This is a genomic window from Novosphingobium sp. BW1 (assembly GCF_008107685.1).
Lineage (GTDB): Bacteria > Pseudomonadota > Alphaproteobacteria > Sphingomonadales > Sphingomonadaceae > Novosphingobium.
In genome coordinates this window covers 227278-283911 of the sequence record NZ_VIRF01000058.1, presented here as the reverse complement: position 1 = coordinate 283911, position 56634 = coordinate 227278, and the positions used below count along the sequence as shown (strand labels likewise).

Below are 56634 nucleotides of genomic sequence, written 5' to 3'. Positions count from 1 at the left end.
CAAGGCCGGCGAGGAATGGGGAATTGCCATGAGGGCGTATATCGCCCGCGTCATGCGCGCCTTCCAGCAAGAAGGCGAGGCCATGGAGGAAACCGATCCGCCCGTCACCGACTGGGTGGTGAAGCTTTCCCGAAAGGACGCCGCATCGGCTTAGGGGCGGCTCCCCCTTAGACAAGGGGAAAGTCGTGATAGAAGAAGTATTGGTACTGCGCTGGGTGCACATCATTGCAATGGTCTACTGGCTGGGCGGCGAATGGGGTGTTTTCCAGACGAGCTACAACGTGTGCAACCGCAAGCTGTCGATGGACGAGCGCCGCCGCCACATGGAGACGGCCTACCGCATCGACATTCTGGCGCGCACCGGTATCATCTCGCTGCTCCCGCTGGGTCTGCACATGGGGTACATCTATGGGCTCCATCCGTTTGGCGGTGGGTATCTCACCGCGATGTGGATCTTCATCGCTCTCTGGCTCGGCCTGTGCTGGAGCGCCTTCATCAAGCGTGAAACCGATGTCGGCGTGAAGCTCACCAAGATCGACGAGAAGATCCGCTGGGTGCTGATCCCGCTCATCTTCGTGGTTGGTATCTCCTCGCTGTTGGGCCATGGTCCGCTTGAGGCCGGTGAGGGCATGCGCTGGTACGCGACGAAGCTGACGCTCTATGGCTTTACTTTGTGCATCGGTCTTGGTTTGCGTTGGATCATGCGCCTGTGGACGGTGCGCTTCCGTCGCCTCGCCGAAGGTCCCAACCCGGCCGAGGAAGCCGCTCTTGAGCGCGAATTCATGTATGGCCGGATGATGGCTTACGTTTACTGGATAACGATTTCCGGCATCTGCTTCCTGGGTACGGTCAAGCCGTTCTGAGGAAAGCCTATGTTTCGATAAAGGAAATCGCAGGAGGAAAGGGCGGTCCCAGAGGGATCGCCCTTTTTTTCATACCGCCGCCATGAGGCATCCAGAAGGCCAGAGAAAAAAGCCCCGGAAGCGCGAACTTCCGGGGCTATCTCTATCTGTGGTCTATCGGAACGGATCAGGCCGCGCCAACCGCGCCCTTGGCGGTGAGAGCGTCGATCTTGTCGGCCGAGTAGCCCAGGCTCTCGAGCACCGAGCGGCTGTCCTGGCCCGCGCCGGGAAGCGTAACCGGAGCGCCCGGACGCTTGCCGCCCATCTGCAGCGGGATGGTGGGCAGGCGCGTCTGCTCGCCGGTGTCGAGCGTCACGTCCTCAAGGCCACCTTCGGCAAGCTGGGGATCGTCGAACATATCCTCGGGCTTGCCGATCGGGGCGAAGGGCAGGCCTGTGCCCTCAAGCATGCCGACGACTTCGTCGCGGGTCATGCCCAGGAACATCTCGCGCACCTGCGGCAGGATACGGTCACGCGCCTTGACGCGCTCGTTGTTGGTGCGGATGCTCTCATCGGCCCACAACTCGTCGAGCTGGAATATCTTGCAGAACTTCTCCCACAGGACATCGCTGACCACGCCGATGAAGACGGGCTCGTCCCTGGTCTCGAAGACGTCGTAGATCGCCCAGGCCGAGATGCGCGCAGGCATCGGGTTAGCGGCCTTTCCGGTGACTGCGAACTGCGCCATGTGCTGGCCCACAAGGTAGATCGTGGTCTCGAAAAGGCTGGCGACGACCTTCTGGCCCTTGCCGGTGCGGTGGCGTTCTTCGAGCGCGGCGAGGATTCCGATCACGCCGAACATGCCGCCCGTCACGTCAACGACACTGGAACCGGCCCGCAGAGGGCGTCCCGGAGGGCCGGTCATGTAGGCAAGGCCGCCCATCATCTGCGCCACTTCGTCAAGCGCGGTGCGCTCTTCGTAGGGGCCGGGCAGGAAGCCTTTTTCCGAGCAGTAGATGATGCCCGGATTGGTCTCGGCCAGGGTTTCGTAGGAGAGGCCAAGGCGATCAAGTGCGCCTGGGCGGAAGTTCTCGACGAGGACATCGGCCTTGGCGCACAGGTCCTTGGCGACTGCGATGCCTTCCGCGCTCTTAAGGTCGAGGCAGATCGACTTCTTGCCGCGGTTGTACATCGGGAAGTAGCCCGAGCCCGAGCCCAGCAGCTTGCGGGTGCGGTCGCCGCCGATCGGCTCGATGCGCACGACGTCCGCGCCAAGCCCGGCGAGAATGTGGCCGACCGTGGGGCCCATGACCATGTGGGTGAATTCGATGACCGTGATTCCGGCCAGCGGCGTCGGTGCGCCGCCCTGTTCAGCGCTCATCGCGCAATCCTTTCCTTGTAGTCCAGCATCGGACCTGCATCGGGCGTGAAGCCATAAAGCGGCTCGTCCGGAAGGGCTTCTGTCAGGATCGACCGCACTTCGAGCAGTTTTTCCAGATCGATGCCGGTGTCATAGCCCATGGAATTGAGCATGAGAACGAGATCCTCGGTGACAAGGTTGCCCGAAGCGCCGGGCGCATAGGGGCAGCCGCCAAGTCCGCCGAGCGAGGAATCGATGGTGGTAATCCCTTCCTCGAGGCCCGCCAGCGCGTTGGCAAGACCCAGGCCGCGCGTGTTGTGAAGGTGCAGGGTGGTGAGCATGTCATCGCCCACGGCGGCCTTCACCTTGCGTACGAGCCGCTTGACCTGCGCGGGGTCGGCATAGCCAGTGGTGTCGGACAGGCTGAATTCCTGGCCGCCCGCTTCGGCCGCGGCGACGGCAAGGCGCACCACGGTGTCTTCGGGAACCGCACCCTCGATGGTGCAGCCGAACGCAGTCGAGAGCCCTACCGCGAAGTGGATGCCCGCATCCTTGGCGATCTCGGCCGCCTTCGCGATCTCGGCGAGCATCGCGGGGTGGTCCTTCTTGACGTTGCGGATCGAGTGCGTCTCGCTCAGCGAGAAGGGGATCGACATGCCGTGCACGCCCGCCCTCGCCGCGTTTTCCGCGCCGCGCGCGTTGGGTACGAGAGCCACCACGTTGAGGCCTTCGATGCCCTTGGCAAATTCCACCAGTTCGGGCGTGTCGGCCATCTGCGGGAGAAGCTTGGGCGGTACGAAACTGCCGACCTCGATCTCCTTGACGCCGGCGGCGGACTCGGCCGCGATCCAGGCCTTCTTGGCTTCGAGCGGCATCACCTGCTTGATCGACTGCAGCCCGTCGCGAGGGCCCACTTCGGAAATAAGGATTTCGGTCATGCGGTCTTCTCCAGGTAGACCCAGGGACGCGCCGTGCGGTCGGCGTCAGTCCATGCCTCGATGGCGGGCAGGGCCTTCAATGTGAGGTCGATCACGTCGAGGCCTTCGAGCAGCATCGTGCGTGGCTCGTCCTCGATCGTGAAATTGTGCGTGGTTTCCCCGGCCGTCACCGTCTGCGCGGGCAGGTCAACAGTGATCTCCTGCCAGGCCAGCGCGTCGACGTCGGCACGGGGCAGGGTGATCGGAAGGACCCCGTTGCGGATGCAGTTGGCGCGGAAGATCGGCGCGAAGCTCTCGGCGATGACGCAGCGGATGCCGTACTCGACGAGCGCCCAGACCGCGTGTTCGCGGCTCGAACCACAGCCGAAGTTGGCGCCGCCCAGGATTATCTGGCCGCCCTTGGCCTCGGGCATGTTGAGCTCGAAAGTCGGGTCCGGGGTGCGCGCGGCAACATCGCCGTAGCGCCAGGGCGCGAACAGGCCCTCGGCAAGACCGGTGCGCCCGGTGCTCTTCATCTCGCGGCTCGGGATGATCGCGTCGGTATCGACGTTGTCGCGCAGGATCGGCACGGCGACGGAGGTTAGGGTGGTGAAGGGGGTCACTGCGCGCTCTCCTTGGCCAGCTCACGCGGGTCGGCGATGACACCGGCGACGGCGCTCGCGATCACGGTTTCGGGGCTCGCGATATGGGTGCGGATGCCCGGCCCTTGGCGGCCTTCGAAGTTGCGGTTGGTCGAACTGACTGTGCGGCTTCCTTCGGGGAAGCGTTCACCACCTGCAAAGAAGCACAGCGAGCACCCGCTCGCGCGCCATTCAAAGCCGGCCTCGGTGAAGATCGTGTCCAGCCCCTCGGCTTCGGCGGCGCGCTTGACCGCGGAGCTTCCCGGCACGACCATCGCCTTCTTGATCGTATCGGCGACCTTGCGGCCCTTGACCAGGGCCGCAGCACGGCGAAGGTCGGAAAGGCGGGCGTTGGTGCACGAGCCGACAAAGGCGACGTCGATGGGCGTGCCTAGCATCGCGGCGCCGGGCGCCAGGTCTATGTACGTGTGCGCGCGCTCAGGGCCCTGCGGCACTGCGCCGTCGATGGGCATCGAATGCTGCGGGCTGGTGCCCCAGCTCACCATCGGTGCCAGCGAGGCCGCGTCGATCACGATCTCGGTGTCGAAGGTCGCACCGTCGTCAGTCTTGAGCGTCTGCCAGTAAGGATCATCAAAGTTCGCGGGCGCATAGCGGCGTCCGGCGAGGTACGCGAAGGTCTTGGCGTCAGGTGCGATGAACCCGGCCATGGCCGAGAATTCGGTGGCCATGTTGCACAAGGTCATGCGCGCTTCAATGTCGAGGGCTTCCACGGCCTCGCCAGCGAACTCGACCGCATGGCCCGCGCCGCCACCCGCGCCGTGGGTAGCGATCAGGGCAAGGACCATGTCCTTGGCGGTCACGCCCAGCGCAAGCTGGCCATTGAAGGTGACGCGCATCGTCTTGGGCTTTTCGATGCGCAGGGTACCGGTCGCCATGGCATGCTCGGCCTCGCTCGAACCGATGCCCCAGGCGAGCGCGCCCAACGCGCCCTGCGTGCACGTATGGCTGTCGGGTGCGACGAGGGTGACACCGGGAAGCACGATGCCCAGTTCGGGAGAAATGACATGGGTAATGCCCTGATCCGGATCGTTGACGTCAAAGAGCGTGATCCCGGCAGCTTTTGCGGCGGCGCGGGTCTCTGTGATGAAGGCCGAGCCACCTTCCATCAACGTGCCGTCACCGCGCCCGATGCGGGTGTCGACGATGTGGTCCATGACCGCAAAGACACGGGCCGGATCACGGACTGGACGGCCCGCCGCAGCCATTGACTTCAGCGCGGCAGCGCCGGTGCGCTCGTGCAGGAACACGCGGTCGATGGCGACAAGTCCGGCGCCCGATGTGCCGGTATCGATCCGGTGTGTTTCCCAGATCTTTTCGAAAAGTGTCTTTGGTCCCGTGGATGTCATCGTTGTTTTTTTCGTCAGCCCGTTCGCAAATGGTCGAAGGGCAAGCGTCATGGGCTTGCCTCAAAGACCTGCCTAGACCGGTTTAGGACGCTTCGTGCAAGTCGACGACCACCTTGCCCGATGAGCGAGCAGACAGGAGACGCTCTACGCCGTCGTAGATGCCTTCGATTCCGTGATAGGCGGCGCTGTCGAGGTGCACCTTGAGCTTGCCGTCCTGATAGAGACCGAAAAGCCGTTCGCGTGCCTCCTCCCAATACTGGGTGAGCAGGCCGTTCATGAAGCCGCGCACCGAGGCGCTCTTGTAGTAGATCGAATTGGCGATGCGTGGGGCGGTGACAATCTCGGGCTTGCCCTCGAGATCTGAGGCGGCGCCGCCAACTACGAGCCGTCCGTGGTTGGCGAGGTTTGCCAGGAAGGCGTCGTGGATCGGCCCGCTGACGGTGTCGACCGCAACATCCAGCGCGTTGTGGTATTCGCGGCTGAGCACTTCGCCCACATCCTCGGCCTTGTAGTCGACAACACGAGCGGCGCCGAGCGACTTTACGAAAGCACACTTCTCAGGGCCACCGGCCACGCCCACCACATGACACCCGCGCAGGGCGGCGAGCTGGACCAGGAAGTGTCCCAGTCCTCCCGCGGCGGCCGATATCGCGACTGTCTCGCCGTCCTTCAGTTCGCCTATGCGTTCGAGCGCGACCATGGCCGACACGCCCGTGGAGGCGAGCGCCAAGTATTCGCGCGTGACGGCGGGAGCCTTGACGAAGCCACTCGCGGGCGCGGTGTTCTCCTCGCGGTATCCGCCGGTGAAACGCACCGAGACAGCGGCTTCGCCCACCGCGAAATCGGTGACGCCTTCGCCTACGGCCTCGACCGTGCCAATAGCCTCGACCCCGGTGAAGGTGGGCAGGGCAATCTTGACGTAATCGACCGCATCACGCGCGATCTGGGTGTCGAAGATGCCGTTGATGCCGCAGAACCGGTTGCGTACGCGGATCTCTCCGGGGCCGGGTTCGCGGCTTGGCAGCTGGACGATCTCGCAGGCTTCGCGGAAGGATGGCGCGATCTGTGTCAGACGGATCGCGCGGTAAGTCTTCGCCGTTTCGCTCATTGTTCTGCAATCTTGCCCTGCGGGAAGCCCAGTCCGCCCGGATTGAACAATCCCTTGGGATCGACTGTGTTTTTCACCGCGTCGAGGACGTCGAGGAAGGCTTCATCCATCCGATCGCGATATGCATAGGAACGACCGATCTGGAAGTGGCCCGCGCCATACTTGCGCGCGATTTCCTTCACCTTCTCGCGCGCGGCGGTGACGATGGCCGTGGCTTCGGGGTTGGCGCCGAGCTGCTTCAGGCGCTTCATGTGGTCAGGCTCGACCATCGATTCGTGGATCGGGCGGTAGCCTTCGGGCCAGAATAAGACCGGCTCGATGATGATCGCGTTGGTCGACATTGACGAGGTCAGGAAGCCGTTGAAGATGCCGTGCTTATCGAAGATTTCTTGCATCTCGTCGAAGTAGGCGCGGATCTCGGCAAAGGCCTTGGGTGCCGTCGAGAGCGAGAACTGGCCGTGAACCGGAATCCAGCTTTCACCCTCGGGGCCCAGGATCGAGTTGGGCGCAGGAAAGGGCATGGCGCGAATGATCTTGGCAATCGAGTTCTCGATTTCCACGCCGTCGAACTGCGCAGCAATCTCGCGGGCCCGCGCAATGTCGTGGGCAACCGCCTCCTTGCAGCGCCCTTCCGCGGTGATGTGAAGGGGGAACTCTTCCTCAGGGACGAAGTTGCGGCCGCCGATGGCAATCTTGGCTGCAGCGAGCAGGCCCTTGCCCAGTGACTTCTCCTTCGAGATGACCTTGCCCAGCGTCTTCACGTCGCTGGCCATCGACATGCGCTTCATGCGCACCTTGGTGAGGCCGGGATCAAAGCCACAGCTTTCCGCAGCGACGCCCTCGCGGGCCATTTCGCCCAGCGCCTCGAGCATGGCCGGGCCGCTTTTGAAGGAGAACGAGGCCGACTGCTCGAAGGCGGGCTGGCGGATGAGGCGCAGCGTGATCTCGGTCTTGAGCCCCAGCGTGCCGGAATCGCCACAGAACAGGCCCGCAATGTCAGGGCCGAAGTGGCGGTAGAATGGGGTGTCACCATCCGGGCCGCGCGCGCCGGTACGCAGGACCCGGCCATCGGCCAGCACTATGGTGAGCGCGATCACACTCTCGCTGGTCGTCCCATAGTGCCCTGCACCGAACATGGCGTTGAGCATCGAGAGACCGCCCCCGATGGTGGAGTAGATCCCCGACATCGGCCCCCAGAAAGGCGTGCGCAGGCCCTTTGCCTTGAGTGCCTCGTTTAGCTCACGCCATGAGCATCCGGCCTGGACGGTCACGGTCATGTCCTCGGGGCTGATATCCAGCACCTTGTTCATGCGCGTGGTGTCGATGGTGATCGTGTCGTTGGTCGCCGGTATATAGGCTTCGGTGTAGCTCATGCCTGCACCGCGCGGGGCAAGGGCGACACCGGCCTCGTTGGCGGCGGCGACAACGGCAGCCAATTCCTCGGTCGTAGCGGGGGCCACGATCAGCATGGCGACGTGATTGGAGGCAATCCAGACGTCCTCGCTGAAGAGGCGAAGGCGTGCTTCTTCGGATGTCACGTGGGCGGTGCCGACGATGCCTTCGAACTTGGCACGAAGGTCACTCGGACACGGTGCGATGGAGGCAGGAGCGGCCGGAGCGGCAATATTGGACATGGTGTGTTTCCCGTGAGTGAGGCCGCGCGGAAGGCATGCGGCTGGGGATTACGAAAGAAGCAAGGTGAAGGCGAGGCGGGTCAGGCCGGTTCGCGGCTAAGCACGAGCTTGGCGGCGGCCTCTCCGGCCAGGCGCCCGAAGGTCACCGCTGTCGCCAGCCCCATGGCAGGGAGGTAGCCCCAGTGCGCCGGACCGGAAACGGACCGCGCCGCGCCGCCCCCGGCAAATAGGTTGGGCAGCTTGGTGCCATCGGGGCGCAGCACCTGCGCATCGCCATCGATTTGGAGCCCCCCCTGAGTGTGGAAGATCGCGCCCACTACCTTCAGCGCACGGAAGCGCGGGGCAGGGGGGAGGTCGCCGTTCCACACGCGGCCGAAGCTGTCGGCCTCGCCTGCGCCTTGGGCAGCGCGCGCGTCGGCCAGTGTAGCGGCAAGGGCCTGCACGGGAAGGCCGAGCACCTGTGCGAGTTCCTCTTCGCTGTCGGCAAAGCGCGGGGCGTTGAGCCTGTTGAGCTCGATGATCTCAGGGATGTAGTCGACGTCCTTCTCGATGCGGTCGTCGTAGATCACCCAGACATAGTCGCCCGGTTGGTGCAGCACGGGGTGCACCATGCCTGCAATATCGTCGGTCTCGTTGGTGAAGCGCTTGCCCTCGATGTTGACGAGGATACCGCCGGCAATAGGCACGCCTGGCGGGACCGGCATGCCCTGCGGTTCGGTCAGCATCGCATACCCCTGGTAGGAGGCCATGTCCCCAAGTGCGGCACCAACCTTGACCCCGACCGTAATGCCGGTGCCCTGGCTGCCCTCATGGCCGTTGTTCCGGGCCTCGGCCATCTCGGGCATGTTTGTCGCGACCATCGCATGGTTCGCCGCAAAGCCGCCGCAGGCAAGGATCAGGGTGTCGCAGCCGACCGATTCGTGCGAGCCGTCTCGACGCGCAATGGTGACGCCGGTAATGCGGCCATCTGCATCGGCATGAACGTCCACCAGCTTTGCTTCCGTCATGACATCGACGCCGTTGTCGTCGAGGCGGCGGTGAAGCAGGTCCACCATGTCCTGCCCGCCGTGCCCGCGCCAGCCGTGGACGCGGTAGGTGCTGTTTCCATAGGCGGGCCTGAAGCCGGTATCGAGCTTCCAGGGCATGTCGAGTTCCTCGACCATCCAGTCGACGGTAGGCCCTGCATGATCGGCGATAGCGCGAGCCAGGATCGGGTCGGTCTGGCCCTTGGTCTTGGCCATGATGTCATCGAAATAGGTGTGCGCACTGTCCTCGATTCCGTGCGCGGATTGGGCCTTTGTGCCCGCCGCGCAAATAAGGCCCTGCGACATGCCGGTGGAGCCCATCGGGCGCTCGTCCTGCTCGATCAGCAGGACCTCGGCCCCGGCTTTCGTAGCGGCAAGAGCTGCAATGCAGCCGCAGGCGCCGCCGCCCACCACAAGCACGGGAACGATGAATTCGAAGGTCTCGCTCATAATGCGATCATGCCTCTCGCGCGAGTTCTTCGCCGACGTCCCCCGAGGCGACATCGTCATCCAGAATCGCGGCTTCGTTCTCCTGCTGCACGATGCGCAGGATGCGGGCGATGTATTCCTGGTTCCACATCTGGCGCTCGTCCGATGCCTCGCGGGAGGGCTCAAAGGCGTCGATCTCCCCATCTTCAAGAATACCCTTTTCGCGCAGCAAACGCTCGAGCGTATCGTTGCGCTGGCGGGCAACCGCCAGTTCCTGCGCCACCGCCATGGTGATCGCGAGGACCTTTTCGACCTGAGGTTCCAGGAAGTAGGGGCGCTTGCCGGCGGGCTTGGCGCCGGCTCCGTTCAGGGCGTCGGAAAAGCTCATGCCACGGCTCCGATCACGTGCCAGGCCGCCTTGCGGCCATAGTCTTCGGTGTCATCTTCTTCAGCGTCGGGGAACAGCTCGCGGTCGACGACGCCATAGACGCCTCCATGGATCAGGCTGTCCTTTGCAAAGCCGGCATCGATCATGGCCTCATCGAGGTCCATCTCGTGCATGCGCGACCAGAAGGGTTCGTTGTTGTAGAAGGCGTCCCAATCGCGCATCGCCTGCTCGAAGAGCGGCATTTCGGGCGCATACTGCGGCTGCTCGACGTGCAGCACGATGCCGCCGGGCTTCAGCAGACGCCGCGTTTCGCGGAAGATGTTGCGCAGCGCGGTGGTCGAAAGTTCGTGAAGGAACATCGTCGTCTGGATCCAGTCGAAGCTGGCGTCCTCGAAGCGCGAAAGGTCTTCGCCGCTGGCTTGCACGAAGGAGACGTTGTCCACGCCCAGCGACTTGGCGCGGGCGAGGCCATAGCGCAGCACCGGCGCCCCCAGATCGACGATGGTCATCTCGGCCTCGGGATAGGCTTGCGCCAAGGGCAGGCTGGAGTGCCCGACGGTGCCGCCGATCTCGAGGATCTTCTTCGGCGCAAAGTGGGGCAAGTTCTTCTTTACCCAGTTGACCACCGCCATGCCGCCACCGTCGGAGTACTTGCCAAGAAGCCCACTGGTGGTGACGAATCCGGCGTGATCGTAGTTCGCGCCATTGGTGACGTCGCCCTCGAAATACTCTGTGTGGTAGCTGCCGGGCATGCAGTGGTGGTCGACCGCCGAGACATAGCGCGGGATCTCGACCGTGGGATCGAGCTGCAGACGCGGATCGCCATCGGTCATGTCCGCGGCGATGGCGGCCAGACGCTCCGCCTGACGCAGCGAAGTCCAGCGGCCGGCCTGCTGGCGCTGTTCCATCGTCATGCGGCGCAGCGCGGACCAGGTCTGGAAGGCCGGGTCCTTGAGAAGCGCCTTGCGCGCCTCGTGGCGGTTGGCAAGCGGCCGCCCGTTCTCGGTCTCGAAGCCCGGTGCCACGCGGCTGTCGTAGGCCGCCTTGACGCCCGGGACGACCCGGGCAGCCAGGTGCCTGTTCATATGCGCGAGGAAGTTCACGCGCTCGATCTCATCGTGGCTGGTCTCGGGAAATACCGCATGGCGACCAATCACCCGGTAGTCGGGTGGGCCTTCATAGGCGGCGCTAGGATCATTTGCAGGTGGAGTTGTACGCGACGTCTTCACGGCCTACCTCATTTGTTATAGCCTTATGCTATATTGTCGTTACAAGAGACGCAAGAGCCGAAGCCGATGTGCCGAGGCGACACGCAAATCCAAGGGGAAACCGGATGATCATTTTCGCCGTATTCAACCTCAAACCGGGTGTTTCGGTGGAGGAATACGAAGCCTGGGCGCGGGAAACCGACCTTCCCACCGCCAACTCCCTCAAGTCCATAGACAGCTTTCGCGTGTACCGTTCGACCTCGGTTCTGGGCTCGGATGAAAAGCCGCCCTTCGGATATATCGAAGTTCTCGACGTCAACGACATGGAGCAATTCGCCGCCGATGCGCAAAGCGAAATCATGCAGGAGGTCGCCGCCACCTTCCAGGGCATGGTCGATGTCACCTTCGTGATGACCGAGGAGCTGGTGGCATGAGGTTTGCCGGCAAGGTCGCTGTTGTTACCGGCTCGGGTCGCGAAGGTGGTCTGGGCGAAGCCATTGCCCGTCGTCTGTCGGAAGAGGGCGCCAAGGTCGTCATCTCGGACATCGGCACCTCGCGCGATGCCTTGACGCCCGATACCATGATCGGCAGCACGGACGAGATGACGCGCATTGCCGATGCAATGCCGAGCGAGGCGACGACCTTCGCCTGCGACGTGCGTGACCCTGTGCAGGTCGAGGCGCTAGCCGACCATGCGATCGACACCTTCGGCTCGCTCGATATCTGGGTGAACAACGCAGGCATCGGCTACATCATGAAGCCGCTTGTCGACGTGTCCGTGGACGACTGGCGCGCGGTGATCGACGTCAATCTCAATGGCGCATGGTTCGGTCTTCAGGCCGCGGCCAAGCGCATGATCGCGGCAGGCAAGGGCGGGCGCATTATCAACGTTGCCAGCCAGGCCGCAAAATCCGGCTTTCCCCATGCTCAGGCGTACAGCTCGTCCAAGCACGCACTGGTCGGCCTTGTCCGTTCGGCCTCGATCGAGCTTGGCCCGGAAGGCATCACGGTCAACAACGTGTGCCCGAACCACGTTACCACGGGTCTTGGCAAGTGGCAGAACGAGCACTTTGCCGAGGTGCAGGGCATCAGCGTCGAGGAATACCTCAAGCGCATGGCTGCGCGCATTCCGATGGGCCGCCCGGGGCTGCCACAGGATACCGCGTCGGCCATCGCCTTCCTGTGCTCAGACGAGGCAATTTACATCACCGGGGAGAGCATGAACGTCTCGGGCGGCGAGGAGCCGCACTGAGATGACAACCGGGGCCGACAACATCGAAAATCCCGCGCACGTTCTCATCGACCACGCGCTGGCCCTCGAATGGGAGAGTATCCCGACTGAGGCGCAAGAGCGCGCGCAGACCTTCCTGCACGACAGTCTGGCCGTGGGCGTCGCAGGCCGTAACGCCGCCCATGCCGATGGTGTTTTTGCCATGGCACAGGGCTGGGGTGAGGGCGGCGTGGCCTCGGTGCTGGGGCGCCCTGGACTTCGTCTGCCTGCCGCATCGGCGGCCTTCGTCAATGGCTTCCAGATCCATGGGCAGGAGTATGACTGCGTCCATGAACCGGCCGTGCTGCACCCGATGGCGACCGCTCTGGCCGCACTTCTGGCCGAGGCCGAGCGCGGTGATCCGGTGCGCGGCGAGGACTTTCTCGCGGCGATCGTCGCGGCGGTCGATGTTTCGGTTACCATCGGGATCGCGGCGCCCGATGCGCTCACCTTCTTCCGCCCGGCGACGGCCGGGATCTTCGGCTGCGTGGCGGGTATCGCACGGATGCGCCGCCTGCCGCGCGCAGAGGCGCTCGATGCCTTCGGCCATGCACTGGCTCTGACCTCAGGCACGATGCAGGCACACGTCGAGGGCAAGCCTGCACTGCCAGTGCAGGTCGCCAGTGCGGCGCGCAATGCGCTCGTCGCCGTGGATCTCGCGCGCGCCGGAATGTCCGGCATTGCCCATCCGCTTGATGGCCCCTTTGGCTATTTTGCACTCATGGAAAAGCGCGCGGCGCTTGCGCCCGCGCTCGCCAGGCTGGGGCAGGGGCACCGCATCACCGAGGTGAGCTGGAAGCCGTTCCCGACCGGACGTGCCGGGCATGGCGGGATCGTCGCCGTGCAGGATCTGATGGCGGGCCAGGGCCTCACCGCGGCTAATCTTGAAAGCCTCGAATACCATGCTCCCCCGCTCATCCACCGCCTTGTCGGGCGCGCGGCCAAGGCGGACATGGAACCGGGCTATGCGCGGCTTTGCATGCAGTACCTCGCGGCGGTGACCTTGCTGCGGGGCAAGGTGGCGCTGGGCGACTTTCAGCGCGCCTCACTCGACGATCCCAAAGTTCATGCCCTTGCGGGCCGGATCAGGGTGATTGCCAACGACAACCCCGACATGGCCGCCTTTGCCCCGGCGCGGGCCATGGCCCGTACCGTCGATGGTCGCACACTGGTGCAGGATGTCGAGGCGCAGTTCGGCTCGCCGCAATGGCCGCTTTCGCGCGAGCAGCACATGGAAAAGGCGCAAGGCTGCCTCGAATTTGCAGGGCTGGGGCACTGCCATGCGGGTCTTGCCGTGGCTATCGACACCTTCGCAGCCGCGCGCGACGCCATGGCCACCCTTCGCGCTACGGGCGTGATGGGCTGAGCCCTCTCTTTCTCTTTATCCCAAAGCAGGACACCCGATGACCTTACTCAAGTGCGCAACACTGGTCGTTGCCGACGTGGCCGCATCGAGCGAGCGCTATGCCCGATGGATGGATTACCGCGTCGTCGACGAAGGCGCCGTGCCCGAAGATCTCGCCGCCGCCTGGCAGGCCCCGGCCTCAGCCGGACGTCCTTTTGCGCTGCTGCAACCTGCTTCGGACGACCAGGTATTCCTGCGCTTCGTGGAAGGTGATCCGGTTCCCTCCTATGCGCCGATCCGTACGTATGGCTGGGCCGCGACCGAGATCTGCGTGAGCGACGTCATGGCGGTGAACGATCGCATGGAAGAGAGCCCTTTCGAAATTATCGGTCCGCCCAAAGACCTTGACGGCTTTGCCACAGTCAAGCCGATGCAGGTCAAGGGCGATGACCAAGAGATCGTCTACCTGACCCAGATACTGCAACCGGGCGAGGAGAACGGTCTTCCGCAGCCGACCTCGCTGGTCGACCGTCCCTTCATCATGGTGCTTGCCAGCCACGATCTGCCTGCCAGTGTGAAGTGGGTGGAGGATGTACTGGGCCTTCCCGTGATCGATCCTGTGCCGATCCGCTACTCGATGATCAATCAGGCCTTTGACCTCGATCCCGAAACGAAGACGGCTATCGTGACCGCACGCGGCGCCGGCCAGACTTTCCTCGAAATTGACCAGTATCCGGCCAAAGCGACCGTGCGCGAAAAGCACGAAGGCGACCTTCCGCCCGGCGTTGCGATCACCACCATGCTGCACCCCGACTTCGCGCGTCTCGAAGGCCATTGGGCCAGTGCGCCGGTCGTACGCGAGGGGCCGCTCTATGCGGGCAAGCGGACAGGCATCCTACTGACACCGGAAGGCGCGCTGCTCGAAGTGATCGAAGGGGGCACGATCTGAGATGGACCTTGCGCTTGCACTCCTAACCCTGCTGCACCTCCTGATCCCGATCTACTGGCTGGGCGGTGACCTTGGCGCGTTCTATTCCTCGCGCTTTCTTGTCGATCCCAAGCGAACCGTGCCCGAGCGCCTGCTCGCGTTGCATATCCTCAACAACATCGACATGGCGCCGCGCACCGCGCTGATCCTGACCTTTCCCACCGGCTTCACACTGGCCGTGATGAAAGGCTGGCTTGACGTGCCGGGCCTGACGGTGATCGGTGTGTGGGTAGCAGGGCTGGCCTGGCTCGCACTCGCCTGGACGGTCCACATTCTCCATGGACCTGCGGGCAAGACCTACAAGCAGATCGACCTTGCCGTTCGCTACATCGTCCTCGCCGTGCTCGTCGCAGGCGGTGTAGCCGGCCTTGTCGGGGCCGTCACGCTGCCGCTCTTCATCGCGCTCAAGCTGTTGGTTCTGGGCTTCTGCATCTTCGTAGGCCTGCTCGTCCGGCGCCAGCTCGTGCCGCTGATCCCGGCCATCGTAGACCTGGGCAAGAACGGGGCAAGCCCTGAGGGCGACAAAACCATCGCGGGTGTTCTGTCCGTGACACAGCCCACCGTGATGACGCTCTGGGCCGCCGTTCTCGTCGCCTCGTTCCTCGGCATTGCGACCCCGCTGTGAGGGCGCGCTGAGTTTCAACTGATCCATCTTCCAAAACACAGGAGCCGATTTTGCAAAAGCATCGCACCATTACCGGCAAGATCCAGTACACCTCGCGCAAGGAAGGCCGTGAAGGGGCCGACCGCGGCCGCGAGACCTTCATGTGGACCCACCATTCCGACGGAAAGAAGACGCTACGCGCGCACTGCGAGATCGACGAACCCGATCCCACGGTCATGCGCGACATCACCTATAGCCTCGACGAGAACGACCGTCCGATGGACTGCCTCGTGCGCCTAACGGTAGGCGACGAATTCATGGGGGCGGGTCTCTTCATCATCGGCGAAGATACCATCGAGTGCGAAAGCTATGGCCCCTCGATCGGGCGCGTCTCGCAGTCGAAGAAGATCCGCGGCGCATTCGATGGCTTCGGCACTCACCCCATCGTCGCGGATGCCTACATCACCCGCAAGATTGACCGCTCGAAGGGCTTTCACAGCCGTCCATTCCGCTGTTTCCTGCCGTCGCCCGACCACCGCGGTGCGACGCCGCCACTGATTGCCGAAACGACACTGCAGCTGGGCTATATCGGCGACGAGACGGTGACCGTGCCCGCGGGCACGTTCGAATGCCACAAGTTCCAGTTCACCGACGATGATGGCGACATGGTGGGCGTATCGGGTGAAGCGCACCCGCCGTACGAGATGTGGGTAACGGCTGATGAGGACGCCATCTTTGTCCAGGGCGGCGTCGGCGGCTACATGCAGACCTGGTACGAGCTGGTCGAACTGGAACGCTGAACGCACGTCCGATCTGTTCCGGCACGCGAGATCTCAGGGGACAGCGTGCCGCGACGGGTTGACTAAGTTCCTGACGAGCGCGAAATTTGCGGTTTACGCTACGTCGCTTCCGCTCAAGTTTGTACGGGGGGAAGGGGCCTTGCACAGGGGCAAGAGAGAACGTGCTTGATCGCGAAGGGGCGGTTCCCCTCTATCACCAGATCTATCTCTTCTTGCGCGACGAGATTCTCTCGGGCCAACGTCCTTTCGGGAGCGCTATGCCGACCGAGCAGGAACTGGCCGAAACCTACGATGTCTCACGCATCACTGCGCGCCGCGTGCTCAACGACCTTGCCGAACAGAACTACGTCGAGCGCAAGCGCCGCGTCGGCACGCGGGTCATCTTCAAGTCACCGTCCAAGCCCATTGAGGCGAATATCGACCAGGCCTATGATTCGCTGCTCGCCTTCGGTGGCGGGACGGACGTCACGGTGCTCAGTGTCGAAGAAGTTGCCGCTCCTCCCCGTGCGGCGGCGAGCCTGGGGCTTGAGGCCGGAAATCCGGTCATCCGCTCGGTGCGCTTGCGTGAGATGGAAGGTGTCGCGATTGGCTGGATTGTCAGCTATGTTCCTGTCGGACTTGCGCCGTATGTTACGCCGGACGCTCTGGCCACCGCACCTATTCTCCGGCTTCTCGAGGATGTCGGCGTCAAGCTGAAGTATGCCACGCAGACGATCAACGCGGTCCTGGCGTTTGGCGAGATGGTCGATGCCATGGGCGTTGAACTGAACTCGCCGATCCTGCGCATCACGCGTGTGTCCTACGACGCGGACGACCGGCCTTTCATGCTTACCTACGCGCACTATCGCGCAGACCGCTTTCACATCCGCATGGACCTGAACGGCCCCGGCACTCACTGAAATGGGCCCCGGAGCCGTTGAAGGTTTCCTTCCGTGACGCGTCAGGTCAGGAGACCTTGATCATCACCTTGCCCTGATGCCCGCCGGACTTAAGGTAATCCAGCGCCTGCGCCATGTCCTCGAAGCCGAAGGTCTTGTCGACGACGGGCGCAAAGCCATTCGCGTCCATCGCACGCAGCAGGTTCACCAGCATCCCGCGGCTGCCCGAGGCGATGCCCTTGATGACGAGGTTCTTGCCGATGATCGCGCCATAATTGGGCAGCGGGCCATCGGAACTGCCGACACCGATCAGGACGACGCGTGCATTGCAGGCCGCCGCGTTGATCGACTGGGGCAAGGTGTGCTGGCCGCCGGTCTCGGCGATGATGTCCGCGCCGCGTCCACCGGTCTGCTTGAGCAGTTCGGCCGCCCAGTCCGCATGGGTGCGGTAGTTCACCGCGTAGTCGGCGCCCATCTTGCGGGCCTCTTCGAGCTTTGCATCGCTCGATGAGGTTATCGCAACCAAGGCGCCGTTGGCCTTGGCAATCTGCAGCGCAGCCATCGAAACACCGCCGGTGCCCAGCGCTAGAACGAGATCACCCGCCTTGACTTCGCCGATCACCGAAACAGCGTGCCAGGCCGTCAGCGTGGCGGCGGCAAGCGGTGCGGCGGCTTCGTCGGCGAGGCTCTCCGGGACCTTGACGAGAGCGCCAGCCGGAACCTTGATGTACTGAGCCGCCCAGCCATCGGTGAAGGTGCCCAGGTCCTTGCCAAAGTAGCTCATGTCGAACGGGCCGTCGTGCCAGGCGACAAAATGCGGGCACACCGCGCGGTCGCCCACGGCGACCTGCGTCACACCGTCACCAACCGAAACAACTTCGCCAAGACCCTCGGCGAGAGGAATGCGGTCCTCTGCCTTCTTGGCGCCGTAACGCCCTTCGAGGATCTGAATGTCGCGGTTATTGAGGCAGGCAAGGCGGACCTTGAGCACCGCTTCGCCGGGGCCCGCGACCGGGTCTGGGCGCTCGGTGAGCGTCAGCGAGGAGATACCTTCCTGCGTTCCAAGGACGTAAGCTTTCACATCTGGCTCCTGAATTGGTCGAGAATGTCGCAGCCCCGTGCGAACCACGTACCCTCACGCGCCTTGAGATCGCCCAGCAGCGTCTCGAAGGCATCCATGCGGTAGGGGAGGCCGATGATGTAGGGCGTGAGGTGCATCGGCAGCATGCGCCCGCCATGCACCTTAGCCTCGGCGCTCAGCCAGTCGTGCGCGTCGAGCATCTGCTGCGCATAGCTGTCGGCCGACTGCTGCTGCACGTTAATGATCTGGCGGTCAGACAGTTCGTGGTTAAGCGGGATGTTCACGACGCCATTGTTGAAGGCGTAGGGAAGCTCGTCGTTGACCCAGTCGCAACAGTACTCGATACCCGCTTCCTTGAGCAGGTCCATCGTCGCAAAACTCTGCTGGCGGGCAATCGAATGCCACCCGCGCGGCTTCACCCCGGCAACATCGGAAAGGATCGCGATGCTTTCGGTAATAAGCTTGCGCTCCTCCTCAACGGGCAGGGTTGAGGCAATTGTGCCGTTCATGTCACTCGAGTGGGCTATGATCTCATGGCCCGCATCAACGATGTCGCGGATGACGCTGGGATAGCGCTGCGCGATCGCCGCGTTGGCCGCGACCGAGACCTTCACGTCCGCCTTCGCAAAGGCGTCGAGCAGGCGGTAGAAGCCCACCCGCGTGCCGTATTCGCGCGCGGTGTAGTGGCGGTAGTCCGGATAGGCCGTCTGCATGTGGCCCGGCGCCTTGAAGGGCGAGCTTTCCGGCGTGATCGGAAACCACTCCAGGCTCACCACCATCCAGGTCGCCACGCTCTTGCCCTCGGGCCAGGCGAGGGGCTTGCGCTCCTCCATGACCGAGTAGGGGAAGAGGCCGTGATCGTAGCCAAGGCCGCGCTTTGGATATTCGAGGTATTCAGGATCGAGGCTCATCTTACGCCTCCTTTGTGTGAATGGCGCGCCAGGCATCGGCAATGTCGCCCGAGCGCGTGATCCACGCGCGACCACCGTGTCCGGCATCGGCGGCGATGTGCTTCAGGACGTCCTCAAAAGGACCGATGCGGTGGGGCTGGCCGATGAGATACGAGTGGAGCGGAATGCACATGACCGTGCCCGAAGGCTCGGCCGCAAGGCGCTCATACTGGCGGATCAGCGTGTCGGCGTATTCGCGTGGGCTCATGTTGTAGACAAAGAAGCCGTAGTGGTCGTTAACCTCTAGGCTGTAAGGCATCGAGATCAGGTCGCCGGTCTTGGTCTTCACGCGCTGGGGCTGGTCGTCGTGGTAGAGATCACAGGTATAGTCGAGACCATACTCGGCGATCAGATCCAGCGTGCGCGGCGTGTGGGTAAGGGCCGGCGCCAGCCATCCGCGGATCGTCTGGCCGGTTGCATCGCGCACAGTCTTGATCGAATCCTCGATGATTGCGCGTTCCTGCGCCTCGTCCATCCCGTATGAATAGCGGGTGTTGTAGATGCCGTGGCTAAAGAATTCCCAGCCCCGCTGGTTGGCGTCCTCGACCACGTTGGGGTGGTGCTGGCACAGCGCGACCGACAGGCTGACCGAACCGGGAAAACCGTGCTTGGACATGACTTCGGCCATGCGCCAGTGGCTGACGCGGTTGGCGTGGTCGCGGTGCGACTGGCGTACGACGTCTGGGTGCGGCATCGCCCAGGACTTGCGGTGAGGATTGGCCGGCGGATCAATCTCGTAGAACTCGAGGTTCGGCGAGATCCAGACCGCGACCTTCTTGTCGCCCGGCCAGACAAACGGCTTGCGCCCGCGATAGGGCGCAAAGTCGTAGAGGCCGGGGTCCTTTTCGCCCTCGTTCATTATTTCGCCTCCAGCCAGTCGATCACGGTCTGCACCGGCTCGACGTCGGCGTACTTGAGGTGAAGATCGGTGAGGTTGGCGAAGTGGTAGCTTTCGTGCTTGTCTGCACAGGTCTCGATCGGGACGATGGTGCGGTAGCCGCGGCTGAGGCTGTCGACGGCGGTGGCGCGGATGCAGCCCGAAGTCGAACCGCCGGTGACGATGACCGTATCGACCTTGTGCCAGACGAGCAGGCTCTGCAGCGGGGTCTCGAAGAAGGCGGACGGCATGCGCTTGGTGTAGATCATGTCGGCCGGATCGATCTCGCAGCGATCATCGAAGGCGTGACGGCGCGAATCGTACTTGATGTTCTGAAGCGAGTCCGGGGTGTCGGTGCGTGTGCCCCAGACGCCCGCGTCGCTCGCGTCCTCAGCGTAGGCGACGTGGGTCCAGATCACCGGCATGCCCTTTTCGCGGGCGAGGCGCGAGATCGTGTTGGTGTACTCGATCTGGCGCGGGTCGGTCTCGTACGCCGTCTTGAACTCGTCGATACGGGTATAGGCGTTCTGGAAGTCCACGTTCACGATCGCCAGCTTTTCGCCGAAGCCGAACTTCGCGCGGGTGGGGTTGGCGATGACTTCCTCGAAGATCTGGCGGGCGGTCTTGCCGTCGCTGACCATCTTGGTGCCGACGATGCTCATCTGGATCTTACCTCTTTCGCAACTTCTGGGGGCTCCCGCTTCGCAAGGAAGCGCAGCGCGCGGCGGGGTATGTCCGCCGAGGGAGAGACCTATCCGACTAAAAGATATAGTTCTAGATCATATTCGCGCTACCGTGGCGCAATGTCGATGGTTTGCCGGGCGATGGGGAAAGCCGGAGCAATTCATCCGCCCTGCGGATAGCGCTACAAGCACCCTGTTTCCAAATCCCTGACTGGAGGGGATCACTGCGCCAAGCGAAACCGAAACAAGGGAGTACATCTACATGGCCGCATGGCTCATCGTCACCGCCCGCGTCCCCGACCGCGATGCCTTCATGGCCTCGGGCTACCCGCAGGCGGCGGCCAAGATCCAGGCGCAGTTCGGCGGTGAATATATCATTCGCGGCCCTGGCGGCACCGTGCTTGAAGGACCGGGCGAAGACGGCGCGTCCGTCGTTGTCACCCAGTGGAAGGACCGCGAGGCCGCGCTCGCCTTCTGGAATTCGCCCGAATACGCCGAAGCCAAGAAACTGCGCGAAGGACTGGCCGAGGTGTCGGTCACGCTCGTCGGCGCCTGATCGGGACCGAATATGGGGCCGAGGCCGCAAGATAGGTGCGGCCTTGTCCGGGAGGGGGAGTCATATCGCATGAGCACAGGTCGTGTGCGGCAGGGGGCTGCAGCGCTCTTCATCCTGGGAGCCATGATGGGCGGTGCTGGAATGGCCAGGGCCACACCCGCACAGCCGCGCCACGCAGGCGAGGAATACCCCTTGCGCGCGGTACGCGGCGGCAGCTGGATCAGTACGCCTTTCCGCAATCGCGTGTCCTGGCGCGGGCGCGATCCGGTGGATCAGGTTACCTGGATCTTCGGCCTGCGCGTGGCGCGCGATATCGAGGGAGATATCCGGTGACGGCCATGCCCACCATCCTCGATCTGTCGCGCCGGAGCTTTGCCGGCGTGTTTGGCCTTGCTGCGGCGAGCTTTGTATTGGGCATCCCGGGGGAAGGACGCGCCGCGGAGACGGCGGACGCGTCCGACAAGGGCCGCTTTGGCGCTATGCTGAGCATTGATGCGACAGGCCTTGTTCGTCTGATCGTACCGTCGTCCGAACTGGGTCAAGGCACACAGGAAGCGCTTGCCCGTATGGTTGCGGAGGAACTGGAATGCGACTGGGCGGCTCTCAAAGTAGAGTTGCCCTGGGCCGATCCGGCGTTTGCCAATCCTTTCTCGCGCAAGCAGATGACGGCCAACAGCACCTCGGTCACGGGCTATTACACCGCGATGCGAACCCTGGGCTCGGCGACCCGGATGATGCTCATGCGCGCAGCCGCGCAGCGCTTGGGCGCTGACGAAGAAGAGCTCGTCGTATCGGACGGTACTATTTCCCATTCCGCGAGTGGCCGCACGCTGGGCTTTGGCGATCTCGCATCTGCGGCCTCGGCGCTGCCGGTCCCTGTCGAAGTTCCTCTGAAGCCGGTTTCCGAGTTCCGCATCATCGGCGGTACGAGCGTGCGCAAGGATCTATTGCCTAAGGTCAACGGACGCGCGCAATTCGGAATTGACGTGCGCGAGGAGGGCATGCTGGTCGGCGTTCCGGTGCTCGCCTCGCACCCGGAAGCGACTTTCGATCTTGCCGGCGTGGACGATGCCTTGGCTTATCCGGGCGTGCGCGCCGTGGTGCCGGTCACAGGAGGCGTCGTGGTCGTGGCCGACCGCTTCTGGAGGGCAAAGAGCGCGGCGGAGGCCATCACTCTTACGGTCACCTCATCACCCATAGCCGGGCTCGACGATGACACCATCCGTTCGCGCCTGCGCGAGGCCTTTACCACGATAGAACCACGGGTCTTTCCCGAATTCGAGAAAGGCAGTGGCTTCCCGGGCCGTCCAATCAAGCCGGACAAGCCTGCCGTCGAGGCCGCGTTTGCACAGGCCGATCGAGTGCTCGAAGCTGAGTACGAGGTGCCGTTTCTGGCCCACGCGACGCTCGAGCCGATCTGCTGTGCCGCGCGCATTGATACTGCCAGTCTCTTCGTACGCGGCCCGCTCCAGGACCCGGAAAGCGCACGCACGCTAGGTGCAACGCTCGCAGGCTTGCCGCTCGAAGACGTACGGGTCGAACTGACTTATGTGGGCGGCGGTTTTGGCCGCAAGTGGGGGACCGACTTCGTTGGCGTTGCCATCGAGGCCGCCAAGGGCGTACCAGGGCAGCTGGTTAAGACGATCTGGCCGCGTGAGCAGGATATGGCCTTCGATCAGTACCGTCCGGCCTTTGTCGCGCGCTCACAGGCTGCCCTAGCGAAGGACGGGCGTGTTGCAGCCCTGAAGTCCGCAATTGCCGGACAGTCGATCATGGCCTACCACGGTCGCGGCGATATTCTGGGCGACATGGCCGATCCCATGAGCGCGGGCAAACTGGTCTACGAGGCCTATGCGCAGCCCCTGCGCTATGCGCAAAGCCACCGTGTCGACATGGGCGTGCCGGTCGGGTTCTGGCGTTCGGTCTCGCTCTCGCAGAACAGCTTCTTCATGGAGAGCTTCGTTGACGAGATTGCCCGGGAAACAGGGCAGGACCCGCTACAGCTGCGCTTGCGTCTCCTGGATGGGCATCCGCGAATTACGCCCGTGGTCAGCCGCGCTGCTCAGATGATCGGACTTGATGCGCCCCGGCCGGGGGGCACCGGACGCGGCATCGCGTTGGCCTATACCGAAGCCAATTTCTGCGCGGTCGGCATAGAGGTTGCGCTTTCGGGCGAAAACCTCAGCCTTACGCGAATTGCCTGCGCGTGCGACTGCGGGCTCATGATCGACCCGGTCAGCGTGGAGGGACAGGTCAGCGGCGGCATTGTCTTTGGCCTCCAGGCCGCCCTGTGGGGCGAGGTCCACTTTGCCGACGGCGCGCCTACGGCGCAGAACTTCTCCGACTATCGTCTGCCAATGATGATGGACGTGCCACCGATCGAGGTTGCGCTGATGCCGGGCAGTGACCAACCCGGGAATGTGGGCGAGGCTTCGACGCCCGCCGTCGCGCCCGCTCTCGCCAACGCCATTGCCGATGCCGGGGGGCCGCGCATCCGCGCACTCCCCATCTCCCGCACACTCGCGATCTGAAGGACGCTAGCACGTTGAAGACCCTGCTCGTAAACGGCACCCGGCAAACGGTCGAGGTGGAAGAGGACACACCGCTGCTCTGGGTCCTGCGCGAGGATCTCGATCTTCCGGGCACCAAGTACGGCTGCGGTATCGGCATGTGCGGGGCCTGCACCGTTCATATCGACGGCATGGCGGTGCGAAGCTGCCAGATGCCGCTTGCCGCCGTTGAGGACGTCCAGGCCATTTCCACCATCGAGTCCCTGTCGGGTCCGGACGAGGAGGACGCCTTGCACCCACTCCAGCAGGCATGGCTGGATGAGCAGGTGCCCCAGTGCGGTTATTGCCAGAGCGGCATGATCATGGCCGCCGCCGCCTTCCTTGCCGAGACGCCGAAGCCTGACGCCGAGACGGTCCGGGCCAGCATCACCAATTTATGCCGTTGCGGCACCTATCCACGCATTGAGCGGGCCATCCTCAAGGCGGCAGAGGTCATGCGCGCACGTTGATCTGGGACATGGCGTAAGCCCTGGGCCTGTGCCATCGTTTGGTCATGGATACGTCCAACGCCGACGACTCGCGCGATCCGCAAGCCCGCGTGCTGGCTTTCCTGGCCGATCCGGCCACGCACGGCGAGCCGGTGCAACGCGTGGACACGCACGGTGCCAGTGTCTTCCTGGCTTCTGAGAGGGCCTACAAGCTCAAGCGAGCCGTGCGTTTCTCCTATCTCGACTTTTCGACCCTGGAACAACGCCGCGCCGTATGCCTGCGCGAGTTGGAGCTGAACCGCCGTATCGCACCAGGCCTCTACCTTGAAGTCGTGCCGATCGTGGAGCGTGCCGACACAAGCCTTGCATTCGGAGCACCCTCGCAAAGCGGTCCAGAAATCCTTGATTGGGTCGTCGTCATGCGACGTTTCCAGGATCGCGATCTGCTCGCGACGATGGTGAGGGAAGGGCGGCTGGAGCCCCTGATGGTTCGCGACCTTGCTGACACCATCGCACATTTTCACCAACACGACGCCCACCCGGTGCTGGACGATGGTGTGAGCCGTGTGCGCCGGGTGATTGAAGGCAATCGGCAGAGCATGGCGGCTACGGGCACGGAAATTCTCGATCCCGAGGCTTGCCAGGCCTGGATGGACGAGAGCCTCGCCGAGCTGGCGCAGGCAAGCCCAGTTCTGCGCGCCCGGGCGGCCAAAGGTTGGATCCGGCATGGCCACGGTGACCTCCACCTAGGCAACATCTGCTTGTGGGAAGGGACCCTGACACCGTTTGACTGCCTTGAATTCAATGACGAATTCGCGATCAGTGACGTGCTGTACGATCTTGCCTTCGCGGTCATGGACCTCTGGCATCGCGGCCATCACGACCTCGCCTCGCTTCTGACCAATCGCTATCTCGACCTGGTGAATATGGAGCCGGATGCGCTGACCGTGTTCCCTTTGTTCCTTTCGATGCGCGCCGCCGTTCGTGCACACGTGCTTGCGACACAGGCGACGCAGGCACGTGACAAGGAGAGGGGGCTTGCGCTGCAACAGGTTGCCCGGAGCTACTTGGCAGAAGCTCGTGATTTTCTGGTCCCGTATCCGCCCCGTCTCGTGGCTGTGGGTGGCTTCTCGGGAACTGGAAAATCTACGCTCGCGGCAAACCTTGCTCCAGAAGTGGGGGCGGTGCCCGGCGCACGCTGGCTGCGCACCGATGTGCTGCGCAAGACATCGGCCGGTGTCGCGCCCGAGACCCGCCTGCCAGAAACGGCCTACAGCCGCTCAAATTCGGACGCCGTCTATGTTCGGTTGCTGAGCCTGGCCGAGCAGACCTTGCGCGCCGGATGTAGCGTCATCGTGGACGGTGTCTTCGCCCGTGCCAGCGAGAGGCAGGCTTTTTTAGAACTCGCGGACAAGGTCGGTGTGCGATTCGATGGACTGTGGCTTGAAGCATCGCGAGAGGCACTTCGCAGTCGTATCGAAGGACGCATAAATGATGCTTCGGACGCAAATATCGAGGTACTCGACCGCCAACTTCAGATGAATCTTGGCGATCTTGCGGCCTGGCATTGCGTTTGCGCCGAAGGTTCGCCGCAGGATGTGGCAGAAGCGGCGAAAAGGGCTCTCTGACCTGGCTGCCTGCAAAGGAAGATAATATATATTATGTTAAATGAAGCCGGGGCAGATGAGGAACTCTTCCCGGTCGTCATGCGCTCGTCTTAAGTACCTCAATCACTAAGACCAGCCCAACGATCAGGACCGCCCAGATCAACGATAGACGGACGAAACGTGCAGGCCCCAACTCTCGTAACCCCGAGTGCTGACTGACAAGCAGCAAACAGCACCCGATGGTCACGATGGACACCAAGGTCGCCATCAGGTTCACGGTGCAATCACCATCCCGTCATAAGCGACTTCGACATCTTCCGGCACTTCGCCCGAAAGCGTCGCGTAATCCATGCTCTTGTCGAGATGTGTCAGCACGGTGCGACCGACGCCCGATCGCTGAGCCAGTTCGAGCGACATACCTAGATGTGCATGAGTAGGGTGTGGATCGCGCCGCAGGCAGTCCACGACAAGGAGATCGGCGTCTTCACAGAGGTCCACCATTGCCCTCGTAATTTCACTGAAGTCGGTCATGTAACATACGGATTTTCCGTCACAATCGAACCGAAATCCAGTCGACTGTGCCGGGCCATGCGGCATTTGCGTATGCTCCACGCGATAGCCTTCGCACAGGCGCAGATTGTCCAGGTTCTCCAGCGACACGAGAGTTGGATACCCGTACTGGCCCGCAAAGACGTACCCGAAGCGCTGGCGCAGCCGGCGCACGGTTTCCGAGGCCGCAAAACCGGAAATCGGCCCCGCCCGGCCATAACGCAGAGGGCGAAGATCATCGATGCCGTGGCAATGATCGGCATGATCGTGGGTCCAGAATACGGCATCGAGGCGATGCACGTCGTTGGCCAGAAGCTGTGCGCGCAAATCGGTAGGCGTATCGACGAGGATGCGCTTGCCCGCATCGCTCTCGAGCAGTATCGCAACGCGGCTGCGGCGGTTCTTCGGCTCCTTGGGGTCGCAATCGCCCCAATCGGCCCCGAATTCACCGCCCAGACGCGGGACGCCCGTAGAGGTACCACAACCAAGGATGGTGACCTTCATGCGCCCTGCTCCAGCGGGCTCGCCTTGGTGAAAAGGGCAAAGAAGTTGCGTGTGGTGTTTGCCCCCAGTTCCTCAAGGCTTTCGCCCCGAAGATCAGCAACGAAACGTGCGGTGTCTGCCGTGAAGGCCGGTTCGCACTTGCGGCCACGGTGCGGGATCGGCGCCAGGAAAGGGGAGTCCGTTTCCACCAGCAGCCGGTCGGACGGCACCTCCTTCGCAAACGCCTGCAGATCCTTGGCATTCTTGAAAGTTACGATCCCGGAAAGGCTGATTGTAAGGCCTAGATCAAGAACGGTTCGGCCGAACTTGGCGCTGGCCGTGAAGCAGTGGATCAGCGCCGGGAAAGCCCCCTTCTCCATTTCCTCGCGGACGATACGGGAGGTGTCGTCTTCGGCATCGCGGGTGTGGATAATGATCGGCAGACCCGTCTCTCGCGCCACACCGATGTGGGTGCGGAACAGGTCCTGCTGCACGTCGCGGTCCGACTTGTCGTAATAGTAGTCGAGCCCGGTTTCACCAATTGCGATCACCCGCGGATGGGCCGCGGCTTCCAGAAGCGCCGCGCCACCTAGGTCCGCGTGCGCGTCGGCCTCGTGCGGATGGATGCCAACAGACGCCCAGACATCGGGCTCGCGCTCAGCGGTTCCGACCACCCTCTCCCACTCGTTGCGGCGGGTGGAAATGTTGAGGAAGCCCTTGATACCGGCCGCACGGGCGCGGTCGAGAACACCGTTCTGGTCCTCGACCACGCCCTCATATTCGAGATGGCAGTGGGAGTCGATGAGCATTAGGCTGCGTCACCTTCGGCCTGATCGTCGGGCAACTCGAGACGCGGGAACACCCCCTGTGGCTTCTCGACGGCGTAGTCCGAGGCGGCCAGAACCGCGAACCAGTCGGTCTTCTCGAACGCCTCGTAGCCGCGCGCATCAGCGGCTACGCCCATCTGGTCGAGGAGCGCGTCGATGGCGCTGGGAACGACCGGGCGAACCGCGATTGCCAGATCGCGCACAACCTGGAAGAGTGTCATCAGGACTGCTTCCATACGTGCCGGATCGGACTTGCGCAGTGCCCAGGGCGCCTGTTCGTCGACATACTGGTTGCAGGCGAAGACCGCCTTCATCCAGGCATCAAGACCATCGCTGAAGGCCAGGTCCATGAAGGCCTTGCGCATGTTGGCAATCCCCGATGCCACCGCGTCGAAAAGGGCGGCGTCCGCTTCAGATTGCTCCAAATCGGACTTAATTTCGCCGCCCATGTTCTTGAAAATCATCGACAAACTGCGCTGAGCAAGGTTGCCGAAGCTGTTGGCAAGTTCGGCGTTGCAGCGCGTGACAATGGCTTCGGGCGACCACGATCCGTCCTGGCCGAAGGCCACTTCGCGCAAGAAGAAATAGCGCAGCGTATCAACACCGAAGGTCTCGGCGAGCGCGATGGGATCGGTCACGTTGCCGACCGACTTAGATTCCTTCTGGCCGCGGTTCAGCAGGAAGCCGTGGCCGAAGACCTGCTGGGGCACGGGAACGTCCGCGCTCATGAGGAACGCGGGCCAATAGACCGTGTGGAAACGCACGATATCCTTGCCGATAAGGTGCAGGCTCGCGGGCCAGTAGCGGGCGTAATCGCCCCCTTCGTTCGGGAAGCCCAGACCCGTCAGGTAGTTGGTCAGGGCATCGACCCAGACGTACATGACATGGTTGTCCGAGCCGGGGACCTTCACGCCCCAATCGAAGCTGGTACGAGAGATCGAGAGGTCGCGAAGGCCGCCTTCGACGAAGCGGGCAATCTCGTTGCGGCGGCTTTCCGGGCGGATGAAGTCGCCGCTGTTGTAGAGCTCAAGCAGCTTGTCCTGGTACTTGGACAGGCGGAAGAACCACGATTCCTCGACGGTCCACTCCACCGGCGTGCCCTGCGGAGAGAGCTTGCCGCCCCCTTCCCCCTCGACGAGTTCACTCTCGTCATAATAGGCCTCGTCGCGCACCGAATACCAGCCTTCGTAGCGGTCGAGGTAAAGGTCGCCCTTGGCTTCCATCCGACGCCACAGCTCTTGCGTAGCCTCATGATGGCGCGGCTCGGTGGTACGGATAAATACGTCGTAATCGACGTTGAGAGCGTCGCACATCTCACGGAAATATCCGGACATTTCCGTAGCAAGTTCTGCGGGGGTCGTCCCGATATCGCGAGCCTTCTGCATCATCTTGAGGCCATGCTCATCCGTGCCCGTCTGGAGACGGACATCGAAGCCTTCGGCCTTGCGATGGCGGGCAATCACGTCGGCGGCGATTGCCTCGTAGGCGTGGCCGATGTGGGGCTTGCCGTTGGGGTAGGAAATGGCGGTGGTGATGTAATAAGGCTCGCCCATGGCGGCGTCACACTTTCTGTGTCCGGAGTGAATGAAGGCCGTGCGTTCGTCGGGCCCGAGGTGTCCTAGGCCCGACGTTCTCTAGGCATTGCCGAGGATGCCAGCAACCCGCCAATCTCCATTATGAGGACACCGGCGTCGAAATTGTAGGTCGGTGCGCGCACCAGAAGCTGACTGAGGCTCTGGTAGGCCTCGATGATTGCGAGTTGCTGGCCCCCGGAGGTCTCGCCCAGTTGCGCGAGGAGTACGGCACGCGCCAGCTCGATGGCGGCGAGCTGACGATCCCGCGCAGGTCGCATGCCCATTTCCCGGGCGAGGCCGCCACGTAGCGCATAGTCACGGTCGCCGTTCTGGAGAATCCGCACCATCAGATCATGGATGGCGCCAAGGTCTTGCGCCACGAATGTCCGGGCAAGACCTGGCGAGCCCTGGGCGGCGCGGATGGCCGCTTGCCGGGCCGCTTCGTCCGCCTCGGGGGCCTCCCGCGCCAGCATGGCGCCGAGCGCATTCTCGCTCAGCGGAGCGAAGCGCAGGACCCGGCAGCGTGAGCGAACGGTGGGCAGAAGTCGCCCAGGCTGGTGGGCAAGCAGTAGAAAGTACGTCCCGGCAGGCGGCTCCTCCAGCACCTTGAGCAAGGCATTGACGGCGCCCTTCTCCAGATCGTCTGCCGGATCGACAATGATCGCGCGGCGATCGCCCAGCGTAGGACGGGTCGCGAGCTTTCGGATCATCTCGCGAACCTGGTCGACCGAGATATTGCGCTTGGTCTGATAGGGCTTGCCGTCCGCCTTTTTCTTGGCGTCGTCGTCGCTTGCGGGAAGTGGGGTCAGGACATGGATGTCCGGGTGTGCTTCTGCGTCGATTTCACTTCCGGGCAGATGATTGACAAGTTCGCTGGCGGCCGCGCGGGCAAAGGCCTTCTTGCCAAGGCCGCGTGCCCCGGCAAGTAGCCAAGCGTGGTGCATGCGCTGCGAGCCGAGGGCACTCATCCATTCCTGCCAGGCGGCATCCTGGCCCCAGAATTCACCTGTCGTCATTCGCCCGCTCCTTCGCACAAGGGCGCGATGGCTGCGAGAATGCGGGCGTGGATCTGCTCGGGCGTGCCGTTGCCGTCGATGCGTGCGAAACGCGCGTCATCGGCATCGGCCAGGGCGCGGAACGTGGCCGCGACACGGTCGTGGTAAGTCTGTTCTCGCCCGCCGATACGGTCCGAACCCTCGGTATCGCGCAAGGCCAGGCGCCGCACAACTTCCTCGGCGGCCACCTCGACCAGCAAGGTGACATTCGGAAGCAGCCCCTCGCTGCCGAATGCATGGAGCGTCAGGAGATCGGCGTCGGAGACGCCCCCTCCTCCGCCCTGGTAAGCACGACTGGAATCGAGATAGCGGTCGCAGATAACCCAGGCTCCCCTTTCCAGCGCCGGACGGATCAGGCGCGCGACGTGATCGGCCCGGGCCGCGGCAAAGAGCAGTGCCTCGGCGCGAGTCCCCCAGCCCGCACAATCCCCTTCAACGCCATTGAGAAGCAGGCCGCGAATGGCTTCGGCTCCCGGTGTCCCGCCCGGCTCGCGGGTCGTGATCACCTCGAACCCGCGTGCGCGCAGAGCATCAGCCAGAAGCCGGGCTTGGGTCGACTTGCCGGCCCCTTCCCCGCCTTCGAGCGCTATGAATCGTCCAGTGGTCATCGGAAGATGTTGATAAGCCCGTTGCGCAGCCTGTCCAGCGTACCGGCCTTGGCGACGTCAGCCCCGGCAAACAGCGGCACGCGTCCTGGGGCAAGCCCTTCGACCGCGATTTCCAGATATCCGACCCGGTTGCCCTTGGTCACCGGCGCTTTCAGCGGTCCCTGGTAATGGACTGTCAGCGTGACCTTGCGGCCCGGCGCATTGGAGGGAAGCGTGGCGTGGACCTTGCGGTCGGTAACCAGCGGAACCGACAGTTCGGCGCCGTCCTGGACCTTGGCGTCAGCGACGTTCTGTCCTATGTCGAAGAGATGGCGGGCGCTCCAGTCGGAGAAACCCCATTCCAGAAGGTTGCGCGCGGCTGCGTCCCGGATGCGGTAGGTCGGCGATCCGGCGAGCACCATGACAAGGCGGCGCCCCTCGCGCTCGGCGGTTCCGACGAAGTTGTAGCCCGCCTCCAGTGTGTAGCCGGTCTTGATGCCATCCGCGCCGGGGACGATACCCACCGTGGGATCGTGGCTGCGCATGACGACATCGCGCCACTTGTATTGCTTCACGCCCGAAAACTCGCGGTAGAGCTTAGGATGGCGCATGATCATGGCATCAGCCAGTTTCACCATGTCGCTGGCGGTGACGTAAGTCTGTCCCTCGTCCATCCAGCCATTAGGCGTATTGTAATGGCTGCGGCTCATGCCGATACGCTTCGCGGCCGCGTTCATCATCTCGACCCAGGCCGACACGCTCCCCGCATAGCCCTTGGCGAGCACGATGCAGGCATCGTTGCCCGAGGCCGTCATCACGCCGTGCAGAAGTTCTTCGGTGGTGGGCCGGTCGTTCCGGGTGATGTACATGGTCGAGCCCTTGGCCCACCATTCCTTCTCCGTTTCCGGATCCATCTGGAAGCGACGATCCAGTGGCAAGCGCCCTGCATCGATCTCCTCGAAAGCGACGAACGCGGTCATCACCTTGGTCACCGATGCGGGTAGGAAGGGAATGTCCGGACGACGCTGTTCGAGGACTTGCCCGGACCCCAGATCGACAAGCATGCTGACGGGGATCTGCGACAGTTCCTCGGGTGGCTCCGGGTTGCTGGGGGCTGCATGGACCTGCGTGGCAGCTGCCAGCGCAACACCCATGGCAAGCACGGTACGTCGCGCGCGTGCAAACGAACAATAGGACTTCAAGATCCGCTTCTCCGGCGCGCCCTGTCTCGGCGCGATGCTAGGCCTTTTGCAAAGGGAGAACGGCGACGATCGCCTTCAGGCGATCGCCCCTGACTTCTCGCGTCAGTCCCGATGCAGGATTCGGGCCTCGTTATAGCCAGCCTTACGCGCTGTCTCCAGCGCTGCTCCCGCTTTTGCACGGTTGTCAAAGGGCCCCATGCGTACGAGCCAGAAGCGCCCGGGTCTCTCGACGAAGCCACCGAGTTCCTGCGCGAGCTTGTGGGCATTGGGTTCGACCGAAAAGGCCCCTACCTGCACTACGAATCGGGAGATCGCGGGCACGACGGGCTCCTTCGCTCGAGGTGGCGCCGGGGGTGCCGGCGTTACGGGCTTCGCCAATGCCGTCGGCGATGGAGCCGTAGCGCTTGTCGTTGACCTCGGGCCAGCCTGCGGCGTGATCTTGGACACAGCCGCGGGCGCCGGAAACGCAGTCGCGAATGCCGTGGTACCGCCCTGGCCCATCATTCCGGGTGAAAGCTTGGGCGGTGTCGGCGGGGTCGAGGGCGGCGGAAGCAGAGGCGACTGCCCGGCCAATTTCTTGTGCAGCACCTCGAGAAGGCCTTGGGGGGTATCCATCCGGCGCGGGGCCTCCCCACCCTGGCGTAGCGCAGCACGCTCGGGTTCGGGAGGATTGACGCGACGTACCCGGACAGGGGTATCGGAGCCGGGAGAAATACCCAGCTGCCGCGCCGCACCGCGCGAGAGTTCGATCAGGCGCGAATTTGCCAGTGGCCCTCGCTCCTCCAGGCGCACGAGGATCGTATGTCCGCTTTGCAGGTCGGTGACTTCAACATAGCTGGGAAGCGGCAGCGTCTTGTGCGCCGCTGTGATACCGGAGCTTTGCGCATCCGCCACCGACGCCATACCGACCGCATCGTAATTGAGCTGGTCTCGAGGCGTCCAGACGGTCCCATCGATGGTGAACGGCTCACCGATCACGACCGGGTAGTCGGCGGCGGGGCCGGTGCGCGCGGATTTGGTGTCCTGCGCGTAAACATGAAGAGCAAGGATGCTCCCCACGAGTCCTCCAAACAGCGCCAGCGTGCGCTTAACGGGCAATCTCATCTGCAAGCAATCCGACCGAGAGGGCGTAATAGTTCGAACAGTTGTACTGCAGGATCACCCGATAATTCCCGGTTAACAGGTAGGCTGGCGTGCCCGGCCCGTCCGGTTGGAACAGCGAGGCGAGCACATCGTCGTCCAGTGCGGACTGCGGCTGAACGCCAAGAGCCTTCCACTGCGACACCGGCATCCACTGCGAATGGCGCGCGTGAACCCGGTCACAGGTGGGGGCCACAAGCTTGGTTTCATAGCGCTCGGGCGAAAAGCCGGAGGGCACCGAGGCGCGCACGCCCCAAGGGCGCCCCGGGCGCCAGCCCGCGTCCTGGAAATAGCGCGCGATCGAGGCCAGCGTATCGGCGGAACTGTTGAAGATATCGATCGTGCCGTTACCGTCGCCATCAGTGGCAAGGCGCAGGTAGACACTGGGCAGGAACTGGGGATTGCCGATAGCCCCGGCCCAGCTTCCCTTCAGCGTGGAAGCCGGCACACCCCTGTCGATCATCTTCATGAGCGCGATGAGTTCGCCCTCGAACAGCTCGCGGCGACGCCCTTCCCAGGCTAGGGTCGCCAGCGAGCGTGCTGTGTCGAAATTGCCGGTATAGCCGCCATAATTCGTTTCATGCCCCCAGATCGCGAATAGCACGGACGCCGGGACGCCATAGCGCCGCTCGATCCCGGGAAGAATCGAGGCCAGCCCCTGGTATTTGGCGCGCCCACGCGAAATGATCGAGGAACCCAGATGCCGCGAGAGATAGCCGGACATCGGCGGCGGCGTGTTTGAACGCCCGGGTTGCGCCGTGTCGAGTTCGATCACCCGCTGGTTCGGGGAAAGCCCGCTCAAGGTCCGGGAAATCGTCGTCTCGCTGACACCCTCGCTCCGGGCATGCCGCGCCACGGCCTCCATATACGCCGGGAAACTCTCCGACTGCGCACAGGCCGTGACACTGGGAAGCGAAACAAGCATCGCCGTCGCAACAAGTGCGACGGGGACAGAACGAAGGGGGCGGAATCGGAATTTCATCACCCATGGTTTTCGCACAAGGCTTTGCGTTTGCAAACCGGCCCACCGTGCCTTCCCACGCAAATTGCCGCATGCCACAAGGCTTTGGTCGTGCAACTTCGCCATCACCAGGTCGCAACGCCAATCTCACACAATTCCACCTTGCACTCCGCGCACGTTTCTCTATGCGCAAGGTCAGCGCGGACAGGTGGCCGAGTGGTTTAAGGCAGCGGTCTTGAAAACCGCCGTGGGTGCAAGCTCACCGTGGGTTCGAATCCCACCCTGTCCGCCAATCACCTCTCTTCCCATGTCCATCTGAACACTGGGAAGTCCAGGGGTTTCCTTGGCTTGGTTAGTGATTCGCGTCCGTCTGCATCCAGCCCCATCCACCGGTGACCGATTGGAAATGTGGGGAAGAATGTGGAAGAATTTTGGTCATGGGTAAGCTTTCCGCAACGGTCGTGAAGGCAGCCCGGCGTCCGGGCCGGTTGGGCGATGGTGTTGATCTCTATCTCGTCGTCCAGCCTACTGGTTCGAAAAGCTGGGTGTGCCGGGTAAAGAGGCATGGAATGTGTCGCGACTTCGGGCTCGGCAGCGCCGCGATGGTATCGCTTGCCGATGCGCGCGAACGAGCCCGTGATATCCGAAGTTGGGTTGAGCTCGGGCTCGATCCGATCTTCGAGCGGCGAAAGGCGCAAGGGATCCCGACCTTTCGGGAAGCCGCAGCCAAGGTTCTGGCCGCGCATCGCAACTGGCTGCACGACGCGCTGTCGCTTGGAAATCGCCAGCCAGACTGTGCTCTTCGGTGACCGAGCTGTTCGACAAGAAGCGGTACGCCGCTTTGGACCCATTGCCATCGACCTACCTCATCTTCATATGCTGGCGCTCATTACAGGCGATCATTCGCTTCTCAAGAAACAGCTGCCCCGGATAGGCGAGCGACCCAATTGACAGCGATTCAGCTCCTGCATCCTGCCCTGCTGCACTCGAACTCGGCGTCGTCGAGTGCAATCTGCAAGCCGGATAGTTCTTGAATAACCTCGTTCGGCAGTTGGATCACAGTGAACTCCTGGACGCTATCCGCGAAGTTGGTCTCGCCAGAGCGGATGCGGTCAAGCAGCGATAAAGCGAGGGCTGAGCCTTCTGGGTCGAGATCGTCGACCTTCGCCACCAGTAGGTCTCGCGTCGAGGCGAGCTCATCCTCGAGCGTCTTGCGTGCTTCTAGTTCGCCATGGGGGCGACCGGGGATGCCTAGATTGAGACGGTCCATCGACTGTAAGGCCGATGCCTTCGCCACAGCCAAGTTCACGATCGGCGAGATTTCCGCGCGGAATGCGGGGAGGTCGAGTTGTTCGATCCAGATGTCGGCCTCGTCGGGGAGAGGTAGCAGCGTCTCATAGCCGCTGACGCTACGCGTCGGCAGCACCCGTCCGTCGACGCTCGGCATCACGGTGAGCCTGATGTCGTCTGGAACGGCTTGACAGGCGGCTAGCGTCGCGATCGCGTAACTGTCGATTTCCATCTGCGAAATCACTGGGATCACGAGGAGCGCCTTGCTGGGTGACCATGGGAGGATTCCGTCGGGGTCTTCCACGACATGCACCAGAGCCTCAACGCCGTCGTCTTCGAGCTGGGACTGGATCGATGCTGCCAGCTCGTTGCGCGCCGTCGCCACCCGCTTCTCGACCACTGAGGCGACAAGACGGAGCGCGTTGTAGGGTTTTGCCTTGCCGAGGAGCGTGGCGGATTTCACGCCCGGATGCGCAGTTCCCCCGGCAGCATCGCCCGCGATGATCCTGACGCGAACAAGGATCTCGCGGATCTTGCCGAGACCGGCAGGCGCGCCGCCGACGAGTTCCCACGGTTCCTGCGTGCCGGCCTCATCGGCGCATTTGATCAGGTCGGGGATCCAAGCGATGAAGGCGCTGGCGCCCTCTGGCAGCTGGTGGAAACGCCTACAGACGTCGGCACTGCCCGCATACAGCAAGTTCTGCAGCTTCGTAACGTTGGCGTTGAACTCCCATGATCCCTCGCCGGACGCGATTGCAGGCGGGGTCAGCTCGTGGGCGGCTTTGTGACGCTGTTCATGGCGGTCAACTGCGCATCGGAGACGCTCTTACCTCGGATGATGAGATTGAGGACGCAATCCAATGCAGGTGCGAGGCGGTCGACAAGCTCTTGCTCCCAGATCGCATCGCCCCATGCGATTGCCTCATTCCGGTCGAGGATAGCGAGTGTTCCAAGTAGGCGCACGACGCCGTCGATCACTGCCGCGAGCAGGTCGGCCGGTCTCGTCGCCAATGCGGAGCGGACGGTCGAGTGCAGCGGCATGCCGTTCAGTAAAGACAGGAACTGGTTAAGCTCTACCGCGTCCGTAGCGCCCGAGATCATCTCTTTGAGCAAGGGAGCTGGCAGCGGCAACGATGGTCATGCGATTGAATTTACTCATGCTGGCACTGAAGCAAAATGCCGTTCGGGCGGAAAGACAATAACGCGGGCGCAATGAAGATGACCAACCATTTTGGAAGCGCTGATTCTTTTTGGCAATGCAGCCGGAAGGCCCGGAAACAACATTGAACCTCGCCTCCCGCTGTTCCGGTTTATAAGGAACGGCAGGTTTTGGTGGCAAAGGCACAGCGGATGCTGGCCGACCTCGGCTACGGCGCCGAATGGTTCCGGGATGCTCTCGAACAAAAGGGGATCAAACCTTGTAATTCTGGCCGCAAATCCCGCTAGATGCCTGTCAAATACGACAAGCACCGATACAACCGTCGCAACCGCATTGAGATCGTGTTCGGACGCCTCAAGGATTGGCGTTGGGGCGCAACCCGCTACGAACGCTGCCCGACCGTATTCTTCTCAGCCCTCGCTCTGGCAGCCACTGTCCGCTTCTGGCTTTGATCAACGCGTCCTGAGCCCAAGGCATCCTTGCACGACACCAACTTTCCGTTCCTTCACCGCGTCGCTGACCGAGCCAACGCTTGCACGGGGCGAGCGCATCGCGCACACCAAGGGCATGACCACCCAAACCAGCTGCCCAGCGCCCGAAGCGCCCACCGCCGCGACGACCGACCTGACCTCAGGAATGGTGCGCATCGAAGGGGGCACTTTCACCATGGGCTCCGAGGATTTCTACCCGGAGGAAGCACCAAGGCGGCAGGTCCGGGTGGACAGCTTCTGGATTGATGAAATTCCGGTCACGAACCGTGAGTTCGCCCGCTTCGTACAGGCGACCGGTCACGTGACGTTTGCCGAGATCGCGCCCGACCCCAAAGACTATCCGGACATGCTACCGGGCATGGACAAGCCCGGAGCCTTGGTCTTTCGCAAGACCAGCGGACCAGTCGACATGGGCAATCCCGGCAACTGGTGGCATTTCGAGTTCGGCGCGGACTGGCGCCATCCCCTTGGTCCCGGTGCCGACATTGAGGCGCTCGGGCTTTGGGATCATCCGGTTGTCCAGGTTGCCTATGGCGATGCCGAAGCCTATGCGAAGTGGGCTGGCAAGAAATTGCCAACCGAAGCCGAATTCGAATATGCCGCGCGCGGCGGGCTGGACGATGCCCACTATGCCTGGGGTGATGAGCTCGCGCCGGATGGACAGATGATGGCCAATTACTGGCAGGGCCTGTTTCCCTTCGCCAACACCCTGGCCGATGGCTGGGAGCGGACCTCGCCCGTACGCAGCTTTCCGCCCAACGGGTATGGGCTCTATGACATGATTGCCAATACTTGGGAATGGACCTGCGACTGGTGGTCGCAGAACCCGGGCGCGGCGGCCTTGGCAAAGAAGAGCAAGGACAGCTGCTGCACCATTGCCAATCCGCGTGGCGGCAAGCTCAAAGAGAGCTTCGACCCCGCCCAACCCAAGATCAAAATCGGACGCAAGGTACTAAAAGGTGGCTCGCACCTGTGTGCGGCAAACTACTGCCAGCGCTATCGCCCGGCCGCGCGCCATCCCGAGGCGATCGACAGTTCAACTACGCACATCGGCTTTCGTTGCGTCGTGCGCCAAACCTGAACCCAAAGAATCTGACCGGGCTGGCAGGTGCGACCTGCCAGCCCGGCGCAAGCGTTTACCCTTATCTGGGTTTCAGGTGCGTCTCGAAGAAATCGAGCGTGCGCTCTTGCACGTCGATCTGGTGCGCGCGCTGCTGGATAGAGTGTCCCTCGCCCGGATAGTAGACGAGCTCCACCGGCTTGTTCAAACGCCTGAGGCCGGTGTAGTACTGCAGCGACATGTCCGGCGGCACGCGGGTGTCCGCCTTGCCATGCAGCAGCAGGACTGGTGTTTCCACCTTGTCGAGCAGTCGCACGGAGGACACCGCGTCAAGATCGCCAAGATGCTCCTGCGCCTCTCCGAAATAGGCCGCCGAGAAATCGGGAATGTCGGTCGTGCGGGCCAGAACCGCCATGTCGACCGGGGCGGCCCCGATCACGGCCGCCTTGAAGCGATCCGTCTGCGTCACACTCCAGGCAGACATGAAACCACCGTAGCTCCAGCCACCAATGCCCAGGCGCTCCGGATCGGACGTGCCAGCGGCCACCAGCCTATCGATTCCGTCCATCATGTCCTGGTAGTCCGCGCCGCCCCAGTCGCTGCCGACCGCGCGGGCAAACTCGGTACCCTGTCCGTCCGAGCCACGGATGTTGGGAAGCAGTACGGCGTAACCATGGGTTGCGAGCATCTGCGCCCATTCATGCCAGCTTCCCAGCCAGCCGGACCACCAGGCCCATTCCGGGCCGCCGTGGATCTGCACGACCGTGGGGAGTGCTGTCTTGCCATCGTATCCCGGCGGCGTGACAAGGACACCGTAGATGGTGCGGCCATCGACCGTGCTGGTCCAGGAGACCTCGCGCACGTCGCCAATGGTCCAGTCGGCAACCTGCGGATTGATCCGGGTGATGGCCGTGGCCTCGCCGCGGGGCGTCAGCGTCCAGATGTCGGAGGGGCGCTCCGGGCTGCTCAGCGCGACGGCAATGCGCTGGCTGCTGGCGTCGAGGGCCAGATCGTGCGCTTCCCCGTCCAGCTTAGCCAGCGTATTGATATGGCCGTCTAGCTTGATCTGGACGATCTTGGAGCGGGTCGCCTCAAAGGTCGTCGCGAGAATCGATCGGCTGTCCGGCGCCCAGGTAAAATGTGTGAAGAGACCGGGATACTGATCGCCCAGCTTCAACGTCTCGCCCCGGGTCAGGTCATGCACGCGCACGGCCGTACCGATGGGGCTGTCCCGGTGAACGACCGAGGAGAGTAGCTTGCTCCCATCGGGCGACCAGCTGATCGGACCACGCGAATGGGCAATCAGGGGTTCGCCCAGCTTGCCGGTTTGCGGATCGATCAGCGCGACACCGCTGCCGTAGAAAAACGTGTTGATGTCGGTGTGGTCCGCCGTGCTCACTGCGATTTGCGAACCATCGGGCGACCAGGCCATCTCCGAGATGTTGAGGCCATCGGGTGAGACCCGGCGCGCATCGCCCGTCTCAAGATCGAGGATCCACAGGCGCGTGAAGTGACCCGGCTCGCCGTAGACCACTTCGTCGCGGCCTGCCTCGGCATCGGCCTGCTCTTCGGGCGTTTCGGGATCGGCCGCAAGGAAGGCAAGGCTGCGGCCATCGGGCGCGAACGCCAGCTTGGTGACCGAAGTGCGCAGGGCCGTAAGCGGGATGGCTTCACCGCCATCCACGGACATCATCCAGGCCTGCGTCGTGCCCATTGCCTCGCCCTTCCCGGCCCGAGCGCCTTCGACCTTGGTCGCGAAACGGAATTCCGTGTTCTCCTCCTCGACCAGGGGATTTGGGCGGTCGGAAAGGAAGGCGATGCGCTGGCCATGCGGGCCCCACTGCGGCGCCGTGCTAACGCCCTTGGCTCCGGCAAGCAGCCTGGCAGGCCTGCGGCCATTGGTCGGGACCACCCAGATAGACTGGCGCGGTGAGCCTGCCGTCGCGATCTGGTTGGTTACGGTATAGAGGATGCTCTGGCCATCGGGCGACATGGCGATTTCACGCATGTCCTTGAGGCCCACGATATCCTCGGGAGAGATAGGGCCACCCTCTTCTGCCTTGGACGTCTGTTCGGAAGGCTCGGAAGGAGCGGCAAAGGAGACGGTCGGCCCCAACGCCAGCACGGCGGCGAGGACGGAACGGATCATGTAGTGCATTGGCGTACCCTTTTGGCGCCCCGGCTTCGTTGCGCAGGCTCGGCTGCGATGGGGCGCCCCGCGCATAAGACCGAAACTTACACGATGGGAAGGGTAAGTTGGCCTTTTCAAACAGATCGCGCGTCTTGTTCACAAGCTTGCGACGATCCTCCTCCAAACGAGATCGAAGCGCGCATGCGCAATTGCACACATGACATCTCGCACTGTGTGCACTAGAAATTTACTGAAACGGGGGAGTGCCGAAGGTGAACAATTCGAGCCAAGTCGCGCCAGGCGTCGGCCCAGCACCCGCCCCCCTCCGAGCCCTTCGGACGCCGCAATGAGCTTGTCCAGCGCCATATTCGCCTCGCTAGGGCTGGTCCTCATCCTGTTTGCCGTTGCGGCAACGGTGGAGCGCATGGCGCGCCGCGGATACCTGCAACGCCGTGTCCGGCGCGGGGCCTATACCCTCGCGCTCGGTGTCTACTGCACCAGCTGGACGTTCTATGGATCGACCGGTACCGCGGTGCAGTCTGGCTGGGCCTTCCTTCCCATCTACGCCGGACCGATCTTGCTGCTGCTGTTGGCACCAGGCTTCCTGCACCGCTTGGGACGCGCGGTGCTGCAGGAACGTGCGACGACCGTATCGGACTTTATTGCGGCGCGCTTCGGCCACGACATCGTGGTTGCCCGTCTTGTCACGCTGATTGCACTCCTGGGAAGCATTCCTTACCTTGCCTTGCAGCTTCGCTCCATCGGCAACGCCCTCTCCCTCGTATCGGGTTCCGCGATTGCTGTTCCGGCCATGATTGCAGCCAGCGTCCTTCTCACCCTGTTCGCGCTCCTCTTTGGCGCACGACGCTTCGAACTGGCGGGCCGCAGCGAGGGCCTGCTCTTTGCAATCGGGCTTGATTCCGCGTTCAAGATCGTCGCCCTGGGTGTCGTGGCCGTGCTGGCGCTCATCTTGCTCGCAGATGCGGAGCCGGCTCGCATTGCAAGCGGGGCCGCGCAGATGCGTGCCAATTTCGCACCGGGAAACATCAGCCTCGACGTGATGACCGTTCTCCTCGTCTCGGTTTTCGCGATCGTGGCGCTACCTCGCCAGTTCTACATGAGCTTTGTCGAGGCGCGCGCGGAGGACGACATGCTGCGCGCGCGCCATGGGCTGGCCGCCTACCTTGCCGTCATGGCCATTATGATCGTCCCCATCGCTCTTGCCGGTCACACCCTGCTTCCGGAAGGGATATCGCCCGATCTCTACGTGCTGCGCTTGCCTGACTGGGTGGGAGCCGAACTGGCCCTGGCCGCCGCACTCCTTGGCGGCGTGGGAGCGGCCGCTTCGATGGCCATCGTGGACACGACTGCACTTGCGACCATGGTGTCGAACGATCTGCTTGCACGGGCCGTCTTTGCCGCCCCCGGCGCCGACACACGGCGTCAATCGGCCGGGGGTATCGGGCGGCGCATGCTAGCGCTTCGGCGCCTTTCCATCGCAGCCATTATGGCGCTGGCGTTGGCGTTCGCCCTCCTCGTGAACCGCGACCAGTCACTGGCCTCGATGGGCCTTGTTGCCTTTGCTGCCATGGCCCAGTTTACGCCGCACCTGATCCTTGCCACCAACGGTCGGGAGCGTGATCCCTTGGCCGCGCGGGCGAGCCTGGCCGTCGGCCTGGTCGTCTGGGCCTATACGCTTGCCCTGCCTCCTATCCTTCCCGTAAGCTGGACCCTGCTTCTGGAGAGCGGTCCGTTGGCGCCGGAACATCTCTTCGGCATCGCGGCGACAAGCACCTTTGTCCACGGCGTACTCTGGAGCTTGGGGCTCAATCTGGCAGTCTATGCCCTCATAGCTGCGCGCAAGATGCCTGCGCCAGCCCTGCCAAGCCTCTTCGCTCCCTCGCACCGGGTCACCAATCTGGGCGAGCTGGAGCAGTTCGTCGCCAGCTTCATCGGCGAGGAACGGGCCCTTAGCGAATTCCCCTCCGGCGAACATGGCCAGCCTGTCGATCGTCGCACGGCCCACCGGGCGCAGGCTCTGATCGGTGAGGTTGTAGGCGCGGCTTCGGCCCGCACACTTGTGGCCTCGGCCCTTGCAAGCGGACAGATGTCGATTGCCGATGTGACCCGCCTGCTCGACGAGGGCGGGCAGTCGCTGCGCTTCTCGCGCCAGCTTCTGGCCGCGACCTTCGAGAACATCGATGCCGGCATCAGCGTGGTCGATGCCGAACTCAATCTCATCGCCTGGAATTCACGCTACGAAGAGATCCTGGAATACCCGGCCGGACTGGTGCGCGCGGGAATGCCTATCGAGATCCTCATCCGCCACAACGCCGAGCGCGGAGACTTCGGTTCGGACGACGTGGAGGCGTCAATCGTGCGGCGGCTCGATCATCTGCGTGCGCGGCAGAGCCACAGCTTCGAGCGCCGCCGTGACGATGGTCGTGTGGTCAAGACCGTGGGCGGCCCGATGCCGGGCGGCGGCTACGTCATGTCCTTCACCGATGTGACCGAGGAAGTGCGCGTGCGCGATGAGTTGGAACGCACGCTCGCCGAACTAGAACAACGGGTCGAGGAGCGCACCCACGAAGTGCGTGAGGCCAACCGCCTGCTGGCCCGCGCGACGCAGGACAAGACCCGTTTCCTCGCCGCTGCCAGCCACGATCTTCTCCAGCCGCTCCACGCCGCGCGCCTGTTCACCGCGGCGCTGGGGCGTAAGGCCCAAGCCGACGTGCAGCCCCTCGTCGGGCGGGTCGACAGCGCCATCGTCGCGGCCGAGGAACTTCTGCGCGCACTGCTCGACATCTCGCGCATCGATGCAGGCGGCGTCATTCCCGATACCGAATCTGTCGCACTCGCGCCCTTTCTAGCCGATCTTGCCGAGAGCTTCCGGCCAAGTGCAGAGGCGAAGGGGCTGCGCCTCAAGATAGGCTCTCTCTACGGACAGGTCGAAACCGATCCAGGGCTGCTGCGCTCGGTCATGCAGAACTTCCTCTCCAACGCCGTGCGCTACACGCAGCGCGGAGGGGTCGTCCTGGGCGTGCGTACACGTGGTGACTGGCTGCGCATCGATGTGGTCGATACCGGCGTCGGTTTTCCGGAAGAGGCCGCCGAAACGATCTTTGGCGAGTTCACGCGGCTCGGCACGATCGAGGCCGAGGGCCTGGGGCTGGGCCTGGCCCTGGTCGAGCGGATCGTGCGTCTTCTCGGCGGACGTATGGAGGTTTCCTCCAACGAGGACCGCGGAAGCCGCTTCAGCCTGCTTCTCCCGACGGCCGAACCCGTGGACGCTCCCAGGCGTCAAACGTCCTTGCCACGCGAAATCACGGGCCCTGTTGAACGCCTGGCTGTGCTGGTGGTCGACAACGATTCCAGGATCGTTGAGGCGACCGTCGCCCTGGTCGAAGAACTGGGCCACCGTGCCGTAGGCGTCACGGGAGTAAACCAGGCCCTGCCTTATGCGGGCGAGATTGACGCGGTCCTTGCCGACTACCGACTTGACGGAGGCGAAACTGGTATTGCCTTGATCGAAGCGCTGCGCGCCATTCGCCCTACCCTGCCCGCCGCCATCCTGACGGCCGAGCCGCAAGGCCCGGTCCGGTCTGCGGCCGAAGCGCTGGGCGTTCGGGTTCTCGCCAAGCCGGTGGAACCCGGCCTTATCGAGAGCTTTTTGGCCAGTGTTTCAATGGCTGAGGTGCAGGCCGAGTGAGCGTGCAACGAGTGCTGCCTGAGTGCGGTTGCTGACATCGAGCTTGCGCATGATTGCTGTCATGTGCGCTTTTACGGTCGCCTCGCTGACACCCAGGCTATGCGCGATCTGCTTGTTGAGCTGCCCGTCGAGAACGGCCAGAAGCACCTTGAGCTGGGTCGGCGTGAGGCCTGCGACGCGCTCACGGATCGGGTCGAGATCGCTGGGCTCGGCCTGTTTGCGCGGAGCCGGGGCCGCTCCTGAGAACGCAGCCGCAATCGCGGCTTCTATCTCGGAAAGGTCGGCATCCTTATGAAGAAAGCCCTTGGCCCCGAAGGCCCGTGCCTCTTCGGCAGCTGTGCCGCCCTCTGCGCTGGACACGACAAGTATAGGGACATCCGGCCGCTCGGCATGGAGCAGCGCGATGCCTGAAAAGCCAACGGCGCCGGGCATCTTGAGGTCAAGCAGGATCAGGGCGAGATCGGGGTGAGCCGCAAGAGCGGTCGAGGCGGCCCCTAAAGTGCCCGCCTCGACGATCTGTGCATCGGGAGCGACCTGCCCTACCGCGAGGGCAAGGGCCTGACGGAAAAGCGGATGATCATCGGCAATGAGGACGCTGCGAGTCATCCCTCGTGCGTAGCACCGGCCTTTGCACCCTGCATCCCTCTTGTGGCCTCCCTCGTGGTTGGCTCGATCAGGCTGCGGCTGGCTGCGGGCGGTTCTCGATCAGGTTGTCGACCACCGAAGGGTCTGCCAGCGTCGAGGTATCGCCCAGGCTCGAGACATCGTTCTCGCCGATCTTGCGCAGGATTCGGCGCATGATCTTGCCGGAACGGGTCTTGGGAAGGCCGGGGGCAAACTGAATGACGTCGGGTGTTGCGATGGGACCGATCTCGTGGCGCACCCACTTGATCAGCTCCCGGCGGAGGTCCTCGTCCGCCTCAACCCCGCTGTTTGTGGTTACGAAGGCGTAGATGCCCTGCCCTTTGATCTCGTGCGGCATGCCCACGACCGCAGCTTCGGCGACCTTGTGGTGCGCCACCAGCGCGGACTCGATCTCGGCGGTACCCATACGGTGGCCGGAGACGTTGATGACGTCATCGATGCGGCCCGTGATCCAGTAATAGCCGTCCTCGTCGCGGCGACAGCCGTCGCCCGTGAAATAGAACCCCCTGAAGGTGCTGAAATAGGTCTGGAAGAAGCGCTCATGATCGCCCCACACGGTGCGCATCTGGCCCGGCCAGCTGTCCGCGACGACAAGGCAGCCCTCGCCCGCACCCGTCATTTCCTTGCCATCGTTGTCGAGCAGCATGGGGCGCACGCCGAACATCGGCTTGGAGGCGGAGCCCGGCTTGAGGTCGGTCGCGCCGGGAAGCGGAGTAATCATTACGCCGCCCGTCTCAGTCTGCCACCAGGTGTCAACTATGGGGCAGCGCCCCTCACCCACCACGTTGTAGTACCAGGACCAGGCTTCGGGGTTGATTGGTTCGCCCACCGAACCCAGCACCTTGAGACTCTTGCGGCTGGTTGCCTGCACGTAGTCGTCGCCCTCGCGCATCAGCGCGCGCAAAGCAGTCGGCGCGCCGTAGAAGATCTCGACCTCGTATTTGTCGACGATCTGCCAGAAGCGGCTTGCGTCCGGGAAGCTGGGAACGCCCTCGAACATCACCGTGGTCGCGCCGTTCATCAAGGGCCCGTAAACCACATAGGAGTGGCCCGTGACCCAACCGATATCGGCCGCGCACCAGTAGATCTGGCCGGGTCGATAATCGAAGACGTACTCGTGCGTCATCGAGGCCCAGACCGAGTAGCCGCCAGTGGTGTGGAGCACGCCCTTGGGCTTGCCGGTCGAACCCGAGGTGTAGAGGATGAAGAGCGGGTCTTCGGCGTTCATTTCCTCCGGGACGCAGTCGACCGATTGCTCGGAAACGCTTGTCGCCCAATCGATGTCGCGGCCCTCGACCATGGGTACGTCTGCGCCGGTATGGGAGAGCACGATAACGGTCTCGACGCCGGGGCAATTCTCGAGCGCCTCGTCGACATTGACCTTGAGCGCCACGCGCTTGCCGCCGCGCAGGCCCTGATCGGCGGTAAGCACGATGGAACTGTCGCAGTCGGTAATTCGCCCCCCGAGCGCGTCGGGGGAGAAGCCAGCAAAGACGATAGAGTGGATCGCACCGATGCGCGCGCAGGCCAGCATCGCTACAGCCGCTTCGGGCACCATCGGCAGGTAGATGGTGACGCGGTCACCCTTCGTGACGCCGCGCGCCTTCAGAAGGTTGGCAAAGCGGCACACGTCTTCGTGCAGCTGGCGGTAGGTGATGCGGCGTTCCGGGTCCTTGGGATCGTCGGGCTCCCACAGGATCGCAATCTGATCGCCGCGTTCGGCAAGGTGCCGGTCCAATGCGTTGGCCGAAAGGTTGAGCGTGCCGTCGGGGAACCAGGAGATGCCGAAATCGGCCTCGTGGAAGCTGGTTTGCTTGACCACACTGAAGGGTTTGATCCAGTCGATCCGCTGTGCCTCGTCTCGCCAGAAACCTTCCGGATCGTCGACCGAGCGCTGGTATTTTTCGATGTAGGTATCTTGGTTGATCAGCGCATTCTTTGCCCAGTCCTCAGGGACGGGATAAAGGGCCTCGACCATGGGTATCTCCTCTCCGGTATGTTGCGCGCCGGTTAATCCGGGTTTGAGTGTCCTCTAGCACATTTCACGTTCTCAACCGACATTAGACAATGGTCGTAGTACTGCGCCAAAGGTCGGGATGGTGCCCGTCTCTCTTCTTCCAGAACATATCAAGGCCCGGGCACGTTCCCAAGAGAATGGACACGGCCGGGGCACTGGAGGAGAGGAAAGATGTCCATGAACAGGCGCTGGATCTGTGCCCTGCTCGCAGCGACGAGCCTGGCGGCCCCGCAGGTGGCCCAGGCCGCGATGACCGAGCGCGAAGCAGCCCTGGAAGCCCGGCTTGAGCGGCTTGAGGCCGAGATGCAGCAATTGCGGGCGGACCTGGCCGCCACGCGTGAGGACCAGGCCGCCGCCGACACCCGCACGCAGGAGTCGCTGGCAAGCGTTACCGCCCAGAACGCCGAGGTGGCGACCCGCAGCGCGGCTGCCGAAACGGCTCGCCCCATGAGCGAGAATGGTTTTACCGTGGGTGCCACCCGCTTCACGCTGGGCGGTTATGTCCGCGTCAACGCGATTGCCTCGCGCTGGAGCGAAGGCGACGTCGGTGTCGGCGCGCTGGGTAAGGAATTCTACCTCCCCCAGCACATTCCGGTTGGCGATGCGCCTTCCAGCACCGACATGACGATGATGGCCCGTCAGACCCGCTTCTCGCTCGGCGCGGCAACGCCCGTCGGGGACAAGGAGATCAAGGGCTACCTGGAATTCGACTTCGCGCTCGCCACCGCACCTGCTGGCGCGCAGCGTGCGACAAACCCGTACACCCCGACCCTGCGCCGCGCTTTCCTGCAATACGATCACTGGCTTATCGGACAGGAGTGGTCGACCTTCCAGAACACTGCCGTCCTGCCGGAATCGACCGACTTTGCAGGGCCAATCGAAGGCACCGTGTTCAACCGCCAGACGCAGATCCGCTACACTACCCGGCTGAGCCAGGGGCTGGAACTGGCCGTCGCGCTCGAGAACCCGCAGACCGAGATCCTGTCCAGTGGTTCGCCCGGCTATCTCGATCTCGACGAGGACCGCCTGCCCGATCTGGTCGGGCGGCTCAACTGGTCCAATTCGCTCGGCAATTTCACGCTGGCAGGCATAGTCCGCGAGCTGCGCTCGGAACTCGGCGGGGACAAGCACACTGCCGCCGGCTGGGGCATCTCGGGCTCAGGCAAGATCCCCTTCGGCCCGGACAACCTCCACGACCTGCGCTTCATGGCAACCTATGGCAAGGGCATCGGGCGCTACCTAGGGCTCGGCTTCGTGGGGGATGTGATGCAGCCCCAGACGGGCGACAAGCTGACCGTCATCGACAACTTCGCCGCGCTTGCCGCGCTCAAGCTGGGATGGGGTGGCACCCTGCGCTCAACGTTCATGGGCGGCTACCAGGGTGCCGATTATCCCAGTGGACTGCTGGTTCACGACTTGGCGAACAAGCGGGCCTGGAGTGCGGCGGCGAACCTGTTCTGGACGCCGGTCGCGCATTTCGACGTCGGCGTCGAATACCGCCACGCCCTGCGTAAGACGGTTTCGGGCGCGGACGGCGCGCTCGACCGCATGGAGTTTGCCGCCAAGTACAGTTTCTAAGAGGGACAACATGCGGCTGCCCGGCCCGTCTTTACGCGGACCGGTAGCTATCACGGGAGAGTTTGCAATGGCCACGACACACGAAGAATACGATGGCTTGCCCAAGCATCACAAGGCCACGGGCAAGGAGAAGCTAGTCATCACCGCGTCCTCGCTCGGCACGGTGTTCGAATGGTACGATTTCTATCTCTACGGGCTTCTCGCCAGTTTCATCTCGCGCACGTTCTTCTCGGGCGTGAACGAGACCACCGGCTTCATCCTCGCGCTCGGCGCGTTCGCGGCCGGTTTCGCGGTCCGCCCCTTCGGCGCGCTCGTCTTCGGGCGCGTGGGCGACCTTGTCGGCCGTAAGTACACCTTCCTTGTCACCATGGGCCTGATGGGCGTCTCGACCTTCGCGGTCGGCCTCCTGCCCGGTTACGATACCCTGGGCATTGCCTCGCCGATCATCCTGGTAGCACTGCGCGTGATCCAAGGCCTGGCGTTGGGCGGTGAATATGGCGGCGCGGCGACCTACGTGGCCGAGCACGCGCCTGCCAACAAGCGTGGCCTCTACACCAGCTTCATCCAGATCACGGCGACCTTCGGTCTGTTCGCCGCGCTTCTCATCGTGCTGGGCGTGCGCACCGGCATGGGCGAGGACACCTTCGCTGGCTGGGGTTGGCGCGTCCCATTCCTGCTCTCGGCGATCCTGCTGGGCGTGTCGATGTGGATCCGCCTGCAGCTCAATGAAAGCCCCGTCTACCAGAAGATGAAGGAGGAAGGCACGACATCGAAGGCCCCCATCACTGAGGCCTTTGGCCAGTGGGGCAATCTGAAGTTCGTACTGATCGCCCTGTTTGGCGCGGTCGCGGGCCAGGCGGTTGTCTGGTACACCGGCCAGTTTTACGCGATGTTCTACCTCGAAAAGATCCTCAAGGTGGACGGCGCCACGACCAATTATCTGATTGCCATCGCGCTGGCGCTGGGCACCCCGCTCTTCGTCTTCTTTGGTTGGCTGTCCGATCGTATCGGGCGCAAGTACATCATCCTTGGTGGCTGCCTGCTCGGCGCGGTGAGCTACTTCCCCGCTTTCCACGCGCTGTCTGAAGCGGCCAACCCGGCCCTGGCCCGTGCGACGGTCTCCGCCCCGGTCGTGGTGACCGCGCATGAAGGCGAGTGCTCGTTCCAGTTCGACCCCATCGGCAAGAACAAGTTCGACTCCAGCAGCTGTGACATCGCCAAGGCGTTCCTCGCCAAGAACGGCATCAACTACACCAACGTCGAGGCCCCTGCGGGTACCATAGCTTCGGTCTCGGTCGGCGGGACATCGCTCGTCGCGCCCGATCCGGCGAAGATCCAGGGTGAGGCGCGCGCGGCGGACATCACCGCCTACAAGGGCCAGATCGCCACTGCGCTTGCCAACGCAGGCTATCCAGCAGCGGCCAACCCGGAGGAAATCGACACGGTCAAGGTCGTCGCGATCCTGTTCTACCTCGTGGTGCTCGTCACCATGGTCTACGGACCGATTGCCGCGATGCTGGTCGAACTGTTCCCGACCAAGATCCGCTACACCTCGATGTCGCTTCCCTACCACCTGGGCAACGGCTGGTTCGGCGGCTTCCTGCCCACCACGGCCTTCGCGATGGTCGCTGCGACCGGCGATATCTACTACGGCCTGTGGTACCCTGTCGTCGTCGCGATCATGACCGTCGTCATCGGTGTCATCTTCCTGCCCGAAACATTCCGTCGCAATATCGACGACTGATTGATCACGAAGGCAGAGCGTGATCCACTCGCCACCGCCTCCGCAACCTGATTTCAATCAAGGTGCGGGGGCGCCGCCACGCCTACAGATATCGGTACACCCTCTCCAAACGGAGTATTCCAGATGTCCACTATTACAGCCGTCACCCTCCCCACCCGCTCTGGGCTCGATCTCGACGTGCGGCCCGCAACAGAGGCCGATGCCGGGATCCTCTTGGAATTCTTCGACCGGGTGAGCGACGAGGACCGCCGCTTCCGCTTCTTTGCAGCGGCCGAGCACGTCAGCGAAGCGCAGCTTGCACCGATGGTCCACGCCGACCACTTCCGCACCGAATCCTGGCTGGGCTTTAACACTGCGACCGGCGAACTCATCGCTTCGGGACTGCTCGCCTGTGACGGCCCGCTCGACACCGGCGAGATCGCGATCTCGGTGGCCAATGCCTACAAGGGCCAGGGCGTGGGCTGGGCCATGCTCGATTTTCTCGCCAATCAGGCCAAGGAGCGGGGGTGCCGCCGCGCCATCGCCATCGAGAGCCGCGACAACCATGCCGCGATCGAACTCGAACGCGAGAAGGGCTTTGTCCCCGAACCCTTTGATGGAGACCCTACCATGGTCGTACTGTCCAAGTCGTTTCGATAAAGCCACAACAAAAGAAGCCGACACCCCTTAGAAAAGGAGATCGGGGTGTCGGATGAGGAGGAGAGAACAACATGAGTGATGCCTATCGGCAGACCTGGGATCTGAGCATCAAGCATCCCGAGGCGTTCTGGAGCCAGGCCGCGCGCGCAATCGACTGGATCTCGCCGCCCGACACCACCTACGATCCCGACCGGGGCTGGTTCGCCGGAGGCACGCTCAACACCACATGGAATGCGGTCGATCGCCATGTCGCTAACGGACGCGGCAAGGATTGCGCCCTCATCTACGACAGCCCCGTCACAGACAGCGTCGAGCGCTGGACTTATGCCGGGCTGCAGGACGAGGTAGGCCGGGTCGCGGCGATGCTCGAGGTCCGCGGCGTTAGGCGGGGCGACCGCGTCGTCATCTACATGCCCATGATCCCGCAGACCGTGTTTGCCATGCTGGCCTGCGCACGTCTGGGCGCGATCCACTCGGTTGTCTTCGGAGGTTTTGCCGCGCACGAACTGGCCAAGCGCATCGACGATGCCACGCCGCGTGTGCTCCTCACCGCCTCGTGCGGGGTCGAGGGAAGCCGCACCATCGCCTACAAGCCGCTTGTTGACGAGGCGCTTGCCAGCGCACGCCACGAAGTCGAGAGCGTTCTCGTGCTTCAGCGCCCGCAGGTTGCCGCCGAGCTGAGCGCCCCACGCGACCACGACTGGGCCGCTCTGCGTGAAGAGACCGCGCACCTCCCTGTCCCGCCCTGTGCGGAAATGGCGGCAAGCGACCCGCTCTATATCCTCTACACCTCCGGCACGACTGGTACTCCCAAGGGCGTGGTGCGCGAGAATGGGGGCCACGCCGTCAATCTCGCCTGGTCGATGCCAGCGATATACGACATCGGGCCGGGTGATGTGTTCTGGGCAGCCTCGGACGTGGGCTGGGTCGTGGGCCACAGCTACATCGTCTACGCGCCGCTGCTCGCGGGCGCGACGACCGTTCTGTTCGAGGGCAAGCCGGTCGGTACACCCGATGCAGGGACGTTCTGGCGCGTCATCCAGCGCCACAAGGTCAAGACCTTCTTCACCGCCCCGACTGCAATCCGGGCTATTCGCAAGGAAGACCCGGACGCGAGTTTCCTCCAGGAAATCGGGACCGGGAACCTCAAGGTGATCTTCCTGGCTGGGGAACGCGCCGACCCCGAGACCATCTCGTGGGCTGAAGAGCACACCTGCCTGCCCGTGATCGACCACTGGTGGCAGACCGAACTGGGCGCGCCTGCCATTGCCACCTGCTTCGGCCTTGGCGACACCCGCCGCCGGCGTGGCAGTGCGGGCTTTCCGGTGCCGGGCAACGCCTTCGCAATCCTGGGTGAAGACGGTCAGCCAGTGCCTGACGGGCAGAGCGGCGCCGTGGTCATGCGCGAACCCCTGGCTCCGTGTGCCTACCGCACGCTCTGGAACAACCCGGTAGGTTACGCCAAGAACTTCACGTCCTTCCCCGGCTTCTACGAGACGGGCGACGCGGGCCATTTCGATGCGGAGGGTTTCCTCCACATCATGGGCCGCACCGATGACATCATCAATGTGGCCGGGCACCGCCTCTCCACCGGGCAGATGGAGCAGATCGTAGCCACCGTCGATGGCGTGGCCGAATGCGCAGTGATCGGCGCGGACGATGCGCTCAAGGGCCAGATCCCGATTGCCTTCGTGATCCCGCGGGCCGGGGCGAGCGACCTGAAAAGCCTGGCGCCTCGCGTCATTGCCGAAGTCCGCAGCGAACTGGGCGCCGTGGCCGCGCTCAAGACTGCCTTCGTCGTGCCCCAGCTGCCCAAGACCCGCTCGGGCAAGATCCTACGCAATGTCCTTCGCAAGATCATGAACGGCGAGGACTTCCCGCCGCCCCCGACCATCGAGGATCCCGGCGCGCTCCATGCGATCCGTTCCGTCGCCTTCCCTAAGGCGGCGGCCTGACAGCGCAAAAGGACACCAAACAAGAAAGGGCGGACCACACGGCCCGCCCTTCTTTGCTTGCATATCCCTCGGGAGCCTGGCGATCAGATGTGGATCGCGCGGCCGAAGGCGGCCAGCACGGATTCGTGCATTGATTCCGAGATCGTGGGGTGCGGGAAGACCGTCTGCATCAGTTCGGCCTCGGTCGTCTCGAGCGTTTTGCCCACAACGTAGCCCTGGATCATTTCGGTGACTTCCGCGCCCACCATGTGGGCTCCGAGCAATTCGCCGGTCTTCGCGTCGAACACGGTCTTTACGAAGCCTTCCGGCTCGCCCAGTGCGATAGCCTTGCCGTTGCCGATGAAGGGGAACGTGCCCGCCTTGACCGTGTAGCCTGCTTCCTTGGCCTTGGCCTCGGTCATGCCGACCGAGGCGACCTGCGGGTGACAATAGGTGCAGCCGGGGATGTTGTTGCGGTCAAGACCGTGCGGATGCACGTCCTTGTTGCCCAGCTCCTGCGCGATGGCTTCGGCTGCCGTCACACCTTCATGGCTGGCCTTGTGGGCAAGCCAAGGTCCGGGAGTGCAGTCGCCGATAGCCCACAGGCCCTTGACGCCGGTGCGGCCGTAGTCGTCGATCTGGATGAAGCCACGGTCGAGCTTGGCGCCGACCTTTTCCAGGCCCACGTTCTCGGTGTTGGGCACGATGCCCACGGCCGAGATCACGTGGCTGTAGGTTTCCTCGGTAACCTTGCCGTCCTTGGCCTTGATCTTGACCTTGACGTCCTTGGCACCCGCCTTGACGTCCTGCACGGCCGTTTCGGTGAGGATCTTCATGCCCTGCTTGGTAAGCGCCTTGTGCATGAAGGCCGAGACGTCCTTGTCTTCCACCGGCATGATGCGGTCGACCATCTCGACGATGGTCACGTCAACGCCCATGTCGTTGTAGAAGCTCGCGAATTCGACGCCGATCGCGCCCGAGCCCATGACCAGCAGCTTGGTCGGCATCTCGGTCGGGGTCATCGCGTGGCGGTAGGTCCACACGCGCTTGCCGTCGACAGGCGCGTTGGGAAGTTCGCGCGCACGTGCGCCGGTCGCCACGATGATGTGCTTGCCCGAGATGGTTTCCTTGCCCTTCTCGCCCGCGACCTCGATCTTGCCGTCGCCCACCAGCGTGCCGGTGCCCATGTGTACGGTGATCTTGTTCTTCTTCATCAGGTGCGTAACGCCCTGATTGAGCTGCTTGGCCACGCCGCGCGAGCGCTTGACCACGGCATCGAGATCGGCGCGGATATTGTCCGCCGCCAGGCCGTAGTTCTTGGCGTGCTGCATCTGGTGGAACACCTCAGCCGAGCGCAGCAGCGCCTTGGTCGGGATGCAGCCCCAGTTGAGGCAGATGCCGCCAAGCAGTTCGCGCTCCACAATGGCGGTCTTGAGGCCAAGCTGCGCCGCGCGGATGGCCGAAACGTAGCCGCCGGGGCCGGAACCGAGGACGATGACGTCGTAGGTGTCTGCCACTGTCTTATTTCTCCTGTTCGATCTCGCGGGGCCTGCCCGCCTCGTCGATCGCGACGAAGGTGAACACCGCCTGGGTCACCTTCACGCGCTCTTCTTCATAGCGATGGCGGCGCCAAGCCTCGATGGCGATGGTCATCGAGGTGCGGCCCACCTTTTGGATGTCGCCGTAGACGGAGACTTCGTCCCCGATGCTCACGGGCTTATGGAACTGCATCGAATCCATGGCGATAGTAACGGCACGCCCGCGCGAAAAGCGCGCGGCGATAAGGCCGGCGGCCATGTCCATCTGACTCACCAGCCAGCCACCGAAAATGTCGCCATAGGCATTCGTGTCGGCTGGCCGCGCGGAGACGCGTATCACCGCCTCGCGCTTGTCTGCGATCATATCCTGCATGTCATGCTTCCTTGCGCCTTTCGGCGAGGGGCTTGGGGCGGTCGTTCTCGTCGAGGCCGACGAACGTAAAGGTGCCGTTGACCACTTCGACCTGATCGTCGCCGGCACGGGCCCGTCCGAACCCGCGCGTCCGCACCGTCATCGAGGTACGCCCTGTCCGCACGAGCTGCGCATGGACGTCAAGCTCATCGCCCACCTGCATCACGCCCGGAAAGGCGAAATCGGTGGCGCCCACGACCACGGCCTTGAGGCCGGTGCGCCGCGCGACGAAGGAACTGGCGCCAAGGGCCAGCTGGCACATCAGCCAGCCCCCGAAGACCCCGCCATACGGGTTCAGATCGGTGGGCATGGCGGTGACGCGGATGACCAGATCACCCACCTCGCCATGCCCCGCCCCTGCGTTCATCTCAGGCGATCATCCCAAGCGGATTCTCGACGAAGTCCTTAAACGCGGCCATCAGGCGCGCGCCGTCGGCTCCGTCGATGGCGCGGTGATCGAAGCTGCCGGTCGCGCTCATAACGGTGGCGACGCCAAGCGAGCCGTCGTCCATGACCCAAGGCTGCTTCTGACCGGCGCCAATCGCCATGATCATGCCCTGCGGCGGGTTCACCACCGCCGAGAAGGACTTGATGCCCATCATGCCCATGTTCGAGATCGAAGCCGTACCGCCCTGATATTCCTCTGGCTTGAGCTTGCCTTCCTTGGCACGGGTGCCCAGGTCCTTGGTCATCTTCGCAATCTGCGAGAACGACTTGCTGTTGGCGTCCGGCACAATCGGGGTGATCAGGCCGTTGGGGATCGAGACCGCGACCGAGATGTCAGCCCGCTCGTACTTGATAAGCTCGGTGCCCGCGAAGGACACGTTGCACTCGGGCACCTCGACCAGCGCCATGCCGAGCGCCTTGACCAGCATGTCGTTGACCGAGACCTTGAGCCCACGGCTGGAAAGCGTCTCATTGACCTGCGCGCGCAGGTCCATCAGAGCGTCGAGCTTCACGTCCACCGACAGGTAGATGTGGGGCGCTTCCTGCTTGGACTGGGTGAGGCGCTTAGCAATCGTCTTGCGCATGCCCGAGAGCGTCTCGATGGTGTGCGGCACGCGATCGTCCAGGATCGAAGCCGCGTTGGAGACGGCCGGTGCCGCAGCAGGTGCCGTAGCGGCAGCGGCGGCAGGTGCCTCCGCCTTGCCGGGCTCGGCGTTCTCGACGTCGGCCTTCACGATGCGGCCGTTCGGGCCCGAGCCCTTGATGGTCGCGAGGTCGAGGCCCTTGTCGGCCGCAATGCGGCGCGCGAGCGGCGAGGCCTTGATGCGGCTGTCGTCGGACTTGGCGGCGGCCGGAGCCGGGCTCGGCGATGGAGCCGGCGCGCTGGAAGCCGGGGCCGCAGCGTCCTCGTCCTTGGCTGCGGGAGCGGGAGCGGGAGCCGGAGCGGGGGCTGCGGAGACGTCGGCGTCGGCCAGTGCGGAGGCATCCTCACCCTCCTCGGCCAGCAGCGCGATGACCGTGCCGACTTTCACGCCTTCAGTGCCCTCGGGCACGGCGATCTTGCCGATCACACCTTCATCGACCGCCTCGAATTCCATCGTGGCCTTGTCGGTTTCGATCTCGGCCATGATGTCGCCCGAGCTGACGGTGTCGCCTTCCTTGACCAGCCATTTGGCCAGCTTGCCCTCTTCCATCGTGGGGGAAAGGGCGGGCATCTTGATCTCGATGGGCATGGAAGCTTTTTTGTCCCTTTATTCCGTGGGGAGGCGTTTCAGGTTGCCCCTTCATTGAACAAGTTGCAGCTTGCGCACAAGCTCCCAACAGGTGCTTTTTTCGCATATGGGATGGGTTGCGCGCAGGCTCAATACCCCTGATAAAGCACGCCGAGAGGATGAATATGCGCGTATATCTGGTCATTGTGGACGAAAGCGACGAGGCTCTGGTAGCGCTGCATTACGCCGCGCGCAGAGCTGCAAAAACGGAAGGTGCACTTCACCTTCTTGCAATCGTACCCCCTCAGGAGTTCAACGCCTTTGCCGGCGTGCAGGCCACAATCGAGGAGGAAGCACGCGCACGGGCCGAGACTCTGGTGACAGCCGCAGCGGGTAACCTCCTCTCGCAAGGTGCCAAGATGCCGCTAATTTCCGTCGAGGTCGGTGAGGACATCAAGGTCGTGCGCAAGTACCTTGAAGCCCACCCCGAAGTATCCGCGTTGGTGCTGGGCGCTGCGCGCGAGGGCGGCCCGGGGCCCCTCGTCTCGCACTTTACCGGCTCGGGCCTTGCGCGCATGGCTTGTCCGGTTTTCGTTGTGCCGGGCAATCTCGACGACGAGGCCATCGAGCACCTGGCTGACAACTAAGTCACAGCCTGTCACCCGCGGCATCGCGCCGACCGATTTCGTCGGGGC

At 63.5% G+C, this 56634-nt stretch carries 52 protein-coding genes, 1 tRNA gene and 1 pseudogene (1 of these 54 only partly in view); 24 read left to right on the top strand and 30 right to left on the bottom strand.

The genetic code is table 11. From position 1 onward, the window contains the following. Positions 1 to 154, top strand: the 3' portion of a protein-coding gene (locus FMM79_RS06390) for a hypothetical protein (protein WP_148626676.1). 221 nt of this gene lie to the left of the window's left edge; 154 of the gene's 375 nt are visible here — the last part of the coding sequence; the start codon falls outside the window, past its left edge; the stop codon is at positions 152 to 154. Positions 155 to 185: 31 nt separating this feature from the next. After that, entirely contained in the window at positions 186 to 863 is a 678-nt protein-coding gene (locus FMM79_RS06385) for a hypothetical protein (protein WP_039393590.1), read from the top strand. A gap of 166 nt (positions 864 to 1029) precedes the next feature. Here FMM79_RS06385 and FMM79_RS06380 read toward each other — a convergent pair whose 3' ends face one another. The 9 genes from FMM79_RS06380 to FMM79_RS06340 form a co-directional block, all read right to left on the bottom strand. Next, complete coding sequence (locus tag FMM79_RS06380) at positions 1030 to 2223, bottom strand: CaiB/BaiF CoA-transferase family protein (protein ID WP_148626675.1); 1194 nt, start codon at positions 2221 to 2223, stop codon at positions 1030 to 1032. Beyond that, complete coding sequence (locus FMM79_RS06375) at positions 2220 to 3140, bottom strand: hydroxymethylglutaryl-CoA lyase (protein ID WP_148626674.1); 921 nt, start codon at positions 3138 to 3140, stop codon at positions 2220 to 2222. Before FMM79_RS06375 ends, FMM79_RS06380 begins: the two co-directional genes overlap by 4 nt. Beyond that, positions 3137 to 3742 (bottom strand): 3-isopropylmalate dehydratase small subunit, encoded by a 606-nt coding sequence (leuD, locus tag FMM79_RS06370; RefSeq protein ID WP_148626673.1) that lies wholly within the window; start codon positions 3740 to 3742, stop codon positions 3137 to 3139. The genes FMM79_RS06375 and leuD overlap by 4 nt, the downstream gene beginning before the upstream one ends. Next, a complete protein-coding gene (locus tag FMM79_RS06365; protein WP_148626672.1) occupies positions 3739 to 5127 on the bottom strand; it encodes a 3-isopropylmalate dehydratase large subunit in 1389 nt (462 codons plus the stop codon). Before FMM79_RS06365 ends, leuD begins: the two co-directional genes overlap by 4 nt. 82 nt (positions 5128 to 5209) lie before the next feature. After that, positions 5210 to 6235, bottom strand: a complete 1026-nt coding sequence (locus FMM79_RS06360; RefSeq protein WP_148626671.1) for a zinc-binding dehydrogenase — start codon at positions 6233 to 6235, stop codon at positions 5210 to 5212. After that, positions 6232 to 7869, bottom strand: a complete 1638-nt coding sequence (locus tag FMM79_RS06355) for an FAD-binding oxidoreductase (protein ID WP_148626670.1) — start codon at positions 7867 to 7869, stop codon at positions 6232 to 6234. The genes FMM79_RS06360 and FMM79_RS06355 overlap by 4 nt, the downstream gene beginning before the upstream one ends. A gap of 80 nt (positions 7870 to 7949) precedes the next feature. After that, positions 7950 to 9344 (bottom strand): FAD-dependent oxidoreductase, encoded by a 1395-nt coding sequence (locus tag FMM79_RS06350; protein WP_148626669.1) that lies wholly within the window; start codon positions 9342 to 9344, stop codon positions 7950 to 7952. Between the two features lie 7 nt (positions 9345 to 9351). Next, positions 9352 to 9711 carry a hypothetical protein gene (locus FMM79_RS06345; protein WP_148626668.1) on the bottom strand — a complete coding sequence of 120 codons (360 nt, stop codon included), beginning with the start codon at positions 9709 to 9711 and terminating at the stop codon, positions 9352 to 9354. Next, positions 9708 to 10940, bottom strand: coding sequence for a class I SAM-dependent methyltransferase (locus tag FMM79_RS06340; protein ID WP_148626667.1), 1233 nt, complete (start codon positions 10938 to 10940; stop codon positions 9708 to 9710). The genes FMM79_RS06345 and FMM79_RS06340 overlap by 4 nt, the downstream gene beginning before the upstream one ends. A 104-nt stretch (positions 10941 to 11044) precedes the next feature. On the opposite strand from FMM79_RS06340, the gene FMM79_RS06335 reads away from it, so the two are divergent. From FMM79_RS06335 to FMM79_RS06305, 7 genes are all read left to right on the top strand, one after another. Then, the gene (locus FMM79_RS06335) at positions 11045 to 11353 is read left to right on the top strand and encodes an REDY-like protein HapK (RefSeq protein WP_039393609.1); all 309 of its coding nucleotides are present in this window, start codon (positions 11045 to 11047) and stop codon (positions 11351 to 11353) included. Beyond that, positions 11350 to 12171 carry an SDR family NAD(P)-dependent oxidoreductase gene (locus FMM79_RS06330; RefSeq protein ID WP_148626666.1) on the top strand — a complete coding sequence of 274 codons (822 nt, stop codon included), beginning with the start codon at positions 11350 to 11352 and terminating at the stop codon, positions 12169 to 12171. Before FMM79_RS06335 ends, FMM79_RS06330 begins: the two co-directional genes overlap by 4 nt. Position 12172: 1 nt before the next feature. Next, positions 12173 to 13555 (top strand): MmgE/PrpD family protein, encoded by a 1383-nt coding sequence (locus FMM79_RS06325; protein ID WP_148626665.1) that lies wholly within the window; start codon positions 12173 to 12175, stop codon positions 13553 to 13555. A gap of 37 nt (positions 13556 to 13592) precedes the next feature. Further along, positions 13593 to 14483, top strand: coding sequence for a VOC family protein (locus FMM79_RS06320; protein ID WP_148626664.1), 891 nt, complete (start codon positions 13593 to 13595; stop codon positions 14481 to 14483). Between the two features lies 1 nt (position 14484). Beyond that, positions 14485 to 15147: a hypothetical protein gene (locus tag FMM79_RS06315; RefSeq protein ID WP_148626663.1), complete on the top strand. Its 663-nt coding sequence runs from the start codon at positions 14485 to 14487 to the stop codon at positions 15145 to 15147. 50 nt (positions 15148 to 15197) lie between these two features. Next, complete coding sequence (locus FMM79_RS06310) at positions 15198 to 15926, top strand: DUF3108 domain-containing protein (protein ID WP_148626662.1); 729 nt, start codon at positions 15198 to 15200, stop codon at positions 15924 to 15926. A gap of 161 nt (positions 15927 to 16087) precedes the next feature. Then, positions 16088 to 16825: a GntR family transcriptional regulator gene (locus FMM79_RS06305; RefSeq protein ID WP_240339019.1), complete on the top strand. Its 738-nt coding sequence runs from the start codon at positions 16088 to 16090 to the stop codon at positions 16823 to 16825. 46 nt (positions 16826 to 16871) lie between these two features. Here the strand turns inward: FMM79_RS06305 and FMM79_RS06300 are convergent, their stop codons facing one another. From FMM79_RS06300 to FMM79_RS06285, 4 genes are read right to left on the bottom strand one after another with little or no spacing between them, the layout of a single operon-like run. Further along, entirely contained in the window at positions 16872 to 17885 is a 1014-nt protein-coding gene (locus FMM79_RS06300; RefSeq protein WP_148626660.1) for an NAD(P)-dependent alcohol dehydrogenase, read from the bottom strand. Continuing rightward, positions 17882 to 18796 carry a polysaccharide deacetylase family protein gene (locus tag FMM79_RS06295; RefSeq protein ID WP_148626659.1) on the bottom strand — a complete coding sequence of 305 codons (915 nt, stop codon included), beginning with the start codon at positions 18794 to 18796 and terminating at the stop codon, positions 17882 to 17884. Before FMM79_RS06295 ends, FMM79_RS06300 begins: the two co-directional genes overlap by 4 nt. A gap of 1 nt (position 18797) precedes the next feature. Further along, positions 18798 to 19694 (bottom strand): polysaccharide deacetylase family protein, encoded by an 897-nt coding sequence (locus FMM79_RS06290; protein WP_148626658.1) that lies wholly within the window; start codon positions 19692 to 19694, stop codon positions 18798 to 18800. Further along, complete coding sequence (locus FMM79_RS06285; protein WP_205466514.1) at positions 19694 to 20374, bottom strand: isochorismatase family protein; 681 nt, start codon at positions 20372 to 20374, stop codon at positions 19694 to 19696. Before FMM79_RS06285 ends, FMM79_RS06290 begins: the two co-directional genes overlap by 1 nt. Before the next feature lie 283 nt (positions 20375 to 20657). Between FMM79_RS06285 and FMM79_RS06280 the strand changes: the two genes are divergently transcribed. From FMM79_RS06280 to FMM79_RS06260, 5 genes are all read left to right on the top strand, one after another. Next, positions 20658 to 20951 carry a DUF1330 domain-containing protein gene (locus tag FMM79_RS06280; RefSeq protein ID WP_148626657.1) on the top strand — a complete coding sequence of 98 codons (294 nt, stop codon included), beginning with the start codon at positions 20658 to 20660 and terminating at the stop codon, positions 20949 to 20951. Between the two features lie 69 nt (positions 20952 to 21020). Beyond that, positions 21021 to 21284 (top strand): hypothetical protein, encoded by a 264-nt coding sequence (locus FMM79_RS06275; RefSeq protein WP_148626656.1) that lies wholly within the window; start codon positions 21021 to 21023, stop codon positions 21282 to 21284. A 5-nt stretch (positions 21285 to 21289) separates the two neighbouring features. After that, on the top strand, positions 21290 to 23482 hold the full coding sequence (locus tag FMM79_RS06270) for a molybdopterin cofactor-binding domain-containing protein (RefSeq protein ID WP_240339032.1): 2193 nt from the start codon (positions 21290 to 21292) through the stop codon (positions 23480 to 23482). 14 nt (positions 23483 to 23496) lie between these two features. After that, the gene (locus FMM79_RS06265) at positions 23497 to 23970 is read left to right on the top strand and encodes a (2Fe-2S)-binding protein (RefSeq protein ID WP_148626654.1); all 474 of its coding nucleotides are present in this window, start codon (positions 23497 to 23499) and stop codon (positions 23968 to 23970) included. A 44-nt stretch (positions 23971 to 24014) separates the two neighbouring features. Continuing rightward, on the top strand, positions 24015 to 25577 hold the full coding sequence (locus tag FMM79_RS06260) for a bifunctional aminoglycoside phosphotransferase/ATP-binding protein (protein WP_148626653.1): 1563 nt from the start codon (positions 24015 to 24017) through the stop codon (positions 25575 to 25577). Positions 25578 to 25829: 252 nt separating this feature from the next. On the opposite strand, the gene FMM79_RS06255 is transcribed toward FMM79_RS06260, so the two are convergent. The 8 genes from FMM79_RS06255 to FMM79_RS06220 form a co-directional block, all read right to left on the bottom strand. Then, positions 25830 to 26609: an MBL fold metallo-hydrolase gene (locus FMM79_RS06255; RefSeq protein ID WP_148626652.1), complete on the bottom strand. Its 780-nt coding sequence runs from the start codon at positions 26607 to 26609 to the stop codon at positions 25830 to 25832. Continuing rightward, the gene (locus FMM79_RS06250; protein ID WP_148626651.1) at positions 26606 to 27397 is read right to left on the bottom strand and encodes a TatD family hydrolase; all 792 of its coding nucleotides are present in this window, start codon (positions 27395 to 27397) and stop codon (positions 26606 to 26608) included. The genes FMM79_RS06255 and FMM79_RS06250 overlap by 4 nt, the downstream gene beginning before the upstream one ends. After that, positions 27397 to 28968 carry a methionine--tRNA ligase gene (gene metG, locus FMM79_RS06245; RefSeq protein ID WP_148626650.1) on the bottom strand — a complete coding sequence of 524 codons (1572 nt, stop codon included), beginning with the start codon at positions 28966 to 28968 and terminating at the stop codon, positions 27397 to 27399. The genes FMM79_RS06250 and metG overlap by 1 nt, the downstream gene beginning before the upstream one ends. Positions 28969 to 29033: 65 nt before the next feature. Then, a complete protein-coding gene (locus tag FMM79_RS06240) occupies positions 29034 to 30005 on the bottom strand; it encodes a DNA polymerase III subunit delta' (RefSeq protein ID WP_148626649.1) in 972 nt (323 codons plus the stop codon). Then, positions 30002 to 30652, bottom strand: coding sequence for a dTMP kinase (gene tmk, locus FMM79_RS06235; protein WP_148626648.1), 651 nt, complete (start codon positions 30650 to 30652; stop codon positions 30002 to 30004). Before tmk ends, FMM79_RS06240 begins: the two co-directional genes overlap by 4 nt. Continuing rightward, entirely contained in the window at positions 30649 to 31833 is a 1185-nt protein-coding gene (locus FMM79_RS06230; RefSeq protein WP_240339018.1) for a D-alanyl-D-alanine carboxypeptidase family protein, read from the bottom strand. Before FMM79_RS06230 ends, tmk begins: the two co-directional genes overlap by 4 nt. Before the next feature lie 102 nt (positions 31834 to 31935). Then, positions 31936 to 32937: an SPOR domain-containing protein gene (locus tag FMM79_RS06225; protein WP_148626646.1), complete on the bottom strand. Its 1002-nt coding sequence runs from the start codon at positions 32935 to 32937 to the stop codon at positions 31936 to 31938. Further along, entirely contained in the window at positions 32921 to 33898 is a 978-nt protein-coding gene (locus tag FMM79_RS06220; RefSeq protein ID WP_240339017.1) for a lytic transglycosylase domain-containing protein, read from the bottom strand. Before FMM79_RS06220 ends, FMM79_RS06225 begins: the two co-directional genes overlap by 17 nt. 238 nt (positions 33899 to 34136) lie before the next feature. Between FMM79_RS06220 and FMM79_RS06215 the strand changes: the two genes are divergently transcribed. Further along, a tRNA-Ser gene (locus FMM79_RS06215) sits at positions 34137 to 34226 on the top strand. A 145-nt stretch (positions 34227 to 34371) separates the two neighbouring features. Next, positions 34372 to 34743 carry an Arm DNA-binding domain-containing protein gene (locus tag FMM79_RS06210; protein ID WP_148626644.1) on the top strand — a complete coding sequence of 124 codons (372 nt, stop codon included), beginning with the start codon at positions 34372 to 34374 and terminating at the stop codon, positions 34741 to 34743. Between the two features lie 149 nt (positions 34744 to 34892). Here the strand turns inward: FMM79_RS06210 and FMM79_RS06205 are convergent, their stop codons facing one another. Next, positions 34893 to 35921: a hypothetical protein gene (locus tag FMM79_RS06205; RefSeq protein WP_148626643.1), complete on the bottom strand. Its 1029-nt coding sequence runs from the start codon at positions 35919 to 35921 to the stop codon at positions 34893 to 34895. Positions 35922 to 35989: 68 nt separating this feature from the next. Further along, entirely contained in the window at positions 35990 to 36325 is a 336-nt protein-coding gene (locus tag FMM79_RS06200; protein WP_162528450.1) for a hypothetical protein, read from the bottom strand. Positions 36326 to 36562: 237 nt separating this feature from the next. Here FMM79_RS06200 and FMM79_RS06195 point away from each other — a divergent pair. Then, positions 36563 to 36835: pseudogene (locus FMM79_RS06195) on the top strand (transposase); the annotation flags it as partial. A 184-nt stretch (positions 36836 to 37019) separates the two neighbouring features. After that, complete coding sequence (locus FMM79_RS06190; protein WP_148626806.1) at positions 37020 to 37955, top strand: formylglycine-generating enzyme family protein; 936 nt, start codon at positions 37020 to 37022, stop codon at positions 37953 to 37955. A 61-nt stretch (positions 37956 to 38016) separates the two neighbouring features. Here FMM79_RS06190 and FMM79_RS06185 read toward each other — a convergent pair whose 3' ends face one another. After that, the gene (locus FMM79_RS06185; protein ID WP_162528449.1) at positions 38017 to 40092 is read right to left on the bottom strand and encodes a S9 family peptidase; all 2076 of its coding nucleotides are present in this window, start codon (positions 40090 to 40092) and stop codon (positions 38017 to 38019) included. 319 nt (positions 40093 to 40411) lie between these two features. On the opposite strand from FMM79_RS06185, the gene FMM79_RS06180 reads away from it, so the two are divergent. Then, positions 40412 to 43774, top strand: a complete 3363-nt coding sequence (locus tag FMM79_RS06180) for a PAS-domain containing protein (RefSeq protein ID WP_148626640.1) — start codon at positions 40412 to 40414, stop codon at positions 43772 to 43774. Here the strand turns inward: FMM79_RS06180 and FMM79_RS06175 are convergent. Beyond that, complete coding sequence (locus FMM79_RS06175; RefSeq protein ID WP_148626639.1) at positions 43748 to 44380, bottom strand: LuxR C-terminal-related transcriptional regulator; 633 nt, start codon at positions 44378 to 44380, stop codon at positions 43748 to 43750. The two genes, FMM79_RS06180 and FMM79_RS06175, sit on opposite strands and share 27 nt — an antisense overlap. Before the next feature lie 67 nt (positions 44381 to 44447). Next, positions 44448 to 46397: an acetate--CoA ligase gene (gene acs, locus FMM79_RS06170; RefSeq protein WP_148626638.1), complete on the bottom strand. Its 1950-nt coding sequence runs from the start codon at positions 46395 to 46397 to the stop codon at positions 44448 to 44450. Positions 46398 to 46607: 210 nt separating this feature from the next. Between acs and FMM79_RS06165 the strand changes: the two genes are divergently transcribed. From FMM79_RS06165 to FMM79_RS06150, 4 genes are all read left to right on the top strand, one after another. Beyond that, positions 46608 to 48014 (top strand): DcaP family trimeric outer membrane transporter, encoded by a 1407-nt coding sequence (locus FMM79_RS06165; protein ID WP_240339016.1) that lies wholly within the window; start codon positions 46608 to 46610, stop codon positions 48012 to 48014. A 67-nt stretch (positions 48015 to 48081) separates the two neighbouring features. After that, a complete protein-coding gene (locus FMM79_RS06160) occupies positions 48082 to 49758 on the top strand; it encodes an MFS transporter (RefSeq protein WP_148626637.1) in 1677 nt (558 codons plus the stop codon). Positions 49759 to 49881: 123 nt separating this feature from the next. After that, positions 49882 to 50397 carry a GNAT family N-acetyltransferase gene (locus FMM79_RS06155; RefSeq protein ID WP_148626636.1) on the top strand — a complete coding sequence of 172 codons (516 nt, stop codon included), beginning with the start codon at positions 49882 to 49884 and terminating at the stop codon, positions 50395 to 50397. 71 nt (positions 50398 to 50468) lie between these two features. After that, a complete protein-coding gene (locus tag FMM79_RS06150) occupies positions 50469 to 52352 on the top strand; it encodes an AMP-binding protein (protein WP_148626635.1) in 1884 nt (627 codons plus the stop codon). An 83-nt stretch (positions 52353 to 52435) separates the two neighbouring features. Here the strand turns inward: FMM79_RS06150 and lpdA are convergent, their stop codons facing one another. The 4 genes from lpdA to FMM79_RS06130 are packed head-to-tail and all read right to left on the bottom strand — an operon-like array spanning position 52436 to position 55960. Further along, positions 52436 to 53848, bottom strand: a complete 1413-nt coding sequence (lpdA, locus tag FMM79_RS06145) for a dihydrolipoyl dehydrogenase (protein WP_148626634.1) — start codon at positions 53846 to 53848, stop codon at positions 52436 to 52438. Positions 53849 to 53852: 4 nt separating this feature from the next. Further along, positions 53853 to 54242 (bottom strand): acyl-CoA thioesterase, encoded by a 390-nt coding sequence (locus FMM79_RS06140; protein ID WP_371710868.1) that lies wholly within the window; start codon positions 54240 to 54242, stop codon positions 53853 to 53855. Between the two features lies 1 nt (position 54243). Then, the gene (locus FMM79_RS06135; protein ID WP_240339015.1) at positions 54244 to 54648 is read right to left on the bottom strand and encodes an acyl-CoA thioesterase; all 405 of its coding nucleotides are present in this window, start codon (positions 54646 to 54648) and stop codon (positions 54244 to 54246) included. A gap of 1 nt (position 54649) precedes the next feature. Then, positions 54650 to 55960, bottom strand: a complete 1311-nt coding sequence (locus FMM79_RS06130; RefSeq protein ID WP_148626633.1) for a pyruvate dehydrogenase complex dihydrolipoamide acetyltransferase — start codon at positions 55958 to 55960, stop codon at positions 54650 to 54652. Between the two features lie 164 nt (positions 55961 to 56124). Here FMM79_RS06130 and FMM79_RS06125 point away from each other — a divergent pair, with 164 nt between their 5' ends. After that, entirely contained in the window at positions 56125 to 56586 is a 462-nt protein-coding gene (locus FMM79_RS06125) for a universal stress protein (protein WP_148626803.1), read from the top strand. Positions 56587 to 56634: the final 48 nt, after the last annotated feature.

Bases quoted from the DNA above. Each gene is read 5' to 3' on its own strand.
- FMM79_RS06285 (WP_205466514.1), bottom strand. From the start codon at position 20,374: ATGAGCATCGTCGGCACCAAGATGGTCAGCGACGGCAAGACCGCCCGC.
- FMM79_RS06165 (WP_240339016.1), top strand. From the start codon at position 46,608: ATGTCCATGAACAGGCGCTGGATCTGTGCCCTGCTCGCAGCGACGAGC.
- FMM79_RS06225 (WP_148626646.1), bottom strand. From the start codon at position 32,937: ATGAGATTGCCCGTTAAGCGCACGCTGGCGCTGTTTGGAGGACTCGTG.
- FMM79_RS06320 (WP_148626664.1), top strand. From the start codon at position 13,593: ATGACCTTACTCAAGTGCGCAACACTGGTCGTTGCCGACGTGGCCGCA.
- FMM79_RS06280 (WP_148626657.1), top strand. From the start codon at position 20,658: ATGGCCGCATGGCTCATCGTCACCGCCCGCGTCCCCGACCGCGATGCC.
- FMM79_RS06260 (WP_148626653.1), top strand. From the start codon at position 24,015: ATGGATACGTCCAACGCCGACGACTCGCGCGATCCGCAAGCCCGCGTG.
- FMM79_RS06160 (WP_148626637.1), top strand. From the start codon at position 48,082: ATGGCCACGACACACGAAGAATACGATGGCTTGCCCAAGCATCACAAG.
- FMM79_RS06350 (WP_148626669.1), bottom strand. From the start codon at position 9,344: ATGAGCGAGACCTTCGAATTCATCGTTCCCGTGCTTGTGGTGGGCGGC.
- FMM79_RS06220 (WP_240339017.1), bottom strand. From the start codon at position 33,898: ATGCTTGTTTCGCTTCCCAGTGTCACGGCCTGTGCGCAGTCGGAGAGT.
- FMM79_RS06270 (WP_240339032.1), top strand. From the start codon at position 21,290: ATGCCCACCATCCTCGATCTGTCGCGCCGGAGCTTTGCCGGCGTGTTT.
- FMM79_RS06135 (WP_240339015.1), bottom strand. From the start codon at position 54,648: ATGAACGCAGGGGCGGGGCATGGCGAGGTGGGTGATCTGGTCATCCGC.
- FMM79_RS06290 (WP_148626658.1), bottom strand. From the start codon at position 19,694: ATGAACGAGGGCGAAAAGGACCCCGGCCTCTACGACTTTGCGCCCTAT.
- acs (WP_148626638.1), bottom strand. From the start codon at position 46,397: ATGGTCGAGGCCCTTTATCCCGTCCCTGAGGACTGGGCAAAGAATGCG.
- FMM79_RS06150 (WP_148626635.1), top strand. From the start codon at position 50,469: ATGAGTGATGCCTATCGGCAGACCTGGGATCTGAGCATCAAGCATCCC.
- FMM79_RS06130 (WP_148626633.1), bottom strand. From the start codon at position 55,960: ATGCCCATCGAGATCAAGATGCCCGCCCTTTCCCCCACGATGGAAGAG.
- FMM79_RS06255 (WP_148626652.1), bottom strand. From the start codon at position 26,609: ATGAAGGTCACCATCCTTGGTTGTGGTACCTCTACGGGCGTCCCGCGT.
- FMM79_RS06345 (WP_148626668.1), bottom strand. From the start codon at position 9,711: ATGAGCTTTTCCGACGCCCTGAACGGAGCCGGCGCCAAGCCCGCCGGC.
- FMM79_RS06210 (WP_148626644.1), top strand. From the start codon at position 34,372: ATGGGTAAGCTTTCCGCAACGGTCGTGAAGGCAGCCCGGCGTCCGGGC.
- tmk (WP_148626648.1), bottom strand. From the start codon at position 30,652: ATGACCACTGGACGATTCATAGCGCTCGAAGGCGGGGAAGGGGCCGGC.
- FMM79_RS06295 (WP_148626659.1), bottom strand. From the start codon at position 18,796: ATGAGCCTCGATCCTGAATACCTCGAATATCCAAAGCGCGGCCTTGGC.
- FMM79_RS06355 (WP_148626670.1), bottom strand. From the start codon at position 7,869: ATGTCCAATATTGCCGCTCCGGCCGCTCCTGCCTCCATCGCACCGTGT.
- FMM79_RS06330 (WP_148626666.1), top strand. From the start codon at position 11,350: ATGAGGTTTGCCGGCAAGGTCGCTGTTGTTACCGGCTCGGGTCGCGAA.
- FMM79_RS06375 (WP_148626674.1), bottom strand. From the start codon at position 3,140: ATGACCGAAATCCTTATTTCCGAAGTGGGCCCTCGCGACGGGCTGCAG.
- FMM79_RS06190 (WP_148626806.1), top strand. From the start codon at position 37,020: ATGGTGCGCATCGAAGGGGGCACTTTCACCATGGGCTCCGAGGATTTC.
- FMM79_RS06275 (WP_148626656.1), top strand. From the start codon at position 21,021: ATGAGCACAGGTCGTGTGCGGCAGGGGGCTGCAGCGCTCTTCATCCTG.
- FMM79_RS06155 (WP_148626636.1), top strand. From the start codon at position 49,882: ATGTCCACTATTACAGCCGTCACCCTCCCCACCCGCTCTGGGCTCGAT.
- FMM79_RS06180 (WP_148626640.1), top strand. From the start codon at position 40,412: ATGAGCTTGTCCAGCGCCATATTCGCCTCGCTAGGGCTGGTCCTCATC.
- FMM79_RS06335 (WP_039393609.1), top strand. From the start codon at position 11,045: ATGATCATTTTCGCCGTATTCAACCTCAAACCGGGTGTTTCGGTGGAG.
- FMM79_RS06240 (WP_148626649.1), bottom strand. From the start codon at position 30,005: ATGACGACAGGTGAATTCTGGGGCCAGGATGCCGCCTGGCAGGAATGG.
- FMM79_RS06380 (WP_148626675.1), bottom strand. From the start codon at position 2,223: ATGAGCGCTGAACAGGGCGGCGCACCGACGCCGCTGGCCGGAATCACG.
- FMM79_RS06175 (WP_148626639.1), bottom strand. From the start codon at position 44,380: ATGACTCGCAGCGTCCTCATTGCCGATGATCATCCGCTTTTCCGTCAG.
- FMM79_RS06140 (WP_371710868.1), bottom strand. From the start codon at position 54,242: ATGCAGGATATGATCGCAGACAAGCGCGAGGCGGTGATACGCGTCTCC.
- FMM79_RS06360 (WP_148626671.1), bottom strand. From the start codon at position 6,235: ATGAGCGAAACGGCGAAGACTTACCGCGCGATCCGTCTGACACAGATC.
- FMM79_RS06125 (WP_148626803.1), top strand. From the start codon at position 56,125: ATGCGCGTATATCTGGTCATTGTGGACGAAAGCGACGAGGCTCTGGTA.
- FMM79_RS06250 (WP_148626651.1), bottom strand. From the start codon at position 27,397: ATGCTCATCGACTCCCACTGCCATCTCGAATATGAGGGCGTGGTCGAG.
- FMM79_RS06325 (WP_148626665.1), top strand. From the start codon at position 12,173: ATGACAACCGGGGCCGACAACATCGAAAATCCCGCGCACGTTCTCATC.
- FMM79_RS06200 (WP_162528450.1), bottom strand. From the start codon at position 36,325: ATGATCTCGGGCGCTACGGACGCGGTAGAGCTTAACCAGTTCCTGTCT.
- FMM79_RS06365 (WP_148626672.1), bottom strand. From the start codon at position 5,127: ATGACATCCACGGGACCAAAGACACTTTTCGAAAAGATCTGGGAAACA.
- FMM79_RS06315 (WP_148626663.1), top strand. From the start codon at position 14,485: ATGGACCTTGCGCTTGCACTCCTAACCCTGCTGCACCTCCTGATCCCG.
- FMM79_RS06185 (WP_162528449.1), bottom strand. From the start codon at position 40,092: ATGCACTACATGATCCGTTCCGTCCTCGCCGCCGTGCTGGCGTTGGGG.
- metG (WP_148626650.1), bottom strand. From the start codon at position 28,968: ATGGGCGAGCCTTATTACATCACCACCGCCATTTCCTACCCCAACGGC.